We start from the raw sequence: 41,732 nt of genomic DNA, 5'->3' as shown, positions 1-41,732 counted from the left end.
AGGGGCAATGCCAGCCATGGGTTCAGGCCTATTTGCAGTTGCGCGATCGCCTGCACATAGGCGCCGGTGCCGAAGAACAGCGCGTGGCCAAAAGAGAATTGCCCGCCGTAACCGCCCAGAATGTTCCAGGCCTGCGCCAGCAAGGCGGCGTAGAGGGCCATCATGACAAAATTGAGCGCCACGCCCGACGCGGCGCTGCTCAGAAGCAGCGCCACCATCGCCGCGAAGACGGCAATGCGCAGCATTTCTTTCTGCAAGGCGCTCATGCCTTGGCCCCGAACATGCCTTGCGGCCGGAACAGCAAGACTGCGATGAAGATCAGGAAGATGCCGATCTGCCCCAGCGACTCGCCCAGAAACAGGCCGCCCAGTGACTCGACCACGCCAATCAGCAAACCACCCAGCAGCGCGCCCATGAAACTGCCCATGCCGCCCAGCACCACAATGGTGAAGGCGACCAGCACGAAGCCGCCGCCGACCTGCGGGTTGACGTAGTACGCTGGCAGCAGAAAACAGGCGGCCGCGCCCAGACACGCCAGGCCAATGCCAAAACTCATGGCATACACGTGGTCGACGTTTATGCCCATCAGCTTGGCCCCGTGTTTTTCCTTGGCCACGGCCCGGATGGCGCGACCCAGGTCGGTGCGTCCGACGATCAGGATCAGCGCGGCCGAGGTCACCAGCGCCCCGCCAAAAGCCACCAGCTTGGGCAGGGAAATCGTCGCCTGTGCAATGCCGATGTCGATCGCTATCGTGGTCAGCGTGTAGGCGGTGTCGATGCTGCGCGTATCGGACTTGAAGAACAGCAGCGCCAGGTTTTCCATGACGATGGACAGGCCCAGCGTCACCAGCAAGATGTTCTCGTCCCGGCCATGGCTGGCGCGGTTGATGACGATGCGCTGCAAGCCGTACCCGAGCACGAACATTGCCGGCACCACCAGCGGCAAGGCCAGGTAGGGATCGAGCCCGAGCCGCTCTTTCAGAAAGTAGACGCCGTACAAGGCCAGCATCAAGGACGCGCCGTGCGCGAAGTTGATGATGTGCAGCACGCCGTAGATCAGCGTCAGTCCGAGCGCGATCAGGGCGTAGACGGCCCCCGTCGTCAGGCCGTTGAGGAGGGACGGGAACAGGATCCCGATATCGAGCATCAGCGCCGCCGGATCAGGCCTTGAGCGGGAAGATCGGGTCGATCTCGCGGTACTCGCGCGGCACGATCACCTTGATGTCGCCTTTGCTCACCTGTGTCATCAGGGGCTGCGCGCCGAGGTTCTGGCCATTGACGAACTTGGTCGCGCCGTAAGGCATGATGTGATCGGCAAAAGCGCTTTTCTCCAGCGCATCGATGATGGCGGCGCGCTCGGTCGATTTGACGCGCTCGATGGCATCGGCCAGCAGCCGCATGGCGGTGTAGGTCATGAAAACCTCGTAGCTGAAAAACAGGCCCTTGGCCTCGACCCTCTTTTTGAGCTCGGCGCTGCGTTTGTCCTTGGGGTTGAACCAGTGGTTGCAGTCAATGATGCCGTTGGCGGCCTGCGGGAACTCCTTGACGAACTTGTAGCTCGAAGCGGCGCCACCGAGCACCGAGTAGATGGCCTTGGGTGTGATCTTTTGCTGCTGCATGGTGCGCACCAGCAGCGCGTATTCGTTGTAGTAGTTGGCCGGAATCACGATGTCCGGGTTCACCGCCTTCATGCGCAGCACGATATTGTTGAAGTCGCGCGTCGGGTTGGCATGCTTGATGATTTCCTTGACCTCATAGCCATAACCGGGCAGTTCGCGCGCCAGCAGATTGGCCGTGCCGGAACCAAACAAGGATTCCTCGTGGATGATCATCACGGTGCGCGCCGGTTTGCCGGCCGCCGTGTTGAGCACGTGCAGATTGGCCACCGCCACCTCGGCGCACTTGCGGTAGCCCGGGCCAAAACGGAAGGTGTTCTTCAGGCCGCGCTCGACAATCTGGTCGGCGACACCGACGTCGACCACGTGCGGCAGGTTGTATTTGGCCGCCGTCTGGGTCGTGGCCAGGCAGATGGCCGAGGCAAACGCGCCCACCACCGCCGAGACGCCGGCCTCGTTCATCTTCTCGATTTCGGCGCTGCCGGCCTGCGGCGTCGATTGCGCATCGCCCAGCAAGGCTTCAATCTTCGCTCCGCCCAGCGACTTGATACCGCCGCTCTTGTTGATGTCCTCGATCGCCATCAGGGCGCCTTCGCGACATTGTTGTCCCGAGTAGGCGAGCGCGCCGGTGACCGGGTGCAGCACGCCGATCTTGACGGTCTTGGGTTGCGCGCCGGCGACCAGAGGAAAGGCAAGGGCCGAGGCGGTGGCAGCGCTGTGGGCGACGAACTGGCGGCGTGTGGTCATGATGGTTCCTTGGTGAGTTACGGACAGGTTGTTAGGTAAATTGAGCTGACAATTCCTTGCTGACCCAGACTTTGGCATCGATGCTGCCAACCCGCGACAACTGCATTTCGTATTCGTACCGGTCGGGTCGATACAGTCCATGCAGCCACTGGATGGGGCGCTCCTGGTCGTCGTAGATCAAACGGCGCACGGCCAAAAGTGCTGACCCGACTGAAACGTCCAGATGCCGGGCCACCAGCACATCGGCCAGTTTGGCGGAAATGGTCTGCTGCGCGCGACCGACCTTGACGCCGGATTCCTCCAGCAGCACCAGAATCGGTTTGCGAGAGAGTTCGCGCCGCCCGAACTTGCGGCCAATATCGCCCGGCACATAAGTCGTGATGTGCGACAGCGGCCCGTCCTTGGTGCTGCGCACGCGAATCGCTTTTTGTACCGGGTCGCCGACCGCCAGCTGCAAGGCCTGAGCGACGTTGGCCGAGGCCGTCACGGTCTCCACTTCAAGCACGCGGACCGACGTCCTCAAACCCATGCTGACCAGGTTCTCCAGCAAGCCGGTGAGCTGCGCCCGCTGCCCTTTTTCAGCGTGCGCCGGTGCACCGGTGGTGCTGACATCAAGGGCGCGGGTGCCGCGGCCGGGTTCCCGGGAAATCATGCCCTCCGCCGCCAGTTGCTCCAGCGCCCGGCGCACTGTCACGCGGGCCACCGAGAATTGCTTCATCAAGGCCAACTCACCCGGCAAGCCTTGGGCAAATTTGCCTTCGTGCAACTGCTCGCGCAACAACAGATAAATCTGATGGTATTTGGTCATCGGCATGGACTGCGGCATGGCGGCATCCTACTAACGGTTCCATTGTCCTGTCAATAGGACATTTAAACGCTTGGCGGGATGATGCGCGTCAAACCAGCAGCACCCATTTGTCAAACGCGCTTCCAGTGGGATACTTGGCGGGCCTTAGCCGAATTTCTTGCCCCTCTGCGTTGACCTCTTGTTTGATTGGAGTAGCCATGTTCAGACGACTTTTTCTCGGTGCCTCGGCCGCCTTGGCGTTGGCCCTGGCCATCGCCTCGGGCGGTTGTGCGTACGCGCCCCAGACGCCGGCCGCCGCGCCGCCGCCCATTGTTTTTGTGCATGGCAATGGCGACTCTGCCGCCTTGTGGCAAACCACCTTGTGGCGCTTCGAGTCCAACGGCTGGCCGCGGGATCGTTTGTTCGCCTTGCAGCAGCCCTACCCGCTGGCCCGCGATGCCGATGCCAAGGAGCAGGCCGGGCGCAGCTCCACGACCCAGCACATGGCGTTCCTGAAGGCCGAGGTTGACAAGGTGCTGGCCCAAACCGGTGCCAAACAGGTGGTGTTGATGGGCAACTCGCGCGGTGGTTATGCGATCCGCAACTACATCCAGAACGGTGGCGGTGACAAGACCGTCAGCCATGCCATTCTGGGCGGCACGCCCAACCATGGCGTGTGGGCCATCCCCGGTTATCTGGAGGGCAGCGAGTTCGCCGGCACCGGCGCCTTCTTGAAAGCCCTGAACGCGCCCAAGAATGCGGCCGGCGATGAAGTGACGGGCCCGGTCAAATGGCTCACCATCCGCTCGGACAACAACGACAAATACTCGCAACCGGATGGCGCATGGATTGGTGCCAAAGGCAAGCCGACTTTTGTCGGTTATGACAACCCAGCGCTCAAAGGCGCGCAAAACAGCCAGATCCCGAGACTGGACCACCGCGAAACCTCGTTCTCGCCGGACGCCTTCGATCTGGCCTATCGCTTCATCACCGGCCAAGCGCCGGCAAATTTGCGGATTCGGCCTGAACAAAGCGTTGTGCTCGATGGCCTGGTGACCGGCCTGGGTGTGCGTTCGACCGACGCCACCAGCGGCAACTTCAGCAACAACCTGGCGCTGCCAGACGCTCGGGTGGAGGTCTATGCGGTGCAGCCGGAGACCGGCTTGCGCGTCGGCCGGCCGGTGCACAGCAAGGTGGTCGGTGCCGATGGCCGCTGGGGTCCGTTCCAGGCGGCCTCCGGCGTGCCCTACGAGTTTGTCGTGAGCGCGCCGGGCTACGCCACCACGCACACCTACCGCAGCCCGTTCCCGCGCAGCAGCGATGTCGTGCACCTGAAGGCCGAGCGCATTGCCAGCGCCGATCTGGCGGCCTTTTCCATCGTTCAACTGGTGCGTCCGCGCGGCTATCTGGACCCAACCCGCCAGCGCATCACTTTTGACGGCCAATCGCCACCGCCGGGTGTTCCGCTGGCCCCCGTGGCCGGCATGGCTTCAAGCAAAATCAAATTGAGCCAGCCGGAGGATCGCGCCATTGTTGCGGAGTTTCGTGCCGACACGGTGGAGCGGCTGGTGGGCCGGACCTGGCCGGCCAAAGAGAACCACCTGGTGTTTCTGGAAATCACGCAATAGCGCAAGCCAGCCGGTGCTGGGCACGGCACCGGCGCCCGAGCGCCACAGTGCGCCCACCGGCGGCGCCAAAGTGACAGCCAAACTGGCGCAAGTTGGGCAGACTCCGGGTTTGTGAGGCGAATCAACCGCCTCGGCAGAAGGACTCGCCATGGATTTCGACTATTCACCGCAGGTGCAGGCATTACGTCAGCGTCTGGAAGCCTTCATGGACCGCTACGTGTTGCCGTACAACGCGGCCTGGCACCGCTCGGTCGCGCAAGCGGTCTTCCCGCCGCCCTTCATGGAAGACCTGAAGGCGCTGGCCAAGGCTGAAGGTTTGTGGAATCTGTTCCTGCCCGGTTTGCGTCCGGACGAACCCGGCCTGCGGCTGAGCAACCTGGAGTACGCGCCGCTGGCCGAGATCATGGGGCGCTTGCCCTGGGCCTCGGAGGTGTTCAACTGCAGCGCGCCCGACACCGGCAACATGGAACTGCTGCACTTGTTTGCCACGCCAGAGCAGAACCAGCGCTGGTTGCGTCCCCTGCTGGAGGGCCAGATCAGAAGCGCTTTTGCCATGTCGGAGCCGGATGTGGCTTCATCCGATCCGACCAATTTGCAGACCCGGGTCCGCCAGGACGGCGACGCCTGGGTGCTGAACGGGCGCAAATGGTTTGTCACCGGCGCCGCCCACCCGAATTGCCAACTGCTGATCGTGATGTGCCGCAGTGCCGACGAGGAGGCCGCCAAACACGCCCGCCACAGCATGCTGCTGGTGCCCATGGACACGCCCGGCGTCACGCTGGAGCGCAACATTGCCATCATGCAGCACCACACACCCGAGGGGCACTGCGAAATTGTGTTCCGCGACGTGCGTCTGCCGCTGAGCAACCTGCTGGGCCAGCCGGGCGCCGGTTTTGCCATGGCGCAGGCGCGCCTGGGGCCGGGCCGCGTGCACCATTGCATGCGCACCATCGGCCAGTGCGAACTGGCGCTGGCGCTGATGTGCGAGCGCACGCTGGAGCGTCACCTCTTCGGCAAATACCTGGCCGACTTTGCCAATGTGCAGGAGTGGATTGCCGAGTCGCGGCTGGAAATCGACCAGGCCCGTCTGCTGGTGCTGCGCGCCGCCTGGCGGCTCGACAGGGGCCAACAAATCGAGGCGCGCTCCGATGTCGCCGCCATCAAGGTGGTGACGGCGCGCTTGCAGACCCGGGTGGTGAACCGCGCCATGCAGGTGTTCGGCGCCATGGGCTTGTCGCCCGACACGCCGCTGGCCTATTTCTGGACCTGGGGCCGCGCCCTGCAATTGCTCGATGGCCCGGATGAAGTGCATCTGCGCAGCGTGGCCCGCCACGAGTTGGCGCAGGCACGCGAAACCCGCGGCGCCACCGCCGCTTATTTCACAACGCCCGAACAACTGCTGGCCGAGCCGCGCATCCGGTAAAGCCTTGGGGCGCAGCAGGGACTGCGATTTTTTGCGCTGGCGGTCGCCCGCCGCCAGCGGCTTTGCGTATAGTCTGATCCATGCAAGGACTGCACCTGACCGCCGATCTTCACCAATGCCGCTGCGACCCGCGCTGGTTGCTGGAGGCTGATCTGCTGGGCGAGTACTGCGTGCAAGCGGTACAGGCGGCCGGCTTGCAGGCGGTGGCCCAGCTGTTCCATGTATTTCCACCGACCGCCAGCGGAGCGTCCGGTGTGACGGCCACCGTGCTGCTGGCCGAATCGCACCTGTGCGTGCACACCTGGCCCGAGCAAGGCGCCGTGACGCTGGATGTCTACGTCTGCAATTTTGGTGGCGACCACAGTGCCAAGGCGCAGGCCCTGCTGGCGGCGCTGGAAGCCCGCTTCGAGCCCGGACACGTTGAGCGCAACCGCTTGCAGCGGGGCAGCCTGCGCTGAGTGGCGCCCTGCCGCAGCCGGCGGCCCGGCTGTCAATGGCCGGTTCATTTGCCTAGAATGGGCGGCGTACTTCAAGGAGGCCTGATGTCTGACGCGCTGCTTACCTATCGGGGGACCATTTACCCCTGGCACTGCGATCATGTCGGCCACATGAATGTCATGTGGTACGTCGGCAAGTTCGACGAAGCGACCTGGCAGTTCTTCAACCTGCTGAGCCTGACGCCCACTTTTCTGCGCACGCAGCAGCGCGGCATGGCGGCCGTCGATCAGCACATTTCCTACCTGCAGGAGCTGCACGCCGGTGACGTCGTGGCGGTGCGCAGCGCGCTGATCGAGGTGAAGGAAAAGAGCATTCGCTTCGTGCACGAGATGAGCAACGAGGAAAGCCATGAAATCGTGGCCCGGACGACCCTCAAGGCAGTCCACATGGACACCCAGCTGCGCAAGTCCTGTGCCTTCCCGAGCTTCGTCGCGACGCGGGCGGCAACCCTGTTTGGCGGGGGTGTTCCGGCGCAGGAGAGCCGTTGATGAACACGCGTCTTCAAACCTTTGTGGCGGCACCGGGTGCGCTGCGCTATATGGTGCAGGCGTTTCGCCCTTCGGCAGGCTGGAACACCAGCGCAGGTGTTCCGGACCTGGAACTGGTCTGGCAGGGTTTTCATATCGATCAAGAGACGGCGCTGTCGCTGCAGCGCGGCGCCGGCACCGGGCAGCCATTGGCAGCGGACTGCATCGCCTTGCTGGCACCGCATGTTCTTGGTTTTCGGCTGTCGATGGTGATGCTGACACACCCAGGTTGGCCGCTGCCGATCTGGCGTGCGCTTCAGGTCAGAAATCGCCTGCAACTGCATCGCCCGCTGGAAATTGGCGAACCCTTCACGCTCAGCGTCGCGGCCGCTGGCTGGCGCGTGCTGGAGAAGGGCCTGGAAATCGATCTGCGTTCGCGCTTGCTGCAAGGCGACCAGTGCGCCTGGGAAAGCGTCGTCACCTTCTACTACCGCGGACGCTTCGGGGCAGCGGCAAGTTCCGGTGTTGCGCTCGGAGCCGCGCCCGATTCTCCGCTGATCGACGACGCTGCTTCGAAGCCGGTGCAGTGGCGCACCGAGCTTGGCAACCGCTGGCACTTTGGCGCCCTTACTGGCGACTACAACGGCTTGCACCAGTGGAACTGGTACGCACGCCGCTTCGGCTTCCCGGCCGCTTTTGCGCACCCGCAGCGGATCGCGGCACAGTGCCTGGCCCGGCTGCCGGCGCCAGACGCCGGCCCGCTGCAACTGGACCTCTGGATCAAGGGCCCGGTCTTCTACGGCAGTGAGGTGACCTTGCGCCAGTCTTTGCGCCCGGCCCCTGCGGGGCGTGACTTTGCGCTGACGATGATGGGCGAGAACAGATCCGCGCTGCTTGGCAGTCTGCGCACCCAAGCTCTCACACCGCGTAGTGACCCAGCGTGAACGCTTCTTCAAACACCGAGTAGCCGGCCCAGTCGCTGTGGGCGAAACTCAGGCGCTCGTGGCTGATCGCCGGGCGCTCCGATCTTTCTGACGGCCGGTGCGCGATTGATGAAAGATGCAGAGGCAGTTGACCTGAAGCGCGGGGCGTCGGGATGGCCATCGCGTGGCCGTAGCGGCTGATTACGCGCATACGACAGGGACCGAGATTTCTCGGCAGCCCCTTCGAACGAGGATAGTAGGAGTGGGTTTGACTCCTTGCCTCGTCAGAACCTGATGCCATACTCCCGTAACCTAGTCGAGTAAATACATTTACCAGGAGCAGGCCATGTTTACGCCACGTGAGAACTCCGTTCTTGTGGAACTGACGAAAGGATATACCAATAAGGAAATTGGTAAGAACCTCGGCATCAGCCCTTTCACAGTCAGGCAGCATCTACAGAGGATTGGGGCAAAGCTCGGTCATTCCAGCCGGCTGTTGATTGCGCTGGATTTCGTAAAACGGGCCAAATGTCAAGTCCTACATCCGTCGGATGGCAACCTTACGGCAAGCACATCAGCATCGACTTCGCCAGAGCAACTGGGATCGAGGACACCGAAACTGCGTGAACTGTCCGCACAGGATATTCAACGGATTTCTGGTGGAAACGGCTTTTTTGCGGGCAACGATGGCCCGGTGCTGGAAACTGCCTGGGTGCTTTTTTCAAATCAACTTTTGGGAGTTTTTCATGAGAGAACTGAATACGTCTGAAGTCGCCGAAGTGGCTGGTGGTCGCTGCTTCATTAATGTTGGAGGACTTGAGTGCGACAGTGGAGTGGTTGCTGTGCTGGACGGTGGCGTAGCTTGGTTTTACACAGCCAGCGATGGTGGATGGGCTACTACCGACTACACCGGCGGAATGGCGTCCGGCAGCTTTGAGTCATTCAACAGTTGTATTTAATTAACGCGAAGCCGATGGGGTATCGAAATTTCAATATCCCATCGCTCTCAAACCTCGTGAAACTATTCTCGATCCTGGCCGCGTTACTGATCTCCAATGTAGTGGCCGGCGCAGATTTTTCGGTTATGCGCTGGAGAAATATTGTTGTGTTCTCGGGAAAGTTGACGAAGGAGTCGGTTGCTGAAATCTTGGTCGAGTTGAAACGCGATTCAACGGAAAAACTGGTCATCAACTCCTCGGGTGGCAATGCCGCTGCCGCCATGCAACTGGGGCGAGCGATTCGAGAACTTTCGCTGAACATTGAAGTGCAAGGTTTGTGTACAAGCTCTTGCGCCAACTATGTATTTCCCGCCGGCAATCGCAAGCGAGTCGCCGAGGGAGGGCTGGTGACCTGGCATGGTGGCGCGCTGCAAAGCGACTTCCGCCAGCTAGTCGAGAAATACCGCCTGATCACTGGGTTGCCGAACAATGAGCTGACGGCCGAGCAAAAAGCCTGGCTTAAAGCAAACGCGGTCACCAGTCAACTATTGCTCTCTGCTCAGCAGGAGCAAACCGAGTTTTTCAATGCAATTGGGCTGGACGAACGCATCACGCGCTTGGGTCAGGAGCCTGTCGATTTGGGTCCGAGTTGGACAGTGACTGCGGACACGATGAAGGCATTTGGGATTCTCAACGTCGAATTGCCGCCGGACTACGACACGTCCGATTACGTCAAACGTTGGAGTCGTCAACGAGGATTGACCGAGAGGGTCGTCCTCTTGCGTGTCGATCCCAAGACGGGCGAGGTGAGTGTGGTGGGCGCTCCTTGACCCCGCCATCGTCGATCAGGGTTGCCCTAGTGCGTCGGGTGTGCTCCGAACGAGGTCTCTCCTCACTCTGCATGACGCATGCCGCGCTTTGCACACGAAGCACGCCAAGGAGCGCCTCGCGACATCAAGTCACCAATGACGATGGTCAATTGATGCGCTAAACAGCCCAGTGACCCAGCGTGAACGCTTCTTCAAACACCGAGTAGCCGGCCCAGTCGCTGTGGGCGAAACTCAGGCGCTCGTGGCTGATCGCCGGGCGCTCCGATTTTTCGGGCTGCCGGTGCGCGATTGACGAAAGGTGCAGAGGCAGTTGACCTGAAGCGCGGGGCGTCGGGATGGCCATCGCGTGGCCGTAGCGGCTGATCTCGATGCGGCTGGTCTTGCGCGCCAGATCGGGGTGCGCCACCGAGAGCTCGGCCAGGATGTCGTCGCGCCAGGTGGCCCAGGTTTTTTGCAGCAGCAGGCGCCGCCCCTCGGGCAAACCGCCCAGGGCGCGGTAATAGCTGAGCACGGTGGCGCCGGGTACAGCTTGCAGGCTTTGGTGCATGGCGTCGACGTAGCCCAGGCCCGGCGCGCCGTACAGCACGTTGTCCCAACTGGGGGCGGCGCCCGGGCGGTCGTGCAAGGCGGCATCGATGTGGATATTGGCCACCAGCCAGGGTGCATAGCGGGTTTCGGCGGCGGCCTGGCGCAAAAAATCGGGCGCATCCGGAATCACGCGCGCCGCGACGAAGATCGGCAGTGCCACGATGGCGCGCTGCGCCTGCCAGCGCTCCAGCGTCAGTGTGGCGGTGTTGAAGGCGTCGACCTCGACGCCGTGTTTGACGCTGGCAATGCGCACTACCACCCGAGCGCCGTGCAGGCGCTCCTGCAAGGGCTCTGCCAGGCGCCGCGTCAGCCAGGCGTTGCCCTCGGGCCAGGTCAGCACGCTGTCACGTTCCTGCGTCTCCATGCCGGGAACGTTGAAGCCATGGCGACTGGCAAAGTAGTGGATGCCGGCCCAGGCCGAAACAGTGGCGATGCCGGCGCCGTAGTCGTCGCGGCAGCAATAGTCCAGGTACCAGCGCAGGTGCCGGTCATCGAGGCCTTGCCGGTCCAGATAGGCTGCGAAAGTGACGGCTGCCAGTGCCCGTTGCAGCGGCGCCAGGGGCCTGTGGGACAGCGGGATGGTCCAGTGCGCGGCCTTGCGTGCCTGCTCCACCAGGATCGATAATTTTTGGTACTGCGCCAGTGTTTCGGAGCCTACCTCTTGCAACGGCAGCAAGCCGTCCTGCCAGCCACCGTTGAAAAACAGCCGCTCCTGCGGGCTGTGGCACAGGTGGCGCTCGTCGTATTGCCAGCGCCCGGCGACGCGTTGGCGCAGGCCCAGCTCTTCCAGCAAATCCTGCACCTCGGGCGCCGCGTCGCTGGGCAGCGGCAGGTAATGCGCGGCCAGCGGGCAGGCAATGCCATTCACCGCGGCGCCCCGGCTGTTGCCGCCGGCCGTGTCTTCGAGTTCCAGCAGGGCAAAGTCGTCGATGCCTTTGAGGCGCAAGGCACGCGCCGCCGCCAGCCCGGCGACGCCACCACCGGCGATCAGCACATGGGTCTTGCGCAGCGCCGAGGGCGTCGGCCAAAGCCGGTTGTCACTCACCAGGTGGCCGCGCTGCGGGTTGACACCGACGAAGCCGCCAGTGATGTTTTCCGATTTGGCGCAGCCCAGCATGGGCAAGGCAGAGGCGGCGATGAAGTGGCGGCGTTTCATGGCGACGCGGTTGCGCGATCGATCAGGGCAGTGAAGTAATCACCAGGCATAGGGGGTATTGTGATCAATCCAGGGTCCCTTTTTATACCTGAGGCTATGACTTGGGCTGACGGCCACGGCTAAACGACGCCGACGGCGGTGGGGCGGATGCCGGGCGCTCCGCGTCCTGCGGACTTTTTATGTCGCGCCCAGCATCCGCCCCACCCCCGTCTTGGTTGGCTGCTTGCTCCGGTCAGGGCAGGGGCAGTGCGGCCGAAGTTGCGAAATCGCAAGCTCGCTGCAAACAGGTTTCAGCACAATCAAAATCCGTAAACCACCAGCAGACGGAAAGGCAGCTCTTATGCGTACCTGTATTGCCATCATGGCCCTCGTTTTTGCCGCGGCCGCGTCAGCCGCCTCGAAGCAGGAGATCGACGCGGAAGTGCGCGAGACGCTTACCCAGTTTCAAAAGCAGACCAGCGCCGGCCACGAGCTGTCGCAAAAGGCGGCCGGCATGCTGGTCTTTCCCAAAGTCATCAAGGCCGGTTTCGGCGTCGGTGGTGAGTTTGGTGAAGGCGCTTTGCTGATCCACGGCAAGACCGTGGCTTATTACAACATCGCCGCCGCTTCCATCGGATTCCAGGTGGGCGCCCAGGCACGCAGCGAAATCGTGCTCTTCATGAATGACAACGCGCTCGGGAATTTCCGAAATAGCAAGGGCTGGAAGGCCGGTGTCGACGGGAGCGTGGCGTTGGCCACTCTCGGCGCGGGCGGCTCCATCGACACTGAAACGGCGCAAAAACCCATCATCGGTTTCATCTTCTCGAACCAGGGACTGATGTACAACCTGACGTTCGAGGGATCGAAGATCAGCAAGATAGCCAAGTGACGCGCGAACCGCGCCACCTGTGTCTCACTAACGATGCCGATGCCGGCGCCGACGCCGACTTAGATGGGGCAACTGCCGGGCGCTGCGCGTCCTGCGGACTTTTTAATGTCGCGCCCAACATCCGGCCCATACCCGTCTTGTTTGGTTGCTGGCTCCTGTCAGGGGGATCACTGGTTCGAAGAGTCAGGATTCGGTTGCTTCGACTAAGGGTTTAGCCGCCATCAGTTGCGATGCCCCGCTGGATGCGAGAGGGAAGTAGAAAGAGATATTCGCCGAGCGCGAGGGCGAACTCCAGAACCTGTGTTCGGATGCCGGCTGTCCCCTAAAGCAGAGCTTTGTTTGAGAAATATCAATCGTCCATAGTCCTCAACTTCTAGACTGAAATCAGCTTATTGGGTTTCATGCGGGCATTTTTCGATGTGCTGTGTCGGACCCGCTTTTGTTCGGTCAAACACTCAGGAGGTAGATGATGAAGTACTCACATGCAACGAAAGTGGCAGCGTCTTTGGTTGCGCTAGCGATCTGTAGCGGAGCGGCATTCGCGCAAAAGGGGAAATTTGATTCTGGCAAGGACGAATACGATTCGAATTGCGCCGTCTGCCATGGCTCCGACGCCAAGGGAAAAGGCCCCTACATTGAGTTTCTACGACTCGCTCCAACCGACTTGACGACGCTGGCAAAGCGCAATGGCGGCGTCTTGCCAGTCAACCGGCTATACGAAACGATTGAGGGTGCCAATGTTCCCGCCCATGGCTCCCGCGATATGCCTATTTGGGGCGGTGCATACCGTGCGGAGGCGCGCGAGTTCCTTGTCGGTCCCAACCAGAATCGCGAGGGATATGTGCGTTCGCGCATTCTCACGCTTATTGACTACCTCAATAGAGTGCAGGTGCGCTGAACGCACTTGCAGTATCGGACAGCTCAAGCGCGAGCGAGTCACCTGTCTGGTGTGGTTGGTGCGGCATGTTGTGAGGCCGATGTTACCGGCGGCTTCACGCCGCACCTGAGCCAGCCAGCGGACAGAACTGAACCCGTTGGCGAACGCCCACTTGGGCTTGCACGGCGCATCTGACGAATGACGGGTCCGTCCTGCCGCTACGAGCGGCAAAGAGCACATTGGGTGAATTGACATTCCGGAAAGCAGCCACCGGGGGATACCCGGCTTCGCTTCAAATCCGCAGCTGCCCTGACTGGGCTTTGCGCGGGTCAAAACGACTGACAAGCCTGTTTCAACGTGCCATGGCGCGGGCACTTCTTCGCTTAGAACACGCGGCCAAATAGGGCTGTTGGCTCCCCTGCTCCGCCCGGCGGGGCGGGAGAGGGGCGGGGAGTGTGAGTGGGGAAAATCAATGCCCCACCTTCCCCCACTCCGCCTCGTAAGTTGTTACCAGCACCTGATTGGACAAGCGGTTCACCTCCGTTGGAACACGCGCCATGTCGAGCGGAAAATCAAACAACAGCGGCAGGCTTTGCAGGCTCAGAAAGCGCAGGCCTTCCGGCAGGCTGGTGGGCAGCCGGTAGGGGCGGCGGCTGGCCACCACGTAGCCCCATTCGCCGAAGCTGGGCACATGCGCGTGGTAGGGCGTGGCCGTGAGTCCGACCGACTCGATGGTGCTGACCACGGTCCAGAAACTCTTGCGTGCCACCAGCGGCGAGGTGGTTTGAATGACGGCATAGCCGCTGGCCGCCAGATGCCGATCCAGCAAGGCGTAGAACGAGTTGGTGTAGAGCTTGCCGATGTTGAAATTGGTGGGGTCGGGGAAGTCGACGATGATCACGTCAAAGGTCTCGCTGCCGCTCTCCAGCCAGCTGAAGGCATCGGCGTTGATGACCTTGACCTTGGGCGACTTCAAGGCGCCGCCGTTGAGCTGGGCCAGCACCGGTTGCTGCGAGAACAGGTCCGTCATGGCCGGGTCCAGATCGACCAAGGTGATGTCGTGGACACCGGGGTATTTGAGAATCTCGCGCACTGCCATGCCGTCGCCGCCGCCCAGCACCGCCACTTTTTTCGGCGCGCCGTGCGCCGCCAGCACCGGGTGCACCAGCGCCTCGTGGTAGCGGTACTCGTCGCGCTGGGCAAACTGCAGGTTGCCGTTCAGGAACAGGCGGTAGCCGGCGCCGCCACCGTGGGTCACCACGATGCGCTGGTAGGGCGAGGTGACGGCAAACACCACGTGGTCCTGGTACAAGCGGTCTTCGGCCCAGCTGGTGATGTGCCCGGCGCCGGCCATGCCGCCCGACAGGACCGCCAGGGTGACCAGGCAGGCCAGTGCATGGGCGCGCATCTGTCGCAGTTCATGGCGAAACAGCCATAGCGCCCACAAGGCCACGGCCGCGTTCATCAGTCCGAACAGCAAGCCGGTGCGGATCAGGCCCAACTGGGGTACCAGCAGCAGCGGGAAAGCGAGCGACACCGCCAGGGCGCCCAGGTAGTCGAAGGTCAGCACCTGCGATACCAGGTCTTTCAGTGCCACGTTGCGCTTGAGGATGCGCATGACCAGCGGAATCTCCAGCCCCACCAGCATGCCCACCAGCAACACCAGGACGTACAGCACCAGGCGAAAAGCGTTGGGCAAGGTCGCATTCGCTATGAATAGCAGCGCCGGCAAAGTGCCGCCGACCAGCGCCACCAGCAACTCTATGCGCAAAAAATGAGCCGGCAGTTGGCGCTCGAAGTAGCGCGACAGCCAGGACCCCACCCCCATGGCAAACAGATAGGTGCCGATGACGGTGGAGAACTGCAGCACCGAGTCGCCCAGCAGGTAGGAGGCCAGCGCGCCGGCCGCCAGTTCATAAACCAGGCCGCAGGCCGAGACAATGAAAACCGACGCCAGCAGGGCGACTTCAACCGGACGTGGGCCCGGCCGTGGCGCGCTCATCAGTGAATGGCGGCCGCGATGATGATGCAAATGCCCAGCGACATGGCGGCCACCACCAGCGCCAGCGCCCGGTTCTGCTTCTCGATGATTTCGTTCCACAAGTGGTACGGCGTGAGCTTGTCGATGATCACAAAACAAAGCCAGAAAATCAGCACGCCCATCAGCGCAAAGACGAGAGAGCCCAGGATGGCCCCCGGTTTAATCCATTCCATACCCATGCTTATCTCCTTCAAAAAGGTTGAGTTCGTCGGATCGACATCGGCCGTGTCATTTGTGCCCGCCGCCACTGGAAAAACCGCCGAACGAGCCGCCGGAACTGCGCGCGCTGCTGGCGCTGCAATTTTCCAGGTTCGGGTCGCAGCTGGAGCAGCGGCTCAGCAATAACAGGAACAGCAACAGGAGCAGCACCAGCACGATCACGGTGCCAACGCCGACCGCTTTGGCGGCACTGCCGGGACCCGCATCGCTGCGTCTGAGCAGGTCTTTCTTGTCTTCCAGCTTGAAGGCTTTGGCGACCGCGTCGCTGTCGATTTGACCGCCTACCGACCAGGTTACTTCATTGGCCGACTGCTCCATGTTCAGCAGGCTTTTGCCGCTGACAAAATCACGGTTGGAAGTTTTCTGCCCGCGTCCGACCTGCCAGTAAAACTCGCCGGCCACGTAGTTGGTCTCGGCGGCGTAGCTTTCCTTGAGCTGGTAGCGGCTGCCCAGGTAGCTCGCGCTCTGGCCGTTGTCGCTCAGCACCGGTGCGCCGGTGCAGGGTTGCACGACGCTCCAGCCCTCGCTTGAATCGACCAAAAAAATAAAGCCGCGCGTGGCGTTGTAGAGCAGGTATTCTTCCCAGCCGAATTGCTCGTCGGGCTCGCTCGGATCGCTGCCCATGCGGTGCTGAAATCCCACCACCTGCCACAGCACCCCTTGCATGGGACCCTGGCTGCCGAGCGGGATCAGGGGCACCACCGGCTCGTCCTGGATCGCGTGCTTGAGTTCCGAGCCGATGCCTTGCGAGAGGTCGATGATGCTGTTGCAGGAGGCGCAGGTCATGCTCTGGCTGCTGGCCAGTTGTACCGTCAATTGCGCGCCGCAATTGGGGCAGTTGAATTGGCGGCCGATCTCGTTTTTGACCGATGGATCGCGCAGGCCGCTCAGTTTCAGGTCGTCCAGCAAAACCGACTGACCGATCGATACGGCAGGCGGCTGGCTGCCGTAATCGATGCTGAGCACTTCAGCCGCGGCGCGCCCGATCGCCCCGTTGCCCTGACTGCGCAGCTCGACCATGGCGAACGCTTGGCCCAGCGCCGGCAGGCGTGGCAATTCACCTTGCGCCGACAGCAGGGCCACCTGGTTATTGGAGGCGACGCTGTACGGCTTGCCGTTGATCGCCGTGCTGGCGCCGACCCGGAACTGTTCGGCCGCCGGCAGCTCGCGTTGCGTTGGCACCGGCATGCCAAAGACGTAGGCGCCGTTGTCTTCGCTCAGATAGGCGCTGGCCCCGTCCTCCAGCACGGCATGCCATTCGGTCCAGGTGCCTTCTGCGTATTTGTATTGCAAGCGGCCCACCAGCGTAAAGGCCTTGCCCTTCCATTGGCCCGAAGCCTGTAGTTGCAGCGGGCTGTGTTCGTCGAACAGCTCGGCCATCTTGCCCAGGCGCGACAGCGTCTCGCCACTGCGCAGCACCGTGCTCTGGCAATAAGCGCAGACCGCGTGGGTCGACTGCGCGCTGCGAAATTCAACCGGCGCGCCGCAGCCCGGGCAGGGTGCCCGGTAGCTGCGTTGCGGAGATTGGGTAGCCATTGGCCAGGGGTTGTCATGGCGGGCTTGGCCCGCCATCCAGAGCTTGAGGTCAGACCAGCTTCTTGAGCAACTCCGCCTTCTTGGCGTCGAACTCTTCCTGCGTCAGGATGCCCTTGCTTTTGAGGTCGCCCAGTTTTTCCAGCGTCGCCATCACGTCCTCGGCTTTCACGCCGGCAGCGGCTGGTCCGGCCGGTGCACCGCCCTGTAAACCGGCCGCGAGATTTTGCGCCAGTACCTGGCCCAGGGCGACACCGGCACCCAGCCCCATGGCGTCGCCGGCAATGCCACCGCCACCGGAGCCGGCACCTTCGGCAAATTTGGGGATCGCCTGCGCCGTCTGGTACTGCATGAACTTGGCCATGTCGTTGCCGACCATGCCCATGCCGATTTTCTGGTCCAGGACCTTCTGCAGATCTTCCGGCAGCGAGAGGTTCTGCACCGTCATGCCTTCGAGCTGCAGACCGAGCTTGGCGAACTCCGGCGCCAGTTGCGTGGTCAACGCCTGGGCGAACATCAACTGATTGGCGGCCAGATCCAGAAACGGGATGCCGCTGCTGGCGATCGCATTGCTGATGTTTTGCAGTACCAGGCCACGCAACTGGCCGTCCAGGTCGGTGACGCCATAACGCTCGCGCGTGCCCGAAATTTCCGTGTAAAACAGTTTAGGGTCAGCGATGCGGAAGCTGTAATTGCCAAAAGCGCGCAAGCGCACGGCGCCAAAGTCCTTGTCGCGGATGGTGATCGGCTGCGGCGTGCCCCATTTCTGGTCGATCTGCTGGCGCGTACTGAAAAAATAGACATCGCTTTTGAACGGCGACTCGAACAGTTTGTCCCAGTTCTTCAGGTAGGTCAGCACCGGCAGGGTCTGCGTCGTGAGCTTGTAGATGCCGGGGCCGAACTGGTCGGCAATCTTGCCCTCGTTGACAAACAGCGCCATCTGCGACTCACGCACGGTCAGCGAAGCGCCGTTCTGGATTTCCATGTCGGCCATCGGGAAGCGCCAAGCCAGGGTACCGTCCGCGTCTTCGGTCCAGGTAATGATGTCAATGAACTGTTTCTTGATGAAGTCCATCAGTCCCATGTGCAGCTCCGGTTGGTGAGAACGAATCGGGATGATACCCGGCGCGGACACCGCCCGCTACGTCAAAGAGGGGCCGGCGCGGCTACACCAGCAGCGCCGCCAGGGCGCACAAGGCGGCGGTCTCGGCGCGCAGTACGCGGGGGCCCAGCGTGACGGGAACAAAACCGCGGGCCAGTGCCGCGTCTTCCTCGGCGCCGCTCAGACCGCCTTCCGGGCCGGACAAAAAGGTGATGGCAGCGCCGGGCTGATCGAAGGCGGCGACGGCATCGCGCAAGCCGCGCGTGCCGGGGCGCAGGGACAGCAGCAGGGGCTGACTTTTTTGACTGGCCGGCCAGGCCTTGGTCCAGCTGGCAAAACTGGCGACCTCATGAATCAGCGGTACCCGGTTGCCACCGCATTGTTCGCAGGCTGCAACCGCCACGCTTTGCCAGTGCGCCACTTTTTTCTCGGCGCGCTCCCCGGAGAGCCGCAGCACGCTGCGTTCGGTCATCAGGGGCTGGATACTGGCGACGCCCAGCTCGCTGGCTTTTTCCACCAGCCAGTCCATGCGCTCGTTGGCCGGCATGCCCAGGGCCAGATGCACGGCGCGGGCGGCTTCGCGTTGCACCGGGTGGTGCTCGCCGACTTGCACCTGAACCTCGCTGCGGCCCATGCGTGTGACGCTGGCTCTGAACTCGCCGGCGCTGCCGGTCCCGTCAGGCGCGCCGTTGAACAGCGTGATGCTGTCCCCGGGTTGCAGGCGCAGCACTTGCACGTGGCGGGCAGCGCTGGCCGGCAGTTCCAGCAGCTCACCAGTGACGAGGGGGGTGGGGCAGTAAAAGCGGGGCATGGAACGCAGTGGCGCTCAAACTCTGCCAAAGGCGTAGCCGTCGATAGACTCGATGCCCTCGACCCGTTCGATCAGGCGCAGCAGTGGTTTGAGTTCGCGGTAGCGCGCGCAGGTGGCGCGCAGGTAGTTGATGAAACGCGGCGTGTCCGCCAGGTATTGGGGTTTGCCGTCGCGCAGCGTGAGGCGGGCAAAGATGCCCGCCACTTTCAGGTGGCGTTGCAGGCCCATCCATTCCACGGCACGGTAGAAAGCACCAAAATCACCGCCCACCGGCAAGCCGGCCTGGCGCGCCTTTTCCCAGTAACGGATGGTGATGTCCAGGCAAAAGTCTTCTTCCCAGCTCAGGAAGGCATCGCGCATCAGGCTGGCAATGTCGTAGGTGATGGGGCCGTATACGGCGTCCTGAAAGTCCAATACGCCAATCCGGGCAACCTGCGGCTTCGTCGCCTCGGACGTCGGCCGGTCCGGCGCAGCACCTGAGGTGGCCAGTGTTGGGGCAACATCGAGCATCAGGTTTCGGGGCATGAAGTCACCATGCACGTAGACACTGGGCCAGCTCAGGTTGTCAGTGATGATGCGTTGGAACGTCTCGTCCAACACGCGACGGATGTCGCCCTCGACCGCCACGCCGCGGTGCCGGGCCAGATACCAGTCCGGGAATAACTCCATTTCGCGGCGCAGCAGCGCTTCGTCGTAAGGCGGCAATACGCCGGGGCTGGAAGCGCTTTGCCAGGCAATCAGGGCGTCGACCGCCTGCAGGTAATAGTCCTGGTTGGCGCGGGGATTGTCACGGTCCATGCCTTGCAGCATGGTTTGCCGGCCCAGGTCCGTGAGCAGCATGAAGCCTTTGGCCTGGTCCCATGCCAGTACCTGCGGCACGTTCAGTTGCGCGGCATGCATCAGTTGGGCGACCTTGGCAAAGGGTCGGCAGTCTTCCAGTTCGGGCGGCGCGTCCATGATGATGCGGCTGCCGTGCGGCGAATCGATGCGGAAATAGCGCCGAAAACTGGCGTCCACGGAAGCACTGCGCAGCGAGTCGATCAGCAGGCCATGGCTGGGTATCAGCCCGCTCAGCCAGGCGTTGAAATCGGCTTGGCGTTGCGCATCCGACCAGGTCGGTTGGCGGCTCATGGGGGATTCGGGTGATGGGGCGTTGCTCATGGATAATCCATTCTACAAACCCGAACTCCGCACGTTCGCCTTCAACCCGCTTCCAAGATCGATACCTCCGCCGACTCCATGCGCATTTTGCTGCACGACCTGAAAAATTGGGCGTCCCAACCGCCATTTTTTCGCTGCCCGGTCGCCCTGCTGGCCTGGGCTGCGCTGCAGGGAGCCCCGCTTTGGGCGCAAATGGCGCCGGATGAGGCCCCGTTGGTCCTGAGCAGCAGCCCCTCGTTGGGGGACACGATTGATCCCGCTTCGCGCAAGGCCTTGCCGACCTTTGTCTATGGCCAGCGTTTGTTCGGGCACCCGGATCGGGAAACCGTGCTGGAAGGCAACGCCATGCTGCGCCGGGGCGACATGGTGATCAAGGCGGACCGGCTGGAGTATGACCAACCGAGCGACCGCGCCAAAGCCAGTGGCCAGGTGCGCATCAACCGGGCCGGCAACGTGTACGAAGGTCCTCTGCTGGAGCTCAAGCTGGACGCTTTTGAGGGCTTCTTCAACCAGCCCCGCTATTATTTTTTGAAGAACGACGCCAACGGCGAGGCCGACCGGGTCGACTTTATCGATGAACAAAAATCTGTCATCCACAATGCCAGCCTGACCAGTTGCCGGCGTCTGCCCGGACCGAGCTGGATGCCGGACTGGATTTTGCGTGCCGCCACCATCCACCTCGACAACGAGCAGGACGTGGGCACCGCTGAAGGGGCCGTGCTGAGCTTCAAGGGACTGCCTTTGCTGCCCATTCCCTACCTCAGCTTCCCCCTCAGCGACAAACGCAAGTCAGGCGTCATGCCGCCTACCCTGGGGCTGGACAATGTCAATGGGGCGATGCTGGCAGTTCCGTATTACTGGAACATTGCACCGAACCTGGACGCCACCTTCACCCCTACGCTGATGAGCAAGCGGGGCGTCAACCTGGGCAGCGAGTTTCGCTATCTGGAGCCTGATTACGCGGGCCAGTTGCGTCTGGACTTGATGCCGCGGGATCAGCTGCGCGACGGCAACCGCTGGGGCCTGAGCTATGGCCATCAAACCTCGGTCAAGAACAACAGTCTGGCAAATCTTGTGGCGGATGGCGGCATGGCCTTCAACCTGAACCTGAACCGGGTCAGCGACGACAATTATTGGCGCGACTTTGCCGGGACTTCCATGTCCTTGACACAACGCCTTTTGTCCAACGACGCCTCGCTGTCGTGGAACAAGGGCGATTTTTCGAACAGCGTGCGGATGGTCAAATGGCAGACGCTGCAGGACCTGACGGCGCCCATCACCCCGCCCTACGACCGCTTGCCGCAACTGGCAACACGCTATGCCAGAACCAATGTCAATGGCTTCGACTATTCGGTGGAGGCCGATTACACCCGTTTTCAGGCCGACAGTGCCTTGACGCTGCAGCCCAACGCGCAGCGGACCTTTTCGCTGTTGCAGATTAGCCGGCCCTGGCTTGGCGCTGCCGGCTTCATCACGCCGAAACTGCAACTGCATACCGCCAACTACCTGTTCGACACGCCGCTGAGCAACGCCGCCACCTCGGCCAGCAACGTGGTGCCGACCTTCAGCCTGGACAGTGGTTTGGTGTTTGAACGCGACACCAGCTATTTCGGCACCAATTTTCGCCAGACGCTGGAGCCGCGGGCTTTTTATGTCAACACACCGTACCGCAATCAGAGCCTGCTGCCCAATTACGACTCGGCTCTGAAGGACTTCAATTTTGCGACCATCTACACGGAGAACGCCTTTGTCGGCAACGACCGCATTTCTGACAGCAACCTGCTGACGTTAGGGGTCGCTACCCGTCTCCTGAATCCCCACAGCGGCGCTGAAGCAGCGCGTTTTGGCGTGGCCCAGCGCTTGCGCTTCAAGGACCAGAACGTTACTTTGTTGCCGACCGACACCCCGGTAGTCGACCGGCTAAGCGATGTGTTGCTGGGTGCGTCTGTCAATTGGGATCCGAAATGGTCTTTCGACTCGACCGTCCAGTTCAACCCGAAAACGGAGCAATCGACGCTCGCCACCCTAGGCGCACGCTACAGCCCCGGCAACTACCGGGTGGTAACGGGAACCTACCGTTATCAGCGCGATGTCAGCGAGCAGATTGACCTCGGTTGGCAGTGGCCGGTGAATGACCTGTGGGGTGACCGGGGGCAGAATCTGGGGCCGGGCCGCGGCCAGGGCGAGGGACGCTGGTATAGCGTGGGACGCCTCAACTACAGCCTCGATGAGCGCAAGCTGGTGAATGCGGTCCTCGGTTTTGAGTACGATGCGGGTTGTTGGCTGGGTCGTGCGGTGCTGGAAAAATTGCAAACCAGTACCTCAACGGCCAGTCAGCGAATCAGTTTCCAGCTTGAGTTTGTCGGCTTTGCACGCTTGGGTGTGGGCGCCAACCCTTTAACAACCTTGAAAGACAATATCCCAAGTTATCAGTATCTGCGGGAGCAAAAAAGCGCTCCCAGCCGTTTCAGCAATTACGAATAATCCATCATGACCCATCGTTTTGTCGCCCTGACCGTGGCCAGTTTCTTATCCCTTGTCGCCAGCTGGCCGTCACTGGCCCAGGGTTTGCGGCCGTCCTCCGGCGCTGCTCTCACGGCACCTGTTGTCCGGCCGCAGCCCGAGGCTCAAGCGCCGGCCGATTACATCGTGGCGGTGGTCAATTCGGAACCCATCACGAACAGCGAGGTGCAGCGCGAGGTGCAACGCGTGACACAGCAATTGGCCCAGCAACGCAGGCCCCTGCCGGATCGCAAGGAACTGGCGCGGCAGATGCTGGAGAGTCTCGTCAACCAAAAGGTACAACTGCAACTGGCCAATGAGTCCGGCATTCGGGTGGATGAGGTGTCGGTCGATCAGGCCGTGCAAAACATAGCGCGTCAAAACCAGATGGAGGTGGCGGAGTTGCAGCGCCGTCTGGCCAGCGAGGGCATGGTGCTCAGCCAGTTTCGCAGCCAACTGCGCGAGCAACTGATGTTGACGCGCTTGCGCGAGCGCGAGGTGGAGCCACGGGTGCGGATTTCCGACCTGGAAGTCGATCAATACCTGCGGGATCAGCAGAACAACACCGATCCCGCGGCGATGGAATTCAACCTGGCACAGATATTGGTGAGCGTACCGGATGGGGCCACGGCCGAGCAGGTCAGTGCCTTGCAGGCCAAGGCGCAGAAAGCGCTGACGCGGGCGCGTGCCGGCGAAGATTTTGCAGTTCTGGTGCGTGAATTTTCGGACGCCTCGGACCGGGCCAACGGCGGGCAACTGGGCCTGCGCAGCGCCAACCGTTATCCGCCCCTGTTCCTGGAGGCGACCCAATCCCTTGCGGTTGGCGGGATCTCCGCTCTGGTCCGATCCGGCGCTGGTTTTCACATACTTAAAGTGCTGGAGAAGAGGAATCCGGGAATGCCTGCGATGAGCGTGACGCAGAGTCATGTGCGGCATATTTTGTTGCGTGTCAGTCCGCAACTCAGCGAGGCCGCGGCGCGCGACAAGCTGAGTGAATTCAAGCGGCGCATTGTCGCCGGCCAGGCTGATTTTGCAGTGCTGGCGCGCGAGAACTCGCAGGACGGCAGTGCCGCGCAAGGGGGCGACCTGGGCTGGGCCAATCCGGGCATGTTTGTACCGGAATTCGAGGAGGTCATGAACCGCCTGGCGCCGACTCAGATCAGCGACCCGTTGGTGTCGCGCTTTGGCCTCCATTTGATTCAGTTGATGGAGCGTCGTGAAGCGACTTTAAGCCAGCGCGAGCAGCGCGAGGCGGTACGCGCCATGCTGCGCGAAAAGAAGCTTGATGAGAGTTACGCCACCTGGGCGCAGGATTTGCGTGGCCGTGCCTACGTCGAGCTGCGCGAGCCGCCGCAATAGATATGGCCCCCATGCTCTTCGCATGAAACATATTCCGCGTAAACGCTTCGGTCAGCATTTTTTGGCCGACGCCGGCATTGTGGCGGCGATTGTGGAGGCGATCGGGCCGAGGGCGGGGCAGTTGATGGTCGAAATCGGGCCTGGCCTGGCGGCGTTGACGCAACCGCTGGTGGAACGCCTGGGTCACCTCACCGTGATCGAGTTGGACCGCGATCTGGCGGCGCGTTTGCGCGCGCACCCGCAGCTCGCGGTGCTTGAGGCCGATGTACTGAAAGTTGACTTTGCCCAGCTGGCGCGTTCGTTGGCAGCGACGGGTTCTGTCTTGGGCGGTACCAAGTTGAGGGTGGTCGGTAACCTGCCCTACAACATCTCGACCCCGATCCTGTTTCATTTGCTGGATTTCGTTGACGTCATCGAAGACCAGCATTTCATGCTGCAAAAGGAAATGGTCAACCGCATGGTGGCGTCGCCGGCAACCTCGGACTATGGCCGCTTGAGCGTCATGTTGCAGTGGCGTTACGCCATGGAAATGGTGCTTTTTGTGCCGCCTGCCAGTTTTGACCCGCCGCCTCGGGTGGACAGTGCGGTGGTGCGCATGGTGCCGCGCGAACATCCGGCGCTGCTGGACGCGAAGCTATTGAGCGAAATCGTGCGGGTGGCTTTCAGTCAACGCCGCAAGTTGTTGCGTCACACGCTGGGCAAGTGGTTGCAGGAGCGGGCCTGCGACGTTGCGTTTGACGTGCAACGCCGGGCCGAAGAAGTGCCGGTGGCCGAATATCTGGCCTTGGCGCAACAGGTTCAAAGCGCCGCCCCGTAGGCACCGCGCGGCGGCGGAAAAAGAAAAGCCCACTCTTTCGAGGGGCTTTCTTTATCCGGGTCTCAGCCGGCTGCGGGTTGCGCTGGTTTGTTTCGTGTCGCTACGGCCTGTGCGCGAGCTTGCGGACTTTAGGCCGCCGTCAACCAATATCCGGCATTGAAAGGGCTGCTCATGCGCAGCGCCAGGGGCGATATGTCCTACAACTTGTCAGTCGGCATTTTTTCACCGGCTTCGGTAGTCAGGTCAATGCCGGACACTGTGTGACTGCCGGTTTCAATGCTTTTTGCCTCGTTCGCCCGTTCTGCTTGGCTGGTGTGTGCAGAACGGGCTACAGAAAAGAATAGAAACATCGGAACGGTATTTTTCGATCGCCCCAATAATCGGCCGCGTCCCGGAAGATATCGAGCAGCTGCTCGCGCGCTTCCTTGTCGAATTTGGCATTGGCCGGGATATGTTCCAGCACCACAATAAAACCAGGCTGCGGCCCGGATTTGTGCAGCGGGTCCGTCATGCTGTCGTAGAGTGCGTCGAAATTCTTCCCGACATGGACCGACAGCATGAATTGTTGACCGATCAGGTCCAGCACATCCTGCTTGGTCTGGGCGTTGGCCAGATTGGCGTACAGGAAATGTTGACCCAGCGATTGGGCCGCATCCTGCAACTCCTGCACCCGAAAAGCGCGGATCGATTGAACGATGTTGGGCCGCACGCCGCGCAACGGCAAGTCTGTTGCCGCATGCTGCGATGCTGGCGTTTCTAGAGTAAGTGACATATTCATTTCCGCTTCACTTTTCAAAATGACAAAAACCAAACTCAGGGCACGATCCTGCGGAAGCTCGCATAGTGATCGTCTGTGTAATAGCAGGCGTCCGGCATTCGGACCTGCCCCCCGCATACAATGCGCCGCACTCCGCGTGCGCGTGAACCCGGTGTTGCGACGGTGTATTCGCGGTAGTAGCCGCGTTTCTGGACGGGTAGCAAGCGCTCACGGTTTCCAAACACGACCCCGTCCTTTTCATGCGCGAACGGGCCACCTTGGCGAATCAGCTCATAGGTTTGCGCGCCTGGTCTGGGTAACTCGGCGAGCGATACCGTGGCCGAAGTGCTGGTCAGGGCGGACCCGTGGGCCGGCAAAATACCGGTGGCAAAAACGGCCGCAAGCGCAAAGCCAGTGAGTACTAACTTGAAGCTTGTTGGACGCCACATGAAAACTGAAATTCCCACAACACCTCGGGTTAACCCCGAAATTTCAAGCCCGTAGTGTCGCGCATTTGGCCGAAAAATGCAAGTGATTGCCTAATAAATAGGCAGCCAAAAAAGGGGATTCCGTTTATTAGTTGGCGCTAACTTGTGACCTGAGAGCTAGCGGGTCGCATTTGCATCGGCAACAGTCAGTGCGGTCATGTTGACGATTCGGCGCACCGTGGCGCTGGCTGTCAAAATATGCACCGGTTGGGCCGCGCCCAGCAGGACCGGGCCCACGGCAATGTTGCCGCCGGCGGCGGTCTTGAGCAGGTTGTAGGCGATATTGGCCGCGTCAATATTGGGCAGCACCAGCAGGTTGGCGTCTCCGGTCAGCGTGCTGTTGGGCATCAGGGCAGCACGCGCTTTGCCATCCAACGCGACGTCGCCATGCATTTCCCCGTCCACTGCCAACCAGGGGGCTTGGAGGCGCAGTAACTCCAGGGTACGACGCATTTTGAGCGCGCTAGGCTGATCGCTGCTGCCGAAGTTGGAATGGGATAGCAGGGCAGCTTTAGGCCGAATGCCGAAACGCATCATTTCTTCGGCTGCCATGGTGGTGATCTCAGCCAATTGCTCGGCACTGGGGTCGTAGTTGACGTGTGTATCAACGATAAAGAGTTGCCGTTCCGGCAGCAGCACGCAATTCATGCAGGCATAGGTGTGGACGCCGGCACGCTTGCCAATCACCTGGTCCAGGTAATGCAGGTGAATGGCAGTTGTGCCCCAAGTCCCGCAAATCATGCCGTCGACATCGCCCTTGTGCAGCAACATGGCGCCAATCAAGGTCAGGCGCCGGCGCATTTCAATCTTGGCGACCTGTGCCGTCATTCCCTTGCGTTCGGTCATGCGGTGGTAGGTTTGCCAGAAATCCCGGTAACGATGGTCTTGCTCCACATTCACCACGTCGTAGTCGTCATCCTGGCTCAGGCGCAGGCCAAATTTTTCTATGCGTTCGGCGATGACCAGCGGGCGACCGATCAGCGTCGGCCGGGCCAGCCCCTCGTCCACCACAATTTGGGCGGCGCGCAAGACGCGCTCTTCCTCGCCCTCGGCATACGCCACGCGCTTTTTAAGTGCCACTTTGGCGGCGGCAAAAATGGGCTTCATCACGGTGCCCGAGGCGTAGACAAAACTTTGCAGCTTCTCGCGGTAGGCGTTCATGTCCTGGATCGGACGCACCGCGACACCGCTGTCGGCCGCCGCTTGCGCCACGGCCGGCGCAATTTTCATCATCAAGCGCGGATCAAAGGGTTTCGGGATCAGGTACTCCGGCCCGAAGGCGAGTTGTTCGCCGGCATAGGCCGCCGCCACCACTTCGCTTTGCTCGGCTTGCGCCAGTTCGGCAATGGCATGCACTGCCGCGATCTCCATCTCGACCGTGATGGTGGACGCGCCGGCATCCAGCGCGCCGCGAAAGATGTACGGGAAACACAGTACGTTGTTCACCTGGTTGGGATAGTCCGAGCGACCGGTGGCGATGATTGCATCGCTGCGCACGGCTTTCACTTCTTCCGGCGTTATTTCGGGTGTTGGGTTGGCCAGGGCGAAGATCAGCGGCTTGGCCGCCATTTTCTTCACCATATCGGGCTTGAGCACGCCACCGGCCGATAAGCCCAGGAATACGTCGGCGTCTTCTATGATTTCACCCAAGGTGCGGGCCGACGTCTTCTGCGCAAAACCGATCTTGTCCTCGTCCATCAGCTCGGTGCGGCCTTCATAGACCACGCCCGCCAGATCGGTCACATAAATGTTCTTGCGCGGGATGCCCAGTTTGACCAGCAGGCCCAGGCAGGCCAATGCCGCCGCGCCGGCGCCGGAAGTCACGAGTTTGATGTTCTTGGGGTCTTTGCCGACGACTTTGAGGCCGTTCAGAATGGCCGCGCCAACGCAGATGGCGGTGCCATGCTGGTCGTCGTGGAACACCGGGATCTTCATGCGCTCGCGCAACTTGCGTTCGACATAGAAGCAATCGGGTGCCTTGATATCTTCCAGGTTAATGCCGCCAAAGGTGGGCTCCAGTGACGCGATGATGTCCACCAGCTTGTCGAGATCGTGCTTTTCATTGATCTCGATGTCAAACACGTCAATGCCGGCGAATTTCTTGAACAACACGCCTTTGCCTTCCATCACCGGTTTGGCCGCCAGCGGGCCAATGTCACCGAGGCCCAGCACGGCCGTACCGTTGGTGATGACGGCGACCAGATTGCCGCGGCTGGTGTACTTGAAGGCGTTATTGGGGTCTTTGACGATTTCCTCGCACGGTGCCGCCACCCCGGGCGAATAGGCCAACCCCAGATCATGCTGATTGACCAGCTGCTTGGTGGCGGCAATGCTGATTTTTCCGGCCGTTGGGAACTCGTGGTATTCAAGCGCGGCGCGGCGCAGGATGGCGCGTTTGTCTTCGGCGTTGACCGGGGTCTGGGGCATTTTCTTCTCCTGCTGCAATCAGTATGACCGAACGGCCAGCCTGTCAGCGTCTATACGGGGTCGGGATTGTAGACCCTGCTACTGGAAGGCTCCCGCGGCCCACGGCAGCGGCACCCGATAGGTGGCTAGGTTGTTTGCAGTGCGGCTTGCTGTAGCCAAGTCAGAAAGGTTTTCATGACCGGCCGCTCGTCAGCACGCTCGGGCGTCACCAGATAGTAAGCCCGCTCGCCGCGGACCGACCGCTGGCACGCCACCACCAACTCGCCACGCAGCAGCTCAGCCTCGATCAACAGGCGCGGCAGCAGCGCCAGGCCCAGTCCGTGCGCCGCCGCTGCCGCAGTCATGGAGAACAGCTCGTAGCGCGGCCCCGACAAAGCCAGTGGCGCAGTCACCCCAACGGCGTCAAACCACTGCCGCCAGCCGGTTGGCCGGGTACTTTGTTGCAGCAGGGGCAGTTGCGCAATGGCCTGCGGCGTCAGCGCGTGCTGGGCGCCCAAAAACTTGGGACTGCATACCGGCACCACGTCTTCCGACAGCAAGCGCACCGCGCGGGTGCCGGCCCAATTGCTCATCTGTTCGGCGGACCCGGCGTACAGCGCGGCATCAAACGGCGTATCGGCAAACATGAAGGCCCGCGTGCGGGTTTCGATGTGGACGGTGATGTCCGGGTGTAATGCGGCCAGTTCCGGCAGGCGCGGTATCAGCCAGCGCGTCGCAAACGTCGGTACTGCCGCCAGGTGGATGCCGCCGCCACTGCCCTGGGTCGACATCACGTCCAGTGTGTCTTGTTCCAGCGCCTGCAAGCGCGGCGCTATCTGGGCGGCGTATTCGGCGCCGCGTTCGGTCAGTGCCACGCCGTGACGGGTGCGTCGAAACAAGGCCACGCCCAGGAACGCCTCCAGTGCCGCGAGTTGGCGCGACACCGCACCCTGGGTCAGCGCCAGTTCCTGCGCGGCGCGCGTGTAACTTTGGTGTCGGGCCGCCGCTTCAAAGCACAAGAGGGCTTGAAGAGAGGGTATTTTATTCCGCATGATGTGCTAAATATACATAATGCACTTGTTGAGCTGAATGGCAATTGCTATCTTATTAGTAGCTTTATAAGCAATGAATATTGGAAAATACGACGCATCACCATATGTTTTGAGAATTCCAGAAATCCCAACAAGAATTTACATATTAGTAAACATCATAACTGGATGACAACAAATCGTTTGCTGTTGCCAGCCGCCCGGCGCTACCATTCGCTCTCAACTGTCGCTGCGGCGATTCAAAATTTTTTACCAGGAGATCCCTCATGGCCCATGCATCTTTCAATTGGCAAGACCCCTTTTTGCTTGACGCGCAACTTGGCGACGATGAGCGCATGGTGCGCGATGCCGCCGCCGCTTATTGCCAGGACAAACTGCAGCCGCGCGTGATGGAAGCCTTCCGCGCGGAAAAAACCGATGCCACGATCTTCCGCGAAATGGGCGCGCTGGGTCTGCTGGGCCCGACCATTCCCGAGGCCTACGGCGGCCCGGGCCTGAACTATGTGGCCTACGGCTTGATCGCGCGCGAAGTGGAGCGCGTGGACAGTGGCTACCGCTCCATGATGAGCGTCCAAAGCTCGCTGGTGATGTTGCCCATTTTTGAATTTGGCAACTTGGCCACCAAGCAAAAATACCTGCCCAAGCTGGCCACCGGCGAGTGGATCGGCTGCTTCGGCCTGACCGAGCCGGACCATGGCTCGGACCCTGGTTCGATGGCGTCACGCGCGCACAAGGTGGCCGGCGGCTACAAGCTGTCGGGCACCAAGATGTGGATTTCCAACAGCCCGATTGCCGACGTCTTTGTGGTCTGGGCCAAAGAGGTGAGCGCGAGCGGTCAGGTGGGACCGATCCGTGGCTTTGTGCTGGACAAGGGCGCCGCGGGCTTGAGCGCCCCCGCCATTCACGGCAAGGTCGGCCTGCGCGCCAGCATCACCGGTGAAGTCGTGATGGACGGTGTCTTTTGCCCGGAAGAGAACGCCTTCCCTGAGGTGCAAGGTTTGAAGGGTCCCTTCACCTGCCTGAATTCGGCCCGCTACGGCATTGCCTGGGGCGCCTTGGGCGCGGCCGAAGATTGCTGGCTGCGCGCCCGCCAATATGTGTTGGACCGCAAGCAGTTTGGCCGGCCCCTGGCGGCTAACCAGCTGATCCAGAAAAAACTGGCCGACATGCAAACCGAGATCGCACTGGGCCTGCAAGGCTGCCTGCGGCTGGGTCGCATGAAGGACGAAGGTACGGCGTCCAGCGAAATCACCTCCATCCTGAAGCGCAATTCCTGCGGCAAAGCACTCGACATTGCCCGTCTGGCGCGCGACATGATGGGCGGCAACGGTATCTCGGACGAATTCGGCGTGGCCCGGCATCTGGTGAATCTGGAAGTGGTGAACACCTATGAAGGCACGCACGACATCCACGCCCTGATTCTGGGCCGGGCGCAAACCGGTATTGCGGCGTTTGCGAACTGATCTTCCTACTGTTTTCATGCCGGCTTTTGTGGTAGCCGCAAGGGGGCTGGGGCGGCGCCCTCATGCTGTCAAAGGCCCAGAAAACGAAGTTTCAGAGGAGACTAACTTGCATGCAAGTTATGTCGTAACTAAATCGGTCGCCACCCCAACCCCCTTGCAGCCGCAGTTTGGTTGGCTTTCAAAGACTGAAATATCCGAAAGCCAGTGCCTCGGCGATTTGACTTTTGCAGTATCCAACTCTCTGCCTAAGCCACTATGGCAGACCGATAAACCGCGAGTGAACAAAGGAAAGAATATTCATGGGTGAAAAACAATCGGCGCTGGGCCACATCAAGGTTCTGGATCTCTCGCGGGTACTCGCAGGCCCCTGGTGCACGCAGATGCTGGCGGATCTGGGCGCAGACGTGGTCAAGGTCGAGCGCCCCGGCCTGGGGGACGATACGCGTCAGTGGGGACCCCCGTTTCTGAAAGACGCGCAGGGAAATGACACCTCACAGGCGACCTATTTCACCGCCTGCAACCGCAATAAACGCTCTGTCACCATCGACATGGCCAAGCCGCAGGGGCAGCAACTGATTCGCCAGATGGCGGCGCAAAGCGATATTCTGGTTGAGAATTTCAAGGTCGGCGGTCTGCAGCAATACGGGCTGGATTACGCCAGTTTGAAAGCCGTCAATTCGCGTCTGATTTATTGTTCCGTCACCGGTTTTGGCCAGGACGGACCGTATGCCGAACGTGCTGGCTACGATTTGATGATCCAGGCCATGAGCGGGATGATGAGCATCACCGGCCGCTCCGACACAGTGCCGGGGGGCGGGCCGCAGCGCGTGGGGGTCGCCCTGACGGACATCTTCACCGGTGTCTACGCATGTGGCGCCATCCTCGCGGCGATCGAGGTGCGCCATCGCAGCGGCCAGGGGCAGTACATCGACATGGCTTTGCTGGATGTCGGGATGGCCATTTTGGGCAATCAGGCGGCCGGTTTTTTGAACACCGGCCAAGTGCCGCAGCGCCAAGGCAACAGCCACCCCAGTCTGGCGCCTTACCAGGACTTTCAGACGCTGGACGGGGCCATGTTGCTGGCGATCGGCAATGACGGGCAGTTCGCCCGTTTCTGCGAGGCTGCGGCACATCCTGAATGGGCCGCCGATCCCCGTTTTGCCAGCAACACACTGCGCGTAAAGAACCGCGAAGCGCTGATCCCGCTGATGCAGGCGGTGACCGGCACGCGGACCACGGCGCAGTGGATTGCGCTGCTGGAGGACAAGGCGGTTCCTTGTGGTCCGATCAACGATTTGGGGCAGGCCTTCGACGATGCCCAGGTCAAAGCCCGTGGTTTGGTGGTGCGGCAAGCGCTGGATCCTGCCGCCAGCGCACAGACAGCGGTTGCATCCATCGCCACCGTGGCCAGTCCGCTGCGTCTGACGACGACGCCACCGGTGCTGCGCCGGGCGCCGCCGGCGCTGGGCCAGCATACCGACGAAGTGCTGGCCGAGATGGGGCTGGACGGCGCCGCCGTGGCCGCTTTGCACCGCGCCGGGGTGGTATGAGCCGGTTCTGTCTACGCCGCCGGCTTGCGGTTCACCAGCACGATGCCGACCGCCACCATGAACAAGGCGGCGATCAGATTGATGGTTACCGGCTCATGCAGCCAGAGTGAGCCAAACAACAGGGCAAAGACCGGGGTCAGGAAAACGAAGGACGAAATCTTGGTCGCCGGGTAGTGCCCCAGCATCCACATCCAGGCCAGGTAGCTGGCAAAAGCGCCGACCACGGTTTGCAGCAGCAAGGAGCTGATGGCGAAGGCGCCGAAAGTCCAGACCCAGTGCTCGTTCAGCAACACTGACAGCAGCGGCAGTGTCAGCGCGCTGACGCCGACCTGGTAAAACAGCAGTTTCTCGGGTGATACCTGCGCCAACCTTGAGCTGCGAATGACCACCGTGGTCAGTCCCCAGAACATGCCGGCCGCCAGCGCCAGCAAGTCACCCTGCCATTGTTGGGCATTGTGTGTCGTCGCCAAGCCTTCGCGCAGCGCAAACACCACGGCAGAAAATGCAAAGGCCAGGCCCAGCCATTGCATGGGGCGCAATCTCTCCGATGGCGCAAAAAGAGGCAGCAAAAGCGCCACCCAGAACGGCGAGGTGTAGAGAAACACGGTCAGACGCGAGGCGGCCGAAAACTGCAAACCGGCGTACAGGCAGGCAAACTCAAGGGCGAACAAAGTGCCCGCCAGCAGTCCCGTGAAGAGGGAGCCATCGCGCGCAAAGAGGCGTACCCCGCGCCAGCGGCACCAGAGGTACAGCAGCAGCGTTGCCCCGACAAAGCGAATGGCGGCCTGGAACACTGGCGGCAGATCGGGGATGGTGGCCTTCACCAATACTTGCTGAAAGCCCCAGAACAGGCAGCAGCCCAGCAGCAAGCTGATGGCGAGCCCGTCGAGCTGACTTTTGCGGGGGGTCATGGCGCTTCGATCAGTGGCGTGGCTGGCCGCGCTATAGCGGGTGCTCGGTGTAGAACTTGCCGCCGTGAAACAACAGCGGTGAGGCGCCGGCGCGGTGTGCGCAGCGTTCCACCTCGCCGACAAAAATGACGTGATCGCCTTCTTCGTAGCGGCTGCGGTTGAAGCACTCGAAATGGGCTACCGCTCCGACCAGCAAAGGTGCGCCGCCGACGCCGTCAATGAACGCCACATCCGCAAAACGATCCACCCCTTTGGCGGCAAAACGCTTGGCCAGTGCCTGTTGATCGGATCCCAGAATGTTGATCGCATAGTGCGATCCGGTGCTGAAAGCGAGCATCGACGCAGCGGCCCGGGCCAGGCTCCACAGCACCAGTGGCGGCTCCAGTGAAACCGAGTTGAAGGAGTTGACGGTCAGTCCGACCAGACCGCCCTCGGCGGTGCGGGCGGTCATGATCGTCACCCCGGTGGCAAACATGCCCAGTGCAGTTCGAAACTCGGATTGGGAAAAATTGGGGGCTTGTGCCTTGCGGCCTGAATGAAACAAAGACATGGGCGCAATTTACCCCAGTTTTGCGGTGACTGAGGCGGCGCCAGCAAATTGATCGGGCCCGCGTTGCGGGCCCGATCCGGCGTCATTTTGTGCCGAGCTACACGGCAAGCCTGGCGATCACTGGCAGAGCCGGTCCTGCCATGGTGCCACCCGGCTCAACGACCCCCTCAAGCCAGCAGGCTGTCGGCGCTCACGTAAGCGTAGCCCAAGTCCCGTGCCACTGCTTCGTAGGTCACCTGACCATTGGCCACATTCAAGCCGTTCTTCAGATGTGCGTTGTCTTTCAAGGCCTGCTTCCAGCCCTTGTCGGCCAGCGCCACGGCGTGTGCAATGGTGGCGTTGTTGAGCGCAAAGGTGGAGGTACGGGCCACGGCGCCGGGCATGTTGGCCACGCAGTAGTGCACCACGCCGTCAACGACGTAGGTCGGGTCGGCATGCGTGGTAGCGTGCGAGGTCTCGAAGCAGCCACCCTGGTCAATCGCCACATCGACGATCACGGCGCCTTTTTTCATGCGCGAAATCATGCTGCGAGTTACCAGCTTGGGTGCCGCAGCGCCGGGGATCAAGACGCCCCCAACCACCAGGTCGGCATCCAGCACGGCATCTTCCACGCTTTGCGCGTTGGAATAGACTGTGCTGATGCGGTTGCCAAACACCAGATCGAGTTGCCGCAGACGGTCCACGTTCTTGTCCAGCACCGTGACGCGTGCGCCCATGCCCACCGCCATTTGCAGCGCATGGGTGCCGACGACACCGGCACCGAGGATGGCTACGTGGGCCGCCGGTACACCGGGCACCCCGCCCAGCAGCACGCCCATGCCGCCCTTGGATTTTTCCAGATGCGAAGCCCCCGCATGCACTGCCATGCGTCCAGCCACTTCGCTCATGGGCGCCAGCAGGGGCAGCCCGCCGCCGGGGCCGGTGATGGTTTCGTAGGCAATGCAGATGGCGCCTGATTTGATAAGGGCTGCGGTCTGTTCCGGGTCCGGCGCCAGGTGCAGGTAGGTGTACAGAATTTGACCAGGGCGCAGCATGGCGCACTCTTGCGGCTGCGGTTCCTTGACCTTGACGATCATGTCGGCTTTGGCGAACACTGTTTTGGCGTCAGCCGCCAGCGTGGCACCGGCCGCCGTGTATTGCTCGTCGGTCAAGCCGATGGCGGCACCGGCACCGGTTTGCACCAACACCTGGTGGCCATGCGAGGTAAGCTCGCGCACGCTGGCCGGCGTCAGGCCGACGCGGTATTCGTGGTTCTTGATTTCCTTTGGTAGTCCGATCAGCATGCAGTTCTCCAGATTCATTGTTGCGAAAGATTGCAGTGTGTGGCAAGACAAGGAATAAGAGAACAACAATTAATATTTCAATCGCTTCATTCATATGTCTAATGTGGGATCTGACCGGTCCCTGTTTGGTATAACGTTCCTTGCTTATCCCATGAACGAAGCTCTGCTCTGGATGGACGACGGCAGCCCGCACAGTCCGCGTTTCAATGACCGGTACCGATCGCGTTCCGGCGGTTTGGCGCAGGCGGTCTCGGTCTTTCTCGCCGGTTGTGGCCTGCCCGCCAACTGGCGCGGCAGGGATCGGTTCACGGTGCTCGAAACCGGCTTTGGCCTGGGCTTGAACTTCCTTGCGACCTGGGCGGCATGGGAGGCAGACCCCCAGCGCTGTGATCGTCTGCATTTTGTATCGATTGAAGCTTACCCGGTAGCGGCGGCCGACATCGTGCGCAGTGCGCGGACCGCTCAGGCGGCCAACGCGGCAGACTCCCCGCTGTTGGCGCGGCTGCAGGTCCTGGCGCAGGAGCTCGCTCAAGTCTGGCGTGATCTGTCACCGGGCCTTCATGTATTTCGCTTTGCCGACGGACGCGTGCAATTGACCCTGGCTGTCGGTCAAGTGCAAGCCATGCTGGAGCGTCTTGTTGCCACGGCCGATGCGGTGTACCTGGATGGCTTCAGTCCTGCGCGCAATCCGGAAATGTGGTCAAAGGCGACCTTGCAGGCGGTGGTGCTGCATTGCCGAGCCGGCACCACCCTGGCCAGCTACACGGTGGCCCGGAGCGTGCGCGAGGAACTCGGACAACTTGGCTTTTGCGTCGAAAAGTGCCCGGGCCTGCCACCCAAACGCCATCGTCTCCAGGCGGTGTTTAGCGACTCACCGGTTGGTCGGGAAGCTGAAAACCGCGCCCTCCCGCACACCGGCTGAGGGCCAGCGTTGGGTGATGGTCTTGCGCTTGGTGTAAAAACGCACGGCATCCGGGCCGTAGGCATGCAGGTCACCGAACAGCGAACGTTTCCAGCCGCCAAAGGAGTGATACGCCACCGGCACCGGCAACGGTACGTTGACGCCTACCATGCCGACCAGAATGTTGTCGCTGAAGTACCTGGCTGCCTCGCCGTCGCGGGTGAAGATGCAGGTGCCGTTGCCGTATTCGTGGGCGTCGATCAAGTCCATCGCTTCCTGTAGCGTTTTGACGCGCATCACGCCCAGCACCGGGCCGAAGATTTCTTCCTGGTAAATCTTCATGCCGGGTTTCACATGGTCGAACAGGCAGGCGCCCAGGAAGTAACCGCCTTCAGCGCCGTTCACCTTGACGCCGCGGCCATCCACCACCAGCGTCGCGCCTTCCGCGACGCCCTGGTCGACAAAGCCCTTGACCTTGTTGAAATGTTGCTGGGTGACCAGCGGGCCCATGTCGTTGGCCGCATCGGTGCCGGGGCCAACCTTCATTTTGGCGATTTCGACCTTCAGTCCGGCGACCACGGCGTCAGCGGTCGCATCGCCCACCGCTACCACCAGCGGAATCGCCATGCAACGTTCGCCGCAGGAACCGTAGGCGGCGCCCATCAAGGCGCTGACGGCGTTGGGGACGTCCGCGTCGGGCATCACCACCGCGTGGTTCTTGGCGCCGCCAAGGGCCTGCACCCGCTTGCCGTTGGCGCAGCCGGTGGCATAGATGTACTCGGCAATCGGTGTCGAGCCGACAAAGCTGACAGCCTGCACGCGCTTGTCGGTCAACAAGGTGTCCACCGCCTCTTTGTCGCCGTTCACCACATTGAGCACGCCCGGTGGCAACCCGGCTTGCAGCGCCAACTGCGCCACCAGCAACGCACTGCTGGGATCGCGCTCGGACGGTTTCAGCACAAAAGTATTGCCGCAGGCGATCGCCATGGGCCACATCCACAAGGGCACCATGACCGGGAAGTTGAACGGGGTGATGCCGGCGGTGACGCCCAGCGCCTGAAACTCGCTCCACGAGTCCATGGCCGGGCCGACGTTCTTGCTGTGCTCGCCCTTGAGCAACTCGGGGGCGTAGCTGGCGTACTCGACGTTTTCAATGCCGCGCTGCAGTTCACCCATGGAATCGCTCAGCACCTTGCCGTGTTCAGCGGTGACCAGGGCGCAGATCGCCTCGGCGTTTTCTTCCAGCAAATTCTTCAGTTTGCTCATGACCCGCGCACGCTTGAGCGGCGGTGTCGCGCGCCAAGCCGGGTAGGCCGCGTGGGCCGAGGCGATGGCTTGCTCGACCGTGGTCTTGTCGGCCAGCAACAGGCGTTTTTCAGCTTTGCCGGTGGCTGGGTTGAAAACTTCTTGCGAGCGGCTGCCACCGGCCACCAGTTGGCCGTCAATCAGGTGTTGAATCAAGGGGAGTGTTTGCATAAGAGGATAGGTCAAGGGAATGGCTTCAAGCCGTGTGGTTGATGGATTCACCCAATGCGTTGATCAGGCTGTCGATCTGAGCCGGGGTGGTGATGAAAGGCGGCGCCAATTGAATGGTATCCCCACCGTAGCGCACATAAAAGCCCTTTTTCAGCATCGCCATGGCAATCTCATAAGGACGGCGTGCCGGCTCGCCCGGCAAGGCGTCTATGGTCAGTCCTGCCGCCAGGCCGAAGTTGCGGATGTCAGTGATGTGCTTGGCACCTTTGAGGCTGTGCACCGCGTTTTCAAAATGAGGTGCCAGTGCTTTCACCTGGGCCACTGCATTTTCCTTGACCAGCAGATCCAGCGTGGCCAAGCCGGCGGCACAGGGCACGGGGTGAGCCGAGTAGGTATAGCCGTGCGCGAATTCCAGCATGTAATCCGGCCCGCCTTGTGCCATGAAAGTGTCGTAAATGTCCTTCTTGGCCAGCACGGCACCCATCGGTTGCGCGCCATTGGTGATTTGCTTGGCGACATTCATGATGTCGGGTGTGACGCCAAAAGCCTCGGCCCCGGTGTAAGCACCGGCGCGGCCAAAGCCGGTAATCACTTCGTCAAAAATCAGCAGGATGTTGTTGGCGGTGCAAATGTCGCGCAGACGTTGCAGGTAGCCCTTGGGCGGAATCACCACACCGGCCGAGCCCGAAAACGGCTCCACAATCACCGCCGCAATATTGCTGGCATCGTGCAGGGCGATGAGCTTGAGCAAGTCGTCTGCCAACTCGGCCCCTTTGTCCGGCATGCCGCGCGAAAAAGCATTGCTCGCCAACTGCGTGTGGGGCAAGTGGTCGGCCTCGATACCCTGCCCAAAGGTCTTGCGGTTGCCGCCGATGCCACCGACCGAAATGCCGCCAAAGTTGACGCCGTGGTAGCCTTTTTCGCGTCCGATCAGGCGGGTTTTTTGGCCCTGCCCCTTGGCACGCCAGTAGGCACGGGCCATTTTGAGAGAGGTATCGGCGGACTCGGAACCGGAGCCGGTGAAGAAGACGTAGTCCAGTCCGGCGGGCGTCAGCTCCTTGAGTTTATTGGCCAGCGCAAACGACAGCGGATGGCCAAATTGAAAAGCCGGCGAGTAGTCCATCGTCGCCATCTGGCGTGCCACCGCTTCCGTAATTTCGGTGCGGCCATGGCCCAGTCCGCAGCACCACAGGCCCGACAGCCCGTCGAAGATCTGTTTGCCATGGCTGTCGGTGTAATAGCAGCCCTTGGCCGCCACCATCATGCGCGGGTTGGCCTTGAACTCGCGGTTGGCGGTAAAAGGCATCCAGTGGGCGTCCAGCCAGGCGGCGTCGAGGCGGGGTGTGGCCAGGTGTTGGGCATCGTTCAGGTTCATGCTGTCTCCGGTGTGGGTGGGGGAAGAGTTGGCAATTTTGAGTGTCTCTGTTACTCTTGTAAATGTATAAGTATCACTATTAAGTTGTCAATCTATGCAAGTAAAAGGTCGAGCCGCGCTGGGGCAGCTGAGCGATATGGACATCCGCCTGCTGCGCGTCTTCAAGAGTGTGGTGGAGTGCGGCGGCATGGCGGCGGCGGAGTTGGAACTCAACATCGGCACTTCCACCGTCAGTCGCCATATCAAGGATCTGGAAACCCGCCTGGGGCTGACCCTGTGTCGGCGCGGCCGCGCCGGCTTCGCCCTGACAACGGAGGGTCAGCAGATTTATACCGAGACGCTACGGCTGCTGGCTGGAGCCGATGCCTTTCGCGCCAGTGTTGACGAGATTCACCGCCGCATGGGCGGGCAGCTCAACATTGCGGTGTTCGATAAAACCGCCAGCAACCCGGCCGCCCACATTGGCAGCGCCATCGCCCTGTTTTCGGAGCTGGCACCGGAAGTAAGCCTGCACTTGTTCGTTGCGCCACTGAACACCATAGAGCGTGGCGTCATCGATGGCCAGTTTCAGGTCGGGGTCATTCCGGGGCACCGCAGCTCGGAGACGCTGGTTTACGAGGAACTGTTTGACGAGACCATGCTGCTGTACTGCGGAGCCCGGAGTGTGCTGTTCGAGGCCCAACCGGCGGCCATGGGTTGGGACGATTTGCGCAGGTATAACTTCGCCGGGCTGGGCTACCACTCGCCGAATATGGAAATCAGCCAGCAGCAACGGTTGTCGCGCAAGGCCACCGGCTACGACCAGGAATCCATCGCCACGCTGATCCTGTCGGGCAAGTACCTGGGATTTTTGCCCGACCATTACGCGCAGGCGTTTGTGCTCAGCGGTCAGATGCGCGCCGTCAAGCCGGCTTTGTTTCGTTACAGCTGCAGTTTTTTCAGCATCGTGCGGCGTTCCCCTCAGCCTTCAAGGGTGACGCGGGCGTTTCAGGAATGTTTGCTGAAGGCGCATGGATCGACCGGCCGGTCCGCAAAATAAACCCCCAGGGCGCATGTAACAAGCGTAACGAGAGCCTGGGAGGGTGGGAGCAGAGGGAACTAAAGCCAAATTCGAGAGCCCAAACAAAACTCGGTTTCAGGTAGGGGCGCCTGCCGGCCATGTGCCGGGCGGTCCGATCAGGGTCCGTTTGATGCGGTGGTCAGCGCCTGCGTGGCGGTCTTGCGAAAGATCAACCTGCCACAGCGGCATGGCCTTAGACTCAACTGCCGCAATGGCTTTGCCCTGTTGGATGTTTTCACGTTGCCGGCTGGGGAGTTCGGCGAACGTTTGTTTTGGAGCGCATCATGAAAACCGCAAGATTTCTTTTCGCATTTCTGCTGTTCACGATCACCTTGGCGGCGTGTACCACCACCGGTATCGGTGGCGGCCAACTGTCCGGCACCGGGGCTCAGGACGAACCTGTCACGTTCAGCTGGACCAGCACCGACGGCGGCATGTCCGGCAGCATGGTGGCGACGCTTCCGGGCGTGACGTTCCAGGGCCGGTTCTTTCAAATCACCCAGCAGACGCGGGCCGAGATGTTGAATCCGCTGTGGATGCACTGGCACAACGGCTGGAACGACTGGCCTTATTGGGGCCGGCCGCTGGCGTCGCCGTACCCGACCACCCAGTTCATCACGCACTACTCGGGCAAGGTGGTTGCCACGCTGGAGTCGCAGGGCAAGCAGTACATGCGTTGCCGCTTCCATCTGGTCGACCCGGCGCGCGGCATGTCGGGTGGCGGCGAGGGCGAGTGCCAACTCACCGAAGGCCGGCTGGTGCGAGCGGCCTTTCCAGGGAAATAGCGCTCGCCATCGCATCAGGTTTTGTCGGGGGCTGCTTTTTCTCCTAACCCGGCGCGAAAATTCTCTAGCTTGGCCTCATAGTCGGCGGCTTCGCCGTAGGCCAGAAAACGCGCATAGCGCGAATGCGTCCCGAGTACCTTGCGCGCGTGCTTGATCGGGCAAAAGTATTCCTCCGTTCGCCCCAGGATCTCGCTCATGTAAGCCATCAGGCCGTTGCCATAAGCACAGTAGCTACAGTGAAATTTCTCGATGAAATTGAGGTATTCAAGCTGCTGCCGGTCAAACACGATGTAGTCGCCGCGGCGCACCTTGGTAATTCCGTAAATCGGGAAACAGCTGGCCTGATAGAAGCTCACGCACAAGTCCAGCAAGAGCAGCGGAACAATCATGCTGTAGATGATGGGGCCGGTGAGCAGGTTCTGCGGCCGGTAGGTCACCAGCCAGTGGAAAAATCCGCTCTTGAGTTGCCGGTGGGCCTGGCGGATGGAGGCTTCGAACTCGACTCGCTTGCCCTTGATCTGGAATAAGGCGCTGACCTCTTGCTCCTGCACGGCTTTGCGCAAATCGCCCTCAAGAGCACTCATCTGGTCCAGCAACTGGCGGATTTTTTCGTTCATGATGGCTCCATCGGCACATCATGCCTGAATCCTGCCGGAGAGAGCTTAGGGTTATGGTGAATAAGTAGCGTCAAAACGTCGGCACCAGCGCACGGCACCGAAGTTTTGCAAAGTCGGGTTCAAATTGGCGCTTTTTTGTGACCCATCGGGCCTGTTTCTTGGGCCTCTCG

General features: G+C 61.5%; 38 protein-coding genes and 1 pseudogene. 17 read left to right on the top strand and 22 right to left on the bottom strand.

Features of this window, described 5'->3' with window-relative positions:
* The 4 genes and pseudogenes from PHS32_RS07385 to PHS32_RS07370 all read right to left on the bottom strand — a co-directional run.
* Nucleotides 1–266 (bottom strand): annotated as a pseudogene (locus PHS32_RS07385) (branched-chain amino acid ABC transporter permease); the annotation flags it as partial.
* Nucleotides 263–1,147: a branched-chain amino acid ABC transporter permease gene (locus PHS32_RS07380; protein WP_301078281.1), complete on the bottom strand. Its 885-nt coding sequence runs from the start codon at nt 1,145–1,147 to the stop codon at nt 263–265. The pseudogene PHS32_RS07385 and the gene PHS32_RS07380, both read right to left, overlap by 4 nt.
* Nucleotides 1,148–1,160: 13 nt before the next feature.
* On the bottom strand, nt 1,161–2,363 hold the full coding sequence (locus PHS32_RS07375) for an ABC transporter substrate-binding protein (protein WP_301078280.1): 1,203 nt from the start codon (nt 2,361–2,363) through the stop codon (nt 1,161–1,163).
* A gap of 31 nt (nt 2,364–2,394) precedes the next feature.
* The gene (locus tag PHS32_RS07370; RefSeq protein ID WP_301078279.1) at nt 2,395–3,189 is read right to left on the bottom strand and encodes a GntR family transcriptional regulator; all 795 of its coding nucleotides are present in this window, start codon (nt 3,187–3,189) and stop codon (nt 2,395–2,397) included.
* Between the two features lie 179 nt (nt 3,190–3,368).
* Here PHS32_RS07370 and PHS32_RS07365 point away from each other — a divergent pair, with 179 nt between their 5' ends.
* From PHS32_RS07365 to PHS32_RS07345, 5 genes are all read left to right on the top strand, one after another.
* Complete coding sequence (locus PHS32_RS07365; protein ID WP_301078278.1) at nt 3,369–4,778, top strand: twin-arginine translocation pathway signal; 1,410 nt, start codon at nt 3,369–3,371, stop codon at nt 4,776–4,778.
* Between the two features lie 148 nt (nt 4,779–4,926).
* The gene (locus PHS32_RS07360) at nt 4,927–6,201 is read left to right on the top strand and encodes an acyl-CoA dehydrogenase family protein (RefSeq protein ID WP_301078277.1); all 1,275 of its coding nucleotides are present in this window, start codon (nt 4,927–4,929) and stop codon (nt 6,199–6,201) included.
* Nucleotides 6,202–6,281: 80 nt separating this feature from the next.
* The gene (gene speD, locus PHS32_RS07355; RefSeq protein WP_301078276.1) at nt 6,282–6,659 is read left to right on the top strand and encodes an adenosylmethionine decarboxylase; all 378 of its coding nucleotides are present in this window, start codon (nt 6,282–6,284) and stop codon (nt 6,657–6,659) included.
* A gap of 84 nt (nt 6,660–6,743) precedes the next feature.
* Entirely contained in the window at nt 6,744–7,187 is a 444-nt protein-coding gene (locus PHS32_RS07350) for a thioesterase family protein (RefSeq protein WP_301078275.1), read from the top strand.
* Nucleotides 7,187–8,110 (top strand): hypothetical protein, encoded by a 924-nt coding sequence (locus tag PHS32_RS07345; protein ID WP_301078274.1) that lies wholly within the window; start codon nt 7,187–7,189, stop codon nt 8,108–8,110. The genes PHS32_RS07350 and PHS32_RS07345 overlap by 1 nt, the downstream gene beginning before the upstream one ends.
* On the opposite strand, the gene PHS32_RS07340 is transcribed toward PHS32_RS07345, so the two are convergent.
* Complete coding sequence (locus PHS32_RS07340) at nt 8,085–8,300, bottom strand: hypothetical protein (protein ID WP_301078350.1); 216 nt, start codon at nt 8,298–8,300, stop codon at nt 8,085–8,087. The two genes, PHS32_RS07345 and PHS32_RS07340, sit on opposite strands and share 26 nt — an antisense overlap.
* A gap of 135 nt (nt 8,301–8,435) precedes the next feature.
* Here PHS32_RS07340 and PHS32_RS07335 point away from each other — a divergent pair, with 135 nt between their 5' ends.
* Together PHS32_RS07335 and PHS32_RS07330 are read left to right on the top strand one after the other, a co-directional pair.
* Nucleotides 8,436–8,858, top strand: coding sequence for a LuxR C-terminal-related transcriptional regulator (locus PHS32_RS07335; protein ID WP_301078273.1), 423 nt, complete (start codon nt 8,436–8,438; stop codon nt 8,856–8,858).
* A 180-nt stretch (nt 8,859–9,038) separates the two neighbouring features.
* Nucleotides 9,039–9,857, top strand: coding sequence for a hypothetical protein (locus PHS32_RS07330; protein WP_301078272.1), 819 nt, complete (start codon nt 9,039–9,041; stop codon nt 9,855–9,857).
* Nucleotides 9,858–10,014: 157 nt separating this feature from the next.
* Here PHS32_RS07330 and PHS32_RS07325 read toward each other — a convergent pair whose 3' ends face one another.
* The gene (locus PHS32_RS07325; protein ID WP_301078271.1) at nt 10,015–11,601 is read right to left on the bottom strand and encodes an FAD-dependent oxidoreductase; all 1,587 of its coding nucleotides are present in this window, start codon (nt 11,599–11,601) and stop codon (nt 10,015–10,017) included.
* A 340-nt stretch (nt 11,602–11,941) separates the two neighbouring features.
* On the opposite strand from PHS32_RS07325, the gene PHS32_RS07320 reads away from it, so the two are divergent.
* Nucleotides 11,942–12,469 carry a YSC84-related protein gene (locus PHS32_RS07320; protein WP_301078270.1) on the top strand — a complete coding sequence of 176 codons (528 nt, stop codon included), beginning with the start codon at nt 11,942–11,944 and terminating at the stop codon, nt 12,467–12,469.
* Between the two features lie 466 nt (nt 12,470–12,935).
* Nucleotides 12,936–13,367 carry a c-type cytochrome gene (locus tag PHS32_RS07315; protein WP_301078269.1) on the top strand — a complete coding sequence of 144 codons (432 nt, stop codon included), beginning with the start codon at nt 12,936–12,938 and terminating at the stop codon, nt 13,365–13,367.
* Between the two features lie 448 nt (nt 13,368–13,815).
* Here the strand turns inward: PHS32_RS07315 and PHS32_RS07310 are convergent, their stop codons facing one another.
* From PHS32_RS07310 to PHS32_RS07285, 6 genes are all read right to left on the bottom strand, one after another.
* Nucleotides 13,816–15,348: a polyamine aminopropyltransferase gene (locus tag PHS32_RS07310; protein ID WP_301078268.1), complete on the bottom strand. Its 1,533-nt coding sequence runs from the start codon at nt 15,346–15,348 to the stop codon at nt 13,816–13,818.
* Nucleotides 15,348–15,566: a DUF350 domain-containing protein gene (locus tag PHS32_RS07305; RefSeq protein WP_301078267.1), complete on the bottom strand. Its 219-nt coding sequence runs from the start codon at nt 15,564–15,566 to the stop codon at nt 15,348–15,350. The genes PHS32_RS07310 and PHS32_RS07305 overlap by 1 nt, the downstream gene beginning before the upstream one ends.
* Before the next feature lie 49 nt (nt 15,567–15,615).
* On the bottom strand, nt 15,616–17,142 hold the full coding sequence (locus PHS32_RS07300; protein ID WP_301078266.1) for a DUF4178 domain-containing protein: 1,527 nt from the start codon (nt 17,140–17,142) through the stop codon (nt 15,616–15,618).
* Nucleotides 17,143–17,191: 49 nt separating this feature from the next.
* Entirely contained in the window at nt 17,192–18,223 is a 1,032-nt protein-coding gene (locus tag PHS32_RS07295) for an SPFH domain-containing protein (RefSeq protein WP_301078265.1), read from the bottom strand.
* An 82-nt stretch (nt 18,224–18,305) separates the two neighbouring features.
* The gene (locus PHS32_RS07290) at nt 18,306–19,052 is read right to left on the bottom strand and encodes a 16S rRNA (uracil(1498)-N(3))-methyltransferase (protein ID WP_301078264.1); all 747 of its coding nucleotides are present in this window, start codon (nt 19,050–19,052) and stop codon (nt 18,306–18,308) included.
* A 15-nt stretch (nt 19,053–19,067) separates the two neighbouring features.
* The gene (locus PHS32_RS07285) at nt 19,068–20,213 is read right to left on the bottom strand and encodes a phosphotransferase (protein WP_301078263.1); all 1,146 of its coding nucleotides are present in this window, start codon (nt 20,211–20,213) and stop codon (nt 19,068–19,070) included.
* A gap of 78 nt (nt 20,214–20,291) precedes the next feature.
* On the opposite strand from PHS32_RS07285, the gene PHS32_RS07280 reads away from it, so the two are divergent.
* Genes PHS32_RS07280 through rsmA form a run of 3 tightly spaced genes read left to right on the top strand, consistent with a single transcriptional unit; the run spans nt 20,292 to nt 24,891 of the window.
* The gene (locus PHS32_RS07280; protein ID WP_301078262.1) at nt 20,292–22,697 is read left to right on the top strand and encodes an LPS-assembly protein LptD; all 2,406 of its coding nucleotides are present in this window, start codon (nt 20,292–20,294) and stop codon (nt 22,695–22,697) included.
* Nucleotides 22,698–22,703: 6 nt separating this feature from the next.
* The gene (locus PHS32_RS07275; RefSeq protein WP_301078261.1) at nt 22,704–24,074 is read left to right on the top strand and encodes a peptidylprolyl isomerase; all 1,371 of its coding nucleotides are present in this window, start codon (nt 22,704–22,706) and stop codon (nt 24,072–24,074) included.
* A 22-nt stretch (nt 24,075–24,096) separates the two neighbouring features.
* Nucleotides 24,097–24,891 (top strand): 16S rRNA (adenine(1518)-N(6)/adenine(1519)-N(6))-dimethyltransferase RsmA, encoded by a 795-nt coding sequence (gene rsmA, locus PHS32_RS07270; RefSeq protein WP_301078260.1) that lies wholly within the window; start codon nt 24,097–24,099, stop codon nt 24,889–24,891.
* Between the two features lie 328 nt (nt 24,892–25,219).
* Here rsmA and PHS32_RS07265 read toward each other — a convergent pair whose 3' ends face one another.
* The 4 genes from PHS32_RS07265 to PHS32_RS07250 all read right to left on the bottom strand — a co-directional run bounded on the left by PHS32_RS07265 (nt 25,220) and on the right by PHS32_RS07250 (nt 29,594).
* Nucleotides 25,220–25,669, bottom strand: a complete 450-nt coding sequence (locus tag PHS32_RS07265) for a barstar family protein (protein WP_301078259.1) — start codon at nt 25,667–25,669, stop codon at nt 25,220–25,222.
* 35 nt (nt 25,670–25,704) lie between these two features.
* On the bottom strand, nt 25,705–26,097 hold the full coding sequence (locus PHS32_RS07260) for a ribonuclease (RefSeq protein WP_301078346.1): 393 nt from the start codon (nt 26,095–26,097) through the stop codon (nt 25,705–25,707).
* 156 nt (nt 26,098–26,253) lie between these two features.
* On the bottom strand, nt 26,254–28,563 hold the full coding sequence (locus tag PHS32_RS07255; protein WP_301078258.1) for an NADP-dependent malic enzyme: 2,310 nt from the start codon (nt 28,561–28,563) through the stop codon (nt 26,254–26,256).
* Nucleotides 28,564–28,688: 125 nt separating this feature from the next.
* Nucleotides 28,689–29,594 (bottom strand): LysR substrate-binding domain-containing protein, encoded by a 906-nt coding sequence (locus PHS32_RS07250; RefSeq protein WP_301078257.1) that lies wholly within the window; start codon nt 29,592–29,594, stop codon nt 28,689–28,691.
* A gap of 263 nt (nt 29,595–29,857) precedes the next feature.
* Between PHS32_RS07250 and PHS32_RS07245 the strand changes: the two genes are divergently transcribed.
* Together PHS32_RS07245 and PHS32_RS07240 are read left to right on the top strand one after the other, a co-directional pair.
* Nucleotides 29,858–31,054: an acyl-CoA dehydrogenase gene (locus PHS32_RS07245; protein ID WP_301078256.1), complete on the top strand. Its 1,197-nt coding sequence runs from the start codon at nt 29,858–29,860 to the stop codon at nt 31,052–31,054.
* A gap of 299 nt (nt 31,055–31,353) precedes the next feature.
* Nucleotides 31,354–32,604 carry a CaiB/BaiF CoA-transferase family protein gene (locus tag PHS32_RS07240; protein WP_301078255.1) on the top strand — a complete coding sequence of 417 codons (1,251 nt, stop codon included), beginning with the start codon at nt 31,354–31,356 and terminating at the stop codon, nt 32,602–32,604.
* 11 nt (nt 32,605–32,615) lie between these two features.
* Here PHS32_RS07240 and PHS32_RS07235 read toward each other — a convergent pair whose 3' ends face one another.
* From PHS32_RS07235 to ald, 3 genes are all read right to left on the bottom strand, one after another.
* Nucleotides 32,616–33,515 carry a DMT family transporter gene (locus PHS32_RS07235; protein WP_301078254.1) on the bottom strand — a complete coding sequence of 300 codons (900 nt, stop codon included), beginning with the start codon at nt 33,513–33,515 and terminating at the stop codon, nt 32,616–32,618.
* Between the two features lie 31 nt (nt 33,516–33,546).
* Nucleotides 33,547–34,065 (bottom strand): flavin reductase family protein, encoded by a 519-nt coding sequence (locus tag PHS32_RS07230; protein WP_301078253.1) that lies wholly within the window; start codon nt 34,063–34,065, stop codon nt 33,547–33,549.
* A gap of 167 nt (nt 34,066–34,232) precedes the next feature.
* Nucleotides 34,233–35,348 carry an alanine dehydrogenase gene (gene ald / locus PHS32_RS07225; RefSeq protein ID WP_301078252.1) on the bottom strand — a complete coding sequence of 372 codons (1,116 nt, stop codon included), beginning with the start codon at nt 35,346–35,348 and terminating at the stop codon, nt 34,233–34,235.
* A gap of 151 nt (nt 35,349–35,499) precedes the next feature.
* On the opposite strand from ald, the gene mnmD reads away from it, so the two are divergent.
* Nucleotides 35,500–36,270, top strand: a complete 771-nt coding sequence (gene mnmD, locus PHS32_RS07220; RefSeq protein WP_301078251.1) for a tRNA (5-methylaminomethyl-2-thiouridine)(34)-methyltransferase MnmD — start codon at nt 35,500–35,502, stop codon at nt 36,268–36,270.
* Here mnmD and PHS32_RS07215 read toward each other — a convergent pair.
* Both PHS32_RS07215 and PHS32_RS07210 read right to left on the bottom strand, forming a co-directional pair.
* Nucleotides 36,220–37,725, bottom strand: coding sequence for a CoA-acylating methylmalonate-semialdehyde dehydrogenase (locus tag PHS32_RS07215; protein ID WP_301078250.1), 1,506 nt, complete (start codon nt 37,723–37,725; stop codon nt 36,220–36,222). The two genes, mnmD and PHS32_RS07215, sit on opposite strands and share 51 nt — an antisense overlap.
* 25 nt (nt 37,726–37,750) lie before the next feature.
* Nucleotides 37,751–39,100, bottom strand: coding sequence for an aspartate aminotransferase family protein (locus PHS32_RS07210; RefSeq protein WP_301078249.1), 1,350 nt, complete (start codon nt 39,098–39,100; stop codon nt 37,751–37,753).
* A gap of 94 nt (nt 39,101–39,194) precedes the next feature.
* Between PHS32_RS07210 and PHS32_RS07205 the strand changes: the two genes are divergently transcribed.
* Both PHS32_RS07205 and PHS32_RS07200 read left to right on the top strand, forming a co-directional pair.
* Nucleotides 39,195–40,139 carry a LysR family transcriptional regulator gene (locus tag PHS32_RS07205; protein ID WP_301078248.1) on the top strand — a complete coding sequence of 315 codons (945 nt, stop codon included), beginning with the start codon at nt 39,195–39,197 and terminating at the stop codon, nt 40,137–40,139.
* 305 nt (nt 40,140–40,444) lie between these two features.
* Nucleotides 40,445–40,945: a hypothetical protein gene (locus PHS32_RS07200; protein WP_301078247.1), complete on the top strand. Its 501-nt coding sequence runs from the start codon at nt 40,445–40,447 to the stop codon at nt 40,943–40,945.
* 14 nt (nt 40,946–40,959) lie between these two features.
* Here PHS32_RS07200 and PHS32_RS07195 read toward each other — a convergent pair whose 3' ends face one another.
* Nucleotides 40,960–41,562, bottom strand: coding sequence for a hypothetical protein (locus PHS32_RS07195; protein ID WP_301078246.1), 603 nt, complete (start codon nt 41,560–41,562; stop codon nt 40,960–40,962).
* Nucleotides 41,563–41,732: the final 170 nt, after the last annotated feature.

Source organism: Rhodoferax sp., from assembly GCF_028714215.1.
Classification (GTDB): domain Bacteria; phylum Pseudomonadota; class Gammaproteobacteria; order Burkholderiales; family Burkholderiaceae_C; genus Rhodoferax.
The sequence above is the reverse complement of the archived record's forward strand: the minus strand, read 5'-3'. Positions and strand labels throughout refer to the sequence as shown.

Coding starts and splice junctions, on each gene's coding strand:
- PHS32_RS07215 (WP_301078250.1), bottom strand. CDS start 37,725: ATGCAAACACTCCCCTTGATTCAACACCTGATTGACGGCCAACTGGTG.
- PHS32_RS07380 (WP_301078281.1), bottom strand. CDS start 1,147: ATGCTCGATATCGGGATCCTGTTCCCGTCCCTCCTCAACGGCCTGACG.
- PHS32_RS07370 (WP_301078279.1), bottom strand. CDS start 3,189: ATGCCGCAGTCCATGCCGATGACCAAATACCATCAGATTTATCTGTTG.
- PHS32_RS07325 (WP_301078271.1), bottom strand. CDS start 11,601: ATGAAACGCCGCCACTTCATCGCCGCCTCTGCCTTGCCCATGCTGGGC.
- rsmA (WP_301078260.1), top strand. CDS start 24,097: ATGAAACATATTCCGCGTAAACGCTTCGGTCAGCATTTTTTGGCCGAC.
- PHS32_RS07350 (WP_301078275.1), top strand. CDS start 6,744: ATGTCTGACGCGCTGCTTACCTATCGGGGGACCATTTACCCCTGGCAC.
- PHS32_RS07205 (WP_301078248.1), top strand. CDS start 39,195: ATGCAAGTAAAAGGTCGAGCCGCGCTGGGGCAGCTGAGCGATATGGAC.
- speD (WP_301078276.1), top strand. CDS start 6,282: ATGCAAGGACTGCACCTGACCGCCGATCTTCACCAATGCCGCTGCGAC.
- ald (WP_301078252.1), bottom strand. CDS start 35,348: ATGCTGATCGGACTACCAAAGGAAATCAAGAACCACGAATACCGCGTC.
- PHS32_RS07245 (WP_301078256.1), top strand. CDS start 29,858: ATGGCCCATGCATCTTTCAATTGGCAAGACCCCTTTTTGCTTGACGCG.
- PHS32_RS07335 (WP_301078273.1), top strand. CDS start 8,436: ATGTTTACGCCACGTGAGAACTCCGTTCTTGTGGAACTGACGAAAGGA.
- PHS32_RS07305 (WP_301078267.1), bottom strand. CDS start 15,566: ATGGGTATGGAATGGATTAAACCGGGGGCCATCCTGGGCTCTCTCGTC.
- PHS32_RS07195 (WP_301078246.1), bottom strand. CDS start 41,562: ATGAACGAAAAAATCCGCCAGTTGCTGGACCAGATGAGTGCTCTTGAG.
- PHS32_RS07340 (WP_301078350.1), bottom strand. CDS start 8,300: ATGCGCGTAATCAGCCGCTACGGCCACGCGATGGCCATCCCGACGCCC.
- PHS32_RS07200 (WP_301078247.1), top strand. CDS start 40,445: ATGAAAACCGCAAGATTTCTTTTCGCATTTCTGCTGTTCACGATCACC.
- PHS32_RS07345 (WP_301078274.1), top strand. CDS start 7,187: ATGAACACGCGTCTTCAAACCTTTGTGGCGGCACCGGGTGCGCTGCGC.
- PHS32_RS07365 (WP_301078278.1), top strand. CDS start 3,369: ATGTTCAGACGACTTTTTCTCGGTGCCTCGGCCGCCTTGGCGTTGGCC.
- PHS32_RS07320 (WP_301078270.1), top strand. CDS start 11,942: ATGCGTACCTGTATTGCCATCATGGCCCTCGTTTTTGCCGCGGCCGCG.
- PHS32_RS07255 (WP_301078258.1), bottom strand. CDS start 28,563: ATGCCCCAGACCCCGGTCAACGCCGAAGACAAACGCGCCATCCTGCGC.
- PHS32_RS07250 (WP_301078257.1), bottom strand. CDS start 29,594: ATGCGGAATAAAATACCCTCTCTTCAAGCCCTCTTGTGCTTTGAAGCG.
- PHS32_RS07230 (WP_301078253.1), bottom strand. CDS start 34,065: ATGTCTTTGTTTCATTCAGGCCGCAAGGCACAAGCCCCCAATTTTTCC.
- PHS32_RS07280 (WP_301078262.1), top strand. CDS start 20,292: ATGCGCATTTTGCTGCACGACCTGAAAAATTGGGCGTCCCAACCGCCA.
- PHS32_RS07290 (WP_301078264.1), bottom strand. CDS start 19,052: ATGCCCCGCTTTTACTGCCCCACCCCCCTCGTCACTGGTGAGCTGCTG.
- PHS32_RS07315 (WP_301078269.1), top strand. CDS start 12,936: ATGATGAAGTACTCACATGCAACGAAAGTGGCAGCGTCTTTGGTTGCG.
- PHS32_RS07235 (WP_301078254.1), bottom strand. CDS start 33,515: ATGACCCCCCGCAAAAGTCAGCTCGACGGGCTCGCCATCAGCTTGCTG.
- PHS32_RS07310 (WP_301078268.1), bottom strand. CDS start 15,348: ATGAGCGCGCCACGGCCGGGCCCACGTCCGGTTGAAGTCGCCCTGCTG.
- PHS32_RS07295 (WP_301078265.1), bottom strand. CDS start 18,223: ATGGGACTGATGGACTTCATCAAGAAACAGTTCATTGACATCATTACC.
- PHS32_RS07375 (WP_301078280.1), bottom strand. CDS start 2,363: ATGACCACACGCCGCCAGTTCGTCGCCCACAGCGCTGCCACCGCCTCG.
- PHS32_RS07300 (WP_301078266.1), bottom strand. CDS start 17,142: ATGGCTACCCAATCTCCGCAACGCAGCTACCGGGCACCCTGCCCGGGC.
- mnmD (WP_301078251.1), top strand. CDS start 35,500: ATGAACGAAGCTCTGCTCTGGATGGACGACGGCAGCCCGCACAGTCCG.
- PHS32_RS07260 (WP_301078346.1), bottom strand. CDS start 26,097: ATGTGGCGTCCAACAAGCTTCAAGTTAGTACTCACTGGCTTTGCGCTT.
- PHS32_RS07210 (WP_301078249.1), bottom strand. CDS start 39,100: ATGAACCTGAACGATGCCCAACACCTGGCCACACCCCGCCTCGACGCC.
- PHS32_RS07275 (WP_301078261.1), top strand. CDS start 22,704: ATGACCCATCGTTTTGTCGCCCTGACCGTGGCCAGTTTCTTATCCCTT.
- PHS32_RS07240 (WP_301078255.1), top strand. CDS start 31,354: ATGGGTGAAAAACAATCGGCGCTGGGCCACATCAAGGTTCTGGATCTC.
- PHS32_RS07265 (WP_301078259.1), bottom strand. CDS start 25,669: ATGAATATGTCACTTACTCTAGAAACGCCAGCATCGCAGCATGCGGCA.
- PHS32_RS07360 (WP_301078277.1), top strand. CDS start 4,927: ATGGATTTCGACTATTCACCGCAGGTGCAGGCATTACGTCAGCGTCTG.
- PHS32_RS07285 (WP_301078263.1), bottom strand. CDS start 20,213: ATGAGCAACGCCCCATCACCCGAATCCCCCATGAGCCGCCAACCGACC.